45 protein-coding genes are annotated in these 47,546 nt (G+C 71.4%); 20 read left to right on the forward strand and 25 right to left on the reverse strand.

Translation table 11 applies throughout. The features are described from left to right. Window positions 1-117 precede the first annotated feature (117 nt). On the forward strand, window positions 118-456 hold the full coding sequence (locus tag AC07FN_RS05055) for an alpha/beta hydrolase (protein WP_478394444.1): 339 nt from the start codon (window positions 118-120) through the stop codon (window positions 454-456). 181 nt (window positions 457-637) lie between these two features. On the opposite strand, the gene AC07FN_RS05060 is transcribed toward AC07FN_RS05055, so the two are convergent. Continuing rightward, the gene (locus AC07FN_RS05060; protein WP_478394445.1) at window positions 638-2,419 is read right to left on the reverse strand and encodes an ABC transporter ATP-binding protein; all 1,782 of its coding nucleotides are present in this window, start codon (window positions 2,417-2,419) and stop codon (window positions 638-640) included. An 84-nt stretch (window positions 2,420-2,503) separates the two neighbouring features. Between AC07FN_RS05060 and AC07FN_RS05065 the strand changes: the two genes are divergently transcribed. Further along, a complete protein-coding gene (locus AC07FN_RS05065) occupies window positions 2,504-2,941 on the forward strand; it encodes a MarR family winged helix-turn-helix transcriptional regulator (protein ID WP_478394446.1) in 438 nt (145 codons plus the stop codon). 140 nt (window positions 2,942-3,081) lie between these two features. On the opposite strand, the gene AC07FN_RS05070 is transcribed toward AC07FN_RS05065, so the two are convergent. Further along, window positions 3,082-3,744, reverse strand: coding sequence for a helix-turn-helix transcriptional regulator (locus AC07FN_RS05070; RefSeq protein WP_478394447.1), 663 nt, complete (start codon window positions 3,742-3,744; stop codon window positions 3,082-3,084). Window positions 3,745-3,887: 143 nt separating this feature from the next. On the opposite strand from AC07FN_RS05070, the gene AC07FN_RS05075 reads away from it, so the two are divergent. The 3 genes from AC07FN_RS05075 to AC07FN_RS05085 all read left to right on the forward strand — a co-directional run bounded on the left by AC07FN_RS05075 (window position 3,888) and on the right by AC07FN_RS05085 (window position 7,837). Continuing rightward, a complete protein-coding gene (locus AC07FN_RS05075) occupies window positions 3,888-4,244 on the forward strand; it encodes a hypothetical protein (RefSeq protein ID WP_478394448.1) in 357 nt (118 codons plus the stop codon). A 9-nt stretch (window positions 4,245-4,253) separates the two neighbouring features. After that, window positions 4,254-7,058 carry a cytochrome P450 gene (locus tag AC07FN_RS05080; RefSeq protein ID WP_478394449.1) on the forward strand — a complete coding sequence of 935 codons (2,805 nt, stop codon included), beginning with the start codon at window positions 4,254-4,256 and terminating at the stop codon, window positions 7,056-7,058. 80 nt (window positions 7,059-7,138) lie between these two features. Further along, on the forward strand, window positions 7,139-7,837 hold the full coding sequence (locus AC07FN_RS05085; RefSeq protein ID WP_478394450.1) for a class I SAM-dependent methyltransferase: 699 nt from the start codon (window positions 7,139-7,141) through the stop codon (window positions 7,835-7,837). Window positions 7,838-7,877: 40 nt separating this feature from the next. Here the strand turns inward: AC07FN_RS05085 and AC07FN_RS05090 are convergent, their stop codons facing one another. Beyond that, window positions 7,878-8,594, reverse strand: coding sequence for a TetR/AcrR family transcriptional regulator (locus AC07FN_RS05090; protein ID WP_478394451.1), 717 nt, complete (start codon window positions 8,592-8,594; stop codon window positions 7,878-7,880). Window positions 8,595-8,677: 83 nt separating this feature from the next. On the opposite strand from AC07FN_RS05090, the gene AC07FN_RS05095 reads away from it, so the two are divergent. After that, window positions 8,678-10,192: an FAD-dependent monooxygenase gene (locus tag AC07FN_RS05095; protein WP_478394452.1), complete on the forward strand. Its 1,515-nt coding sequence runs from the start codon at window positions 8,678-8,680 to the stop codon at window positions 10,190-10,192. Here AC07FN_RS05095 and AC07FN_RS05100 read toward each other — a convergent pair. The 3 genes from AC07FN_RS05100 to AC07FN_RS05110 all read right to left on the reverse strand — a co-directional run bounded on the left by AC07FN_RS05100 (window position 10,189) and on the right by AC07FN_RS05110 (window position 13,548). After that, the gene (locus AC07FN_RS05100) at window positions 10,189-11,463 is read right to left on the reverse strand and encodes an aspartate aminotransferase type Ic (RefSeq protein WP_478394453.1); all 1,275 of its coding nucleotides are present in this window, start codon (window positions 11,461-11,463) and stop codon (window positions 10,189-10,191) included. The two genes, AC07FN_RS05095 and AC07FN_RS05100, sit on opposite strands and share 4 nt — an antisense overlap. A 100-nt stretch (window positions 11,464-11,563) precedes the next feature. Then, window positions 11,564-12,334, reverse strand: a complete 771-nt coding sequence (locus AC07FN_RS05105; protein ID WP_478394454.1) for an enoyl-CoA hydratase/isomerase family protein — start codon at window positions 12,332-12,334, stop codon at window positions 11,564-11,566. Beyond that, window positions 12,331-13,548 (reverse strand): CaiB/BaiF CoA transferase family protein, encoded by a 1,218-nt coding sequence (locus AC07FN_RS05110; protein WP_478394455.1) that lies wholly within the window; start codon window positions 13,546-13,548, stop codon window positions 12,331-12,333. Before AC07FN_RS05110 ends, AC07FN_RS05105 begins: the two co-directional genes overlap by 4 nt. Window positions 13,549-13,656: 108 nt before the next feature. Between AC07FN_RS05110 and AC07FN_RS05115 the strand changes: the two genes are divergently transcribed. Together AC07FN_RS05115 and AC07FN_RS05120 are read left to right on the forward strand one after the other, a co-directional pair. Continuing rightward, the gene (locus AC07FN_RS05115; RefSeq protein WP_478394456.1) at window positions 13,657-14,421 is read left to right on the forward strand and encodes an IclR family transcriptional regulator; all 765 of its coding nucleotides are present in this window, start codon (window positions 13,657-13,659) and stop codon (window positions 14,419-14,421) included. A gap of 129 nt (window positions 14,422-14,550) precedes the next feature. Further along, on the forward strand, window positions 14,551-15,858 hold the full coding sequence (locus AC07FN_RS05120) for an SLC13 family permease (RefSeq protein WP_478394457.1): 1,308 nt from the start codon (window positions 14,551-14,553) through the stop codon (window positions 15,856-15,858). Here AC07FN_RS05120 and AC07FN_RS05125 read toward each other — a convergent pair. The 3 genes from AC07FN_RS05125 to AC07FN_RS05135 are packed head-to-tail and all read right to left on the reverse strand — an operon-like array spanning window position 15,855 to window position 19,386. Then, the gene (locus AC07FN_RS05125) at window positions 15,855-17,654 is read right to left on the reverse strand and encodes a choline/carnitine O-acyltransferase (RefSeq protein ID WP_478394458.1); all 1,800 of its coding nucleotides are present in this window, start codon (window positions 17,652-17,654) and stop codon (window positions 15,855-15,857) included. The two genes, AC07FN_RS05120 and AC07FN_RS05125, sit on opposite strands and share 4 nt — an antisense overlap. Further along, on the reverse strand, window positions 17,651-18,481 hold the full coding sequence (locus AC07FN_RS05130) for a class I SAM-dependent methyltransferase (protein WP_478394459.1): 831 nt from the start codon (window positions 18,479-18,481) through the stop codon (window positions 17,651-17,653). The genes AC07FN_RS05125 and AC07FN_RS05130 overlap by 4 nt, the downstream gene beginning before the upstream one ends. 35 nt (window positions 18,482-18,516) lie before the next feature. Further along, the gene (locus AC07FN_RS05135; protein ID WP_478394460.1) at window positions 18,517-19,386 is read right to left on the reverse strand and encodes a HalD/BesD family halogenase; all 870 of its coding nucleotides are present in this window, start codon (window positions 19,384-19,386) and stop codon (window positions 18,517-18,519) included. 241 nt (window positions 19,387-19,627) lie between these two features. Here AC07FN_RS05135 and AC07FN_RS05140 point away from each other — a divergent pair, with 241 nt between their 5' ends. After that, window positions 19,628-19,822, forward strand: a complete 195-nt coding sequence (locus AC07FN_RS05140; RefSeq protein ID WP_132480220.1) for a hypothetical protein — start codon at window positions 19,628-19,630, stop codon at window positions 19,820-19,822. 8 nt (window positions 19,823-19,830) lie between these two features. On the opposite strand, the gene AC07FN_RS05145 is transcribed toward AC07FN_RS05140, so the two are convergent. The 5 genes from AC07FN_RS05145 to AC07FN_RS05165 all read right to left on the reverse strand — a co-directional run bounded on the left by AC07FN_RS05145 (window position 19,831) and on the right by AC07FN_RS05165 (window position 24,307). Then, window positions 19,831-21,126: a flavin monoamine oxidase family protein gene (locus tag AC07FN_RS05145; protein WP_478394461.1), complete on the reverse strand. Its 1,296-nt coding sequence runs from the start codon at window positions 21,124-21,126 to the stop codon at window positions 19,831-19,833. Between the two features lie 70 nt (window positions 21,127-21,196). Then, window positions 21,197-21,835: a 4'-phosphopantetheinyl transferase family protein gene (locus AC07FN_RS05150; protein ID WP_478394462.1), complete on the reverse strand. Its 639-nt coding sequence runs from the start codon at window positions 21,833-21,835 to the stop codon at window positions 21,197-21,199. Further along, complete coding sequence (locus AC07FN_RS05155) at window positions 21,832-22,677, reverse strand: metallophosphoesterase family protein (protein ID WP_478394463.1); 846 nt, start codon at window positions 22,675-22,677, stop codon at window positions 21,832-21,834. The genes AC07FN_RS05150 and AC07FN_RS05155 overlap by 4 nt, the downstream gene beginning before the upstream one ends. A gap of 173 nt (window positions 22,678-22,850) precedes the next feature. After that, complete coding sequence (locus tag AC07FN_RS05160; RefSeq protein ID WP_478394464.1) at window positions 22,851-24,185, reverse strand: MFS transporter; 1,335 nt, start codon at window positions 24,183-24,185, stop codon at window positions 22,851-22,853. A 41-nt stretch (window positions 24,186-24,226) separates the two neighbouring features. Then, on the reverse strand, window positions 24,227-24,307 hold the full coding sequence (locus tag AC07FN_RS05165) for a putative leader peptide (protein WP_358566847.1): 81 nt from the start codon (window positions 24,305-24,307) through the stop codon (window positions 24,227-24,229). Window positions 24,308-24,585: 278 nt separating this feature from the next. On the opposite strand from AC07FN_RS05165, the gene AC07FN_RS05170 reads away from it, so the two are divergent. The 4 genes from AC07FN_RS05170 to AC07FN_RS05185 all read left to right on the forward strand — a co-directional run bounded on the left by AC07FN_RS05170 (window position 24,586) and on the right by AC07FN_RS05185 (window position 28,898). Continuing rightward, window positions 24,586-25,758: an LLM class flavin-dependent oxidoreductase gene (locus tag AC07FN_RS05170; protein ID WP_478394465.1), complete on the forward strand. Its 1,173-nt coding sequence runs from the start codon at window positions 24,586-24,588 to the stop codon at window positions 25,756-25,758. 470 nt (window positions 25,759-26,228) lie between these two features. Continuing rightward, entirely contained in the window at window positions 26,229-27,446 is a 1,218-nt protein-coding gene (locus AC07FN_RS05175) for an SfnB family sulfur acquisition oxidoreductase (protein ID WP_478394466.1), read from the forward strand. A 19-nt stretch (window positions 27,447-27,465) separates the two neighbouring features. Beyond that, window positions 27,466-28,368: a MetQ/NlpA family ABC transporter substrate-binding protein gene (locus tag AC07FN_RS05180; RefSeq protein WP_478394467.1), complete on the forward strand. Its 903-nt coding sequence runs from the start codon at window positions 27,466-27,468 to the stop codon at window positions 28,366-28,368. Next, entirely contained in the window at window positions 28,365-28,898 is a 534-nt protein-coding gene (locus AC07FN_RS05185; protein WP_478394468.1) for an ATP-binding cassette domain-containing protein, read from the forward strand. Before AC07FN_RS05180 ends, AC07FN_RS05185 begins: the two co-directional genes overlap by 4 nt. Window positions 28,899-29,029: 131 nt before the next feature. On the opposite strand, the gene AC07FN_RS05190 is transcribed toward AC07FN_RS05185, so the two are convergent. After that, the gene (locus AC07FN_RS05190) at window positions 29,030-29,182 is read right to left on the reverse strand and encodes a hypothetical protein (protein ID WP_358565011.1); all 153 of its coding nucleotides are present in this window, start codon (window positions 29,180-29,182) and stop codon (window positions 29,030-29,032) included. Between the two features lie 156 nt (window positions 29,183-29,338). Between AC07FN_RS05190 and AC07FN_RS05195 the strand changes: the two genes are divergently transcribed. Next, window positions 29,339-30,076, forward strand: a complete 738-nt coding sequence (locus AC07FN_RS05195; protein ID WP_478394469.1) for a dienelactone hydrolase family protein — start codon at window positions 29,339-29,341, stop codon at window positions 30,074-30,076. A gap of 6 nt (window positions 30,077-30,082) precedes the next feature. Here the strand turns inward: AC07FN_RS05195 and AC07FN_RS05200 are convergent, their stop codons facing one another. Together AC07FN_RS05200 and AC07FN_RS05205 are read right to left on the reverse strand one after the other, a co-directional pair. Beyond that, on the reverse strand, window positions 30,083-31,267 hold the full coding sequence (locus AC07FN_RS05200) for an esterase-like activity of phytase family protein (protein ID WP_478394470.1): 1,185 nt from the start codon (window positions 31,265-31,267) through the stop codon (window positions 30,083-30,085). 42 nt (window positions 31,268-31,309) lie between these two features. Beyond that, the gene (locus tag AC07FN_RS05205; protein WP_478394471.1) at window positions 31,310-32,194 is read right to left on the reverse strand and encodes a LysR family transcriptional regulator; all 885 of its coding nucleotides are present in this window, start codon (window positions 32,192-32,194) and stop codon (window positions 31,310-31,312) included. Window positions 32,195-32,407: 213 nt separating this feature from the next. Here AC07FN_RS05205 and AC07FN_RS05210 point away from each other — a divergent pair, with 213 nt between their 5' ends. Continuing rightward, on the forward strand, window positions 32,408-33,655 hold the full coding sequence (locus AC07FN_RS05210) for an MFS transporter (protein ID WP_478394472.1): 1,248 nt from the start codon (window positions 32,408-32,410) through the stop codon (window positions 33,653-33,655). A 19-nt stretch (window positions 33,656-33,674) separates the two neighbouring features. Further along, on the forward strand, window positions 33,675-34,919 hold the full coding sequence (locus AC07FN_RS05215; protein ID WP_478394473.1) for an FAD-dependent oxidoreductase: 1,245 nt from the start codon (window positions 33,675-33,677) through the stop codon (window positions 34,917-34,919). 1 nt (window position 34,920) lies between these two features. Here the strand turns inward: AC07FN_RS05215 and AC07FN_RS05220 are convergent, their stop codons facing one another. After that, on the reverse strand, window positions 34,921-35,664 hold the full coding sequence (locus tag AC07FN_RS05220; RefSeq protein WP_478394474.1) for an AraC family transcriptional regulator: 744 nt from the start codon (window positions 35,662-35,664) through the stop codon (window positions 34,921-34,923). Between the two features lie 3 nt (window positions 35,665-35,667). On the opposite strand from AC07FN_RS05220, the gene AC07FN_RS05225 reads away from it, so the two are divergent. Beyond that, on the forward strand, window positions 35,668-36,882 hold the full coding sequence (locus tag AC07FN_RS05225; protein WP_478394475.1) for an MFS transporter: 1,215 nt from the start codon (window positions 35,668-35,670) through the stop codon (window positions 36,880-36,882). Here AC07FN_RS05225 and AC07FN_RS05230 read toward each other — a convergent pair. The 4 genes from AC07FN_RS05230 to pqqC form a co-directional block, all read right to left on the reverse strand. Further along, the gene (locus AC07FN_RS05230) at window positions 36,879-38,435 is read right to left on the reverse strand and encodes a DNA polymerase domain-containing protein (RefSeq protein WP_478394489.1); all 1,557 of its coding nucleotides are present in this window, start codon (window positions 38,433-38,435) and stop codon (window positions 36,879-36,881) included. The genes AC07FN_RS05225 and AC07FN_RS05230 overlap by 4 nt on opposite strands. 79 nt (window positions 38,436-38,514) lie before the next feature. Continuing rightward, window positions 38,515-39,384, reverse strand: coding sequence for a pyrroloquinoline quinone biosynthesis protein PqqB (gene pqqB, locus AC07FN_RS05235; protein ID WP_478394476.1), 870 nt, complete (start codon window positions 39,382-39,384; stop codon window positions 38,515-38,517). After that, a complete protein-coding gene (gene pqqE / locus AC07FN_RS05240) occupies window positions 39,384-40,748 on the reverse strand; it encodes a pyrroloquinoline quinone biosynthesis protein PqqE (protein WP_478394477.1) in 1,365 nt (454 codons plus the stop codon). Before pqqE ends, pqqB begins: the two co-directional genes overlap by 1 nt. After that, entirely contained in the window at window positions 40,739-41,434 is a 696-nt protein-coding gene (pqqC, locus tag AC07FN_RS05245; protein WP_478394478.1) for a pyrroloquinoline-quinone synthase PqqC, read from the reverse strand. Before pqqC ends, pqqE begins: the two co-directional genes overlap by 10 nt. A gap of 385 nt (window positions 41,435-41,819) precedes the next feature. On the opposite strand from pqqC, the gene AC07FN_RS05250 reads away from it, so the two are divergent. Next, the gene (locus AC07FN_RS05250) at window positions 41,820-42,932 is read left to right on the forward strand and encodes an NAD(P)/FAD-dependent oxidoreductase (protein WP_478394479.1); all 1,113 of its coding nucleotides are present in this window, start codon (window positions 41,820-41,822) and stop codon (window positions 42,930-42,932) included. Window positions 42,933-42,967: 35 nt separating this feature from the next. Beyond that, a complete protein-coding gene (locus tag AC07FN_RS05255; protein ID WP_478394480.1) occupies window positions 42,968-43,723 on the forward strand; it encodes a lipoate--protein ligase family protein in 756 nt (251 codons plus the stop codon). 7 nt (window positions 43,724-43,730) lie between these two features. Here AC07FN_RS05255 and AC07FN_RS05260 read toward each other — a convergent pair whose 3' ends face one another. Beyond that, a complete protein-coding gene (locus tag AC07FN_RS05260) occupies window positions 43,731-45,272 on the reverse strand; it encodes an MFS transporter (protein ID WP_478394481.1) in 1,542 nt (513 codons plus the stop codon). 140 nt (window positions 45,273-45,412) lie between these two features. Here AC07FN_RS05260 and AC07FN_RS05265 point away from each other — a divergent pair, with 140 nt between their 5' ends. Continuing rightward, on the forward strand, window positions 45,413-46,174 hold the full coding sequence (locus AC07FN_RS05265; RefSeq protein WP_478394490.1) for a phosphotransferase family protein: 762 nt from the start codon (window positions 45,413-45,415) through the stop codon (window positions 46,172-46,174). A gap of 8 nt (window positions 46,175-46,182) precedes the next feature. Here AC07FN_RS05265 and AC07FN_RS05270 read toward each other — a convergent pair whose 3' ends face one another. Together AC07FN_RS05270 and AC07FN_RS05275 are read right to left on the reverse strand one after the other, a co-directional pair. Continuing rightward, complete coding sequence (locus AC07FN_RS05270) at window positions 46,183-46,905, reverse strand: class I SAM-dependent methyltransferase (protein ID WP_478394482.1); 723 nt, start codon at window positions 46,903-46,905, stop codon at window positions 46,183-46,185. Window positions 46,906-47,201: 296 nt separating this feature from the next. After that, on the reverse strand, window positions 47,202-47,546 hold a 345-nt coding region (locus AC07FN_RS05275; protein WP_478394483.1), incomplete at its 5' end, for an HNH endonuclease signature motif containing protein.

The following is a 47,546-nucleotide window of genomic DNA, read 5'->3' on the forward strand; positions in this document are numbered from 1 at the left end:
TTTCTGTGGTCTGGGTTGTGCTCTTTGTGTGGTGGGTGTGTGGGGGGGGGGAAACCCCCCCCCCCCCCCCCCCCCCCCCCCCCCCCCCCCCCCCCGCCGATCGGGCATGATCGGACCATGCGCACCTTCTACCCGGAGCTGGAACCACACGACGCGGGACACCTGGACGTCGGGGACGGAAACCTCGTCTACTGGGAGGAATGCGGGAATCCGGATGGGAAGCCCGTGGTGTTCGTGCACGGCGGGCCAGGCGCCGGGCTGCTGAGCGGTATCCCCGGGGTGATCGTGCAGGGCCGGTACGACGTGCTCACCCCGCCGGAGGCGGCCTGGGAGCTCGCCCGTGCGTGGGGAAACGCGGAGCTGACCATCGTCGAGGATGCCGGGCACGCCTTCGACGAGCCCGGCATCCTCGACGGGCTCATCGCGGCCACCGACCGGTTCGCCGGCCGCGCCTGACGCAGACCGGCGGAAGTCGCGCGCGGGCTCGGGCCGGGTCGGCCCGGGCCCGCTCGGGTCGTCAGCGATCGAGGTCGCCTTCCTCGAACCGGGCGTAGCGGAGCGTGGGCGTCGTTCGGGCCGGCCTCGTAGAGGACTCCCGCCCGGCCGCCGCCGAGGTCGACCAGGTCCGAGCAGGTGCTCACGCGGCGGAGGGGAGCTGGTCGTCGCGCCGGACCAGGGCCGCGTATCGGCTATTGGTGGCCAGCAGTTCGTCATGCGTCCCGCGTTCCGCGATCCGCCCTCCGTCGAGCACCACGATCTGGTCCGCGTCGCGCACGGTCGACAACCGGTGCGCGATCGTGATCGTGGTCCGGCCCGAGGACAGCGCGTCGAGAGCCTGCTGCACCGCACGCTCGGTCTGGGTGTCCAATGCGCTGGTGGCCTCGTCGAGGATCAGGATCGGCGGGTCGCGCAGGATCGTGCGGGCGATCACGAGCCGCTGCTTCTCCCCGCCGGAGAACCGGTATCCGCGCTCGCCGACCAATGTGTCGTAGCCGTCCGGCAGTGCCGCCACGTGGTCGTGGATCTGCGCCGCCTTCGCCGCGGCGACCAGTTCGGCGTCGGTGGCGTCGGGCTTGGCGAAGCGCAGGTTCTCGGCCACCGAGGCGTGCAGCAGGTAAGGCTCCTGGGAAACCACGCCGACCGCATCGGCGAGCGTGTCGAAGCCGAGCTCGCGCACGTCGACGCCGTCGATGCGCACCTGTCCGCCGGTGACGTCGTAGAGGCGCGGCACCAGGTAGCTGAGCGTCGTCTTCCCGGACCCGGTTTCGCCGACCACGGCGAGGCTGGTGCCGGCGGGCACGGTCACGTCGATCCCGGTGAGGGTTCCGTCGGCGGCCTCGGGCGAGTAGGCGAACGACACGTCCGCGAACCGCACCTCGCCCTCGATCCGCGCCGGCCGCACCGGTCGCTCCGGTTCGTCGATGTCGATCGGCAGGTCGAGGTATTCGAAGATGCGGCCGAACAGCGCCAGCGAGCTCTGCACGTCCACACCGGTGGACAGCAGCGACAGCGTCGGCCGGAACAGGGCCTGCTGCAGGGTGACGAAGGCGACCAGGGTGCCCAGGGTGATCAGCGGGACGCCGAAGGTGCTGGTGACGCCGGCCGCCCAGTAGATCAGCGCGGGCAGCGCGGTCATCACGATCTGGATGCTCGACATCCGCCACCGGCCGGCCATGCTGGAACTGACCTCTAGCCGGGCCAACGCGGCCGACTCGGCGGCGAAGGAGTCGGTGAGCGACCTCGCCCGGCCCATCGTGCGACCCAGCAGGATTCCGCTGACGGAAAGGGATTCCTGCACGCCGGCGGACATGGCTGCCAGCTGGCGCTGCCGCTTCGCGGTGATCTTCTTGCGCTCCCGGCCGATCCGGCGGCTGACCCACACGAACACCGGCAGCAGGGCCACCGACGCGATCGTCAGCCGCCAGTCCAGCGCGAGCATCGCGACGACGGTGGCCACCACGGTGGTGAGGTTGGAGATCAGCGAGGTGGCGGTGGACGTGACGGTGGCCTGCATGCCACCGATGTCGTTGGCGATGCGGGACTGGATCTCGCCGGTCCGGGTGCGGGTGAAGAACGCCAGCGACATGCTCTGTAGCCGGGCGTACACCGCCGAGCGCAGTCCGTGCATCACGCTCTGCCCGACCTTGGTGGACAGATATGTCTGGGCGACGTTGAACACGCTGGTCGCGACGGCCACGCCGATCATGCCGAGCACGAGTGCGGTCAGCAGGCCGAGCCGTTGCTGCGGGATGGCGACGTCGAGGACCTCGCGCAGCAGGAACGGCGACGCGACGGAGACCAGGGACGACACGACTACCAGCAGCGCGACGACCAGCAGCGTGCCTCGGTGGGGGCGGAAGAGGCGGCCGATGCGGCGGAGGCGGGCTGGCGGGGGAGTGGATTCCTCGGGCGATGACATAGGCGGCTCCAGTGCGATCTAATTCAGAGACACCTTCATATTTACCATGCTTCACTATTACTGTCACTCTGTTAAGCTGGCCGCGTGGATGCCGGTGGTGAGGAAGAACGTCTCGGCGCGCTGTTCCTGCGGCTCGCCAAGTCCGCGCACGTCCTGCAGCGGCGCGGCGCCGGGGATCTCGGGCTGACGCCCGCGCAAGCGCGTGCGCTGTTCGTGTTGGGCAGGTGCGAGACGCCGCCTCGCATGGCGGAGCTGGCCGAGCGGCTGCACGTGGTGCCGCGGGCGGTGACGCCGGTCGTCGACGCCCTCGAAGAGGCGGGCCTGCTGCGGCGCGAGGTCGATCCCGGCAACCGCCGCTCCACCCTGCTTGAGCTGACCCCGGAAGGCCGCAAGACGTGCAAGCGGCTGGCCGAGCTCCGCGCCCGCGCGGCGGGTGAGCTGTTCGCCCCGCTCACCGCCGGACAGCGGCAAACCCTGTTGGAACTGCTGGAAAAGGTCGACCAGGCATCGACCGGCCGATAGATCGCGGCCGGCGGAGAGGAAGAAGGCCCGCAGGTCCGGACGGGACCCGCCGGCCTGAAGTCGAGGCGGATCAGCCGCGGAACGGCCCGGTCACCTCGTAGGTGAAACGGGGCCGGCCCGCTCGTGTCCGAAGTGGATGGTCAGGCGGGTTCTGGCGGCCAGGCCGCGGGTTTCAGCACGCCCAGCACGTAGGCGCGGGCCACCAGCGCGGTCCGGTTCGGCACGCGCCAGCGGCGGGACATGCGCTGCAGGTGGTAGTTGACCCCGTCCGCGGTCAGGCCGACCGATTTGGCGATCTGCGCGGTGGTCACGCCACCTGCCGCGAGCGCGAGGATCCGCGCCTCCACCGGGCTGACCAGGGCGGCGGCGGGTTGTTCGGCCGGTTCGGTGACGTCGCCGAGGACGTTCAGCAGCAACAGCAACGCGGTCTCGGCACCCGGGGCCTCGCTGACCACGTCGACGGTCATCTCGCCGTGCCGCTCCGACCCGCCCGGCGCGGACCAGCGCACCTCGACCGGGTAGCGGGACCGGCGGCGCCGCCGCAGCGCCTCGACGACCGGGTGCAGCTGATCGCTGGAGCGCGGGCGGAAGAAGTCGAGGACGTTGCGGCCGCGCAACTGGCTGGGCAGCGCGCCCCACTCCGCGGCCATCAGGGGATTGGCCAGCACGATCGCGCCTCCGGTGTCGCACACCGCGACCGGCATCGGCAGGTGGTCCAGCAGGATCACCGCCCGGTTGCGCCACGCCACCGCATCATCCCGGTACGCGCGCCCCGGCGGTCCGCCCCGCCACTCCTGTCCCATGCCACTGCCATCTCGAAGATCAGGATGCAAGTCCGATGCCGCAGAGACTACTACGCATTCGTGTAGTGCCGATGCCCCGAGACGCCCGCGGCTGCCGCGAACGTGGAGGCAGCAACCACTCCCGAGCAGAGGACGCGCCCCGAATGACCGACGCCACCCTGATCCCCCCGCGAGTCGACGACGGCGTTCCCGTCATCGACGTTTCGGACACCGGCCTCACGAACCGGCCGACCCAGCAGGCGATGGCGCTCGCCCGGCGGCACGGCCCGGTGTTCCGGCGCCGCTTCCACGACCGCGAGACCCTCCTGGTCGGCGACCTGGGCCTGGTCACCGAGCTGGCGGACGAGCAGCGGTTCGCCAAGGCGGTCGGCCCCGCGCTGCAGAACGTTCGCGAGTTCGCCGGGGACGGCCTGTTCACCGCCTACAACGAAGAACCCAACTGGGGCAAGGCGCACGACATCCTGATGCCCGCCTTCGCCCTCGGCTCGATGCGCACCTAACACCCGGTGATGCTGCGGGTGGCCCGCCGCCTCCTCGGGGCCTGGGACCGCCGGGCCGCGGCCGGCGTGCCGGTGGACGTGCCCGACGACATGACGCGGATGACGCTGGACACCATCGGGCTGGCCGGTTTCGGTTTCGACTTCGGCTCGTTCGACCGCGACGAGCCGCACCCGTTCGTCGGCTCCATGGTGCGCTGCCTCGACTGGAGCATGTCGCGGCTGACCATGCCTCCCGGCGCCGATCACGCCGAGCGGGACGAAGCGTTCCGGGCCGACGCGGCGTACCTGGCGTCCGTGGTCGACGACGTCATCGGCGCCCGCACGGCCGCGGGCGAAACGTCGGCCGACGACCTCCTGGGGCTCATGCTCGGCGCGGCGCACCCCGCCGACGGCACCACGCTGGACCTCGCCAACATCCGCAACCAGATCATCACCTTCCTCATCGCCGGGCACGAGACGACGTCCGGCACCCTGTCGTTCGCGCTGCACTTCCTCGCCAAGCACCCGACGGCGCTGCACGTGGTGCAGCGCGAGGTGGATGAGCTGTGGGGCGACGTCGAACCGGACCCGACGTTCGAGGACGTCGGCCGCCTGACCGCCACCCGCCAGGTGCTCAACGAGGCGCTGCGGCTGTGGCCGTCGGCCCCGGCCTTCGGGCGGGTGGCGCGCGAGGACACCTTGCTGTGCGGGCGGATTCCGCTGCGCGCCGGGGAATCCGTGGCGGTCCTGACGCCGGTGCTGCACCGCGACCCGGTGTGGGGCGACGACCCCGAGCTCTTCGACCCGACGCGGTTCACCCCCGAGGCCGAGGCGGCCCGGTCGCCGCACGCGTTCAAGCCGTTCGGCACCGGCGAGCGCGCGTGCATCGGCCGGCAGTTCGCCCTGCACGAGGCGACCATGCTGCTCGCGATGCTGGTGCACCGGTACCGGCTGGTCGATCACGCCGACTACCGGCTGGACGTGAAGGAAACGCTGACGCTCAAACCGGAAGGGCTGACGCTGACCCTCCTGCCGCGCACCGCCGCGGACCGCGCGGCGCTGCCCACCGGCACTCCCGGAGCGGCCGGCGAACCGGTCGCCGACGCCGGGCTGCCCGGCCGCGTGCTGCCGGGCACCGAGCTGCTCCTCCTGCACGGCTCGAACTACGGCACCTGCCGCGACTTCGCCGGCCGGCTCGCCGACGCCGGCGCCGACCTCGGCTGCGAGGTCGAAGTGGCGCCGCTGGACGCCTACGCGGGCGGCCTGCCCGCCGACCGGGCGGTCGTCATCGTCGCCGCCTCCTACAACGGCCACCCGACCGACGACGCGGTGTCGTTCGCGCGCTGGCTGGACGGGGCCGAACCCGGCGCGGCGGAGGGCGTGGCCTTCGCGGTGCTGGGCGTCGGCGACCGCAACTGGGCGGCCACCTACCAGCACGTTCCGACCCGCCTCGACGCCCGGCTCGCGGAGCTCGGCGGCACTCGCATCGTCGAGCGCGCGGCGGCGGACGCCGCGGGCGATCTGACCGGCGCGGTGCGGGAGTTCACCGCATCGCTGCGAAGCGCGCTGCTGGAACGGCACGGTGATCCCGCGACGGCCGGGGCGGCACCGGAGCGCGAAACCGGTTACGCGGTCTCGGAAATCACCGGTGGTCCGCTCGATGCGCTCGCCGCCCGGCACGACGTGACCGAGATGGTGGTGACCGAGGTCGCCACCCTCACCGATCCGGCGTACCCGCGGGTCAAGCGCCTCGTCCGGGTGGCGCTGCCCGAGGGGTGCGGTTACCGGACCGCAGACCACCTGACGGTTCTCCCGGCCAACGACCCGGCGCTGGTCGCCCGGGCCGCCGAGGTGCTGGGCGTCGATCCGGACGCGGTCCTCAACATCATCGCGGGCCGCCCGGGTCGCGACGCCCTCCCGATCGACCGGCCGATCACCGTGCGCGATCTCCTGACCCGGCACGTGGAGCTGCAGGACCGCCCCACCGCCGAACAGCTCGGCGTCCTCGCCGGCCTCAACCCGTGCCCGCCGGAGCAGGCCGCCCTCCGGGCGCTCGCCGACGACGCCGCCGACCAGCGCACGCTCCTGGACGTGATCGAGGACCACCCGGCGCTGCGCGAAGTCCTCACCTGGCCGGTGATCCTGGACCTGCTGCCGCCGATGCGGCCCCGGCACTACTCGATCTCCTCCTCGCCGGCGGCCGATGCGCGCCACGCCGACCTGATGGTCTCCCTGCTGCAGGGGCCGGCGCGCTCCGGGCGAGGGGAGTTCCGGGGCACCGGCTCGGGATACCTGAACGCGGTGCAGCCGGGCGACACCGTCCTGGCGCGCGTCCAGCCGTGCCGCGAAGCGTTCCGCATCGGCACGGACGCCCCGGTGGTCATGGTCGCCGCGGGCACCGGCCTGGCGCCGTTCCGGGGTGCGATCGCGGACCGGCGCGGCCTCGTCGAGTGCGGCGCCCGGCTCGCCCCCGCGCTGTGCTACTTCGGCTGCGACGCGGCGGATGCCGACTACCTCCACGCGGCGGAACTCGCCGCCGCCGAGTCGGCCGGTGCGGTCGCCGTCCGTCCGGTCTTCAGCGAAGCGCCGGTCGGCGGGCACCGGTTCGTGCAGCACCGCATCGCGGCGGAAGCCGACGAGGTCTGGAACCTGTTGCAGGACGGGGCGAAGGTCTACGTCTGCGGCGACGGCAACCGGATGGCGCCGGGGGTGCGCGACGCGTTCCGCGCGGTGTACCGCGAGCGAATTCCCGGCAGCGACGCGGAAACCGCCGATGCTTGGTTGCAGGGCCTCATCGCCGCGGGGCGCTACGTGGAGGACGTGTACGGCGGCTGACGCGCTCCGCGATCTGTGCCAAGGTCGGGTGCTGGGCCGTCGGTGGCGGCGGCCGTGGAGCTGTGGGAGGGACGACGAGGATGAGCGAATCCGGGATGGGCTGGGGGCGTCCGGAGCTGCTGTCGAACGTCAACTACCGGAAGCACCGCGAGAACCTCCGCCGGCAGGAGACCGACGAGGTGTTCCGCTACATCTACCAGCACAACCTGTGGGGGAGCGAGGAGTCGGTCTCCGGGCACGGTTCGGAGAGCACCGCGACCGAGCACATCAGGACCGAGATCCCCGCTCTGCTGCGCAGGCGTGGCGTGCGCACCGTCGCGGACGTCCCCTGCGGGGACTTCGGTTGGCTCAGCACCACCGACCTGGGCGTCGAAACCTACGTCGGCGCCGACATCGTGCCGGAGCTCGTTGCGCACAACCGGGATCGCTACGGCAGCGCGCAACGCCGGTTCGAGATCCTCGACCTCACCGCGGATCCGCTGCCCGCGGCGGATCTCGTGCTGTGCCGGGACTGCCTGGTGCACCTCACCTTCGACCAGATCCGGGCCGCGTTGCGCAACATCCGGCGCAGCGGGACGCGGTACCTGCTGACCACGACGTTCCCGGAGCTGGCGGTGAACGTCGACGTGGAGACCGGGGACTGGCGCCCGCTGAACCTGCAGCTGGCGCCGTTCGGCTTCCCGGCGCCGCTGGAACTCGTCGTCGAGGGCTGCGTCGAAGGCGACGGGCGGTACGCCGACAAGGCGCTGGGCCTGTGGGAGGTCGCCGACCTCGACTGATCCGGGAACTCCCGCCCGGCCGGGGCGGGAGTCCCGCTGTTCACGGGCGGCCGAGCGCGGCGGCGATGCCGGCGAGCAGGCAGCCGAGGCCGAATTCGAAGCGAGCGTCGGGATCGGGGTCGCCGGACTCCAGGATTCCGCGGTTGAAGTGGGGGAACTCGCCGGACTCGACCACCTGCCGCACGTAGACGCCGACCGCGTTCTGCCATTCGTCGACGGTCATGCCCGTTGTGCGCCGCGCCTCCAGCTCGGCCAGCTCCGCGGCCACCGAGCCGAGCACGAAGGTATTGAGGGCGTCGACGACCATGCCCGCCTGCGTCGCGTCGTCGGTCGCCCGGCCCACCACGCCGAGCGTGTGATCGGCCAGCCTGATCACGTTCGGGCCGAGCGCAGGGCGCCGGGCAGCCTGTTGTGCCAGCCAAGGGTGCTCCAGCAGACCGGCGCGGCAGGTCCGGGCGCAGGCGGCCAGCTCGGCGAGCCAGTCCTCGCCGTGCCCTTCCGGCAGCGGCATCTCGCCGTGCACCGCGTCGATCATCAGCTCGATCAGCTCGTCCTTGTTGGTGATGTGGCGGTACAGCGAGGTGGTGCCGGAACCCATCTCGGCCGCGATCCGCCGCATGGACAGCGCGTCGATGCCTTCGGCGTCGGCGAGCCGGATCGCCGTGCGGACGATCTTCTCCTCGCTGAGCGCCGGACGGCTGCCGCGCTCCCGGTCGCGCATCCAGACCAGGGCCGCGGGCTGTGATCGAGCAGACATGGGCACAGTGTACGCGTCGGGTACAGTGTTCCCTAAATGGGAACAGTGTTCCCAACTGTGTTCCCAACTTCAAGGAGGCTCTCATGTCCAGGGTTCCGGTCCTCATCGCCGGCGGCGGCACCGTCGGCCTGGCCACTGCGGTGTTCCTCGGCCACCACGGCGTTCCGTCGCTGGTCGTCGAGCGCCGCGCCGCGCCGTCCAACCACCCCCGCGCGCTCGGGATCAGCCCGCGCACGCTGGAGTTCTTCCGCGAGGCCGGGCTGCGCGAAGCGATCGACGAGGTCGCCGTCCGGTCGACGCAGTTGTGGAAGGCTGACGCGCGCACGGCCGCCGAGATCGACCGCAGCCAGGCGCCGCACCCCTCGCAGTCGCCGTTGGCCTCCGACATCTCGCCGGAAATGCCGAACGGGCACTACCCGCAGGACCGGATCGACGGCGCGCTCCTCCCGGCGGCCCGGGAACTCGGGGCGACCGTCGAATTCGGCGTGGCCGTGACCGGAGTCGAGCAGGATGCCGACGGGGTGTCGGCGACGCTTTCGGATGGGCGCGTGATCCAGGCCGACTACCTGGTGGGCGCGGACGGCGTGAACAGCTCGGTGCGCGACGCGCTGGGGATCACCGCCACGGGCCCGGGCGAAATCGGTGACACCACCGTGAACATCCTGTTCAACGCCGACCTGGTGGGCCACTTCGGTTCGATGCCGGTCATGGTCCAGATCAGCCATCCGGACGCCCCGGGAATGCTGCTGTCCGTCGGCGAGAAGCGCTGGGTGCTGCACGTCGGCCTGGACTCGGTCGGCGACCTCTCCGCGCAACGGTGCGCCGCGGTGGTGCGCACCGCGCTCGGCGCGGACGTGCCGGTGGAGATCGTCAACGCCTTGCCGTGGCGGGCGACGGTGCGGATGGCCGATGAATTCCGGTCCGGCCGCGCTTTCCTGGTCGGCGACGCGGCGCGGGCGATCTCGCCGCTCGGCGCCATGGGGCTGAACACCGGGCTGGCGGACGCGCACAACCTCGCGTGGAAGCTGGGCATGGTGCTGGCCGGGCAGGCGGGTGACCGGTTGCTGGACAGCTACCACGAGGAACGCCACGCCGTCGCCGAGCTGGTGACCCGGCAGGCGCTGCTGCGCTGGGAACAGCCGCGCCTGCACTGGGATCCGGCGGCCGTCGCGGAGCGCGCCGCGGTCGGGGTGTGGAACTCACCGGTGGTGACCATGGCCTACCGGTACGACTCCTCGGCGGTGATCGACCCGGTGGTCGACGTGCCGTCCACAGAGGACGTCGCCGCGAGCCTCGACGGCGCGCCCGGCTCGCGGCTGCCGCACCGCTGGGTGGACGGGACGAGCGTGTCCACCTTGGACCTGATCGAGTCCCGCTTCGCGGTGCTGACCGGCCCCGGCGGCGGCCACTGGGTGGAGGCGGCGCACGAGATCGGGGTGAAGGCCGTGCGGCTCGACGAGGATTGGGCGTCCTCGGCGAACGTCGACCACGACGGCGCCTTGCTGGTGCGGCCAGACGGTTTCATCGCCTGGCGCGCACCAGGAAGCGCGGATCCCGCGACGCTGCGGAAGGCGTTCGCCGCGGTCACCGGTCGTTAGCCGGCCAGGCGCTGCTCGTACCCGGCGAGGCGGACGCAGGTGGTGAGGCCGCGGATCGCCTGCTCCAGCTCCTGCCGCCCGGGGTAGCTGGGGGCGATCCGGATGACCGCGTCGTCCGGATCGACGCCGTGCGGGTGGGTGGCACCGGCCGGGGTCAGCGCGATCCCGGCCTCGCCCGCCAGGCGCACGACCTCCTTGGCGCAGCCGTCGGGCACCCGCAGCGTGATGAAGTACCCGCCCTTCGGGGACGTCCACTCGGCCAGGCCCGTGCCGCCGAGCTCCTCGTCGAAGATTCGCAGCACCGCCTCGAACTTGGGCTGCAGCAGCGCGCGGTGGTGGTCCATGTGGGCGCGCACCCCGTCGGCGTCTTCGAGGAACAGCACGTGCCGGAGCTGGTTGACCTTGTCCGGGCCGATCGAGCGCTTCGAGTTGTTGGCCAGCAGCCAGTCGCGGTTGGCCGGCGAGGAGCCGAAGAACGCGACACCGGCCCCGGCCCAGGTGATCTTGGAGGTCGAGCCGAAGACGAAGGCCCGGTCCGGGTTCCCGGCCTCGGCGCAGGCCGCCAGCAGGTCGGCGATCTCCACCCGCTCGTCGGTGAGGTGGTGCACCGCGTAGGCGTTGTCCCAGAAGATCCGGAAGTCCGGGGCGGCGGTGCGCATCCCGGCCAGCCGCCGCACCGTCTCGTCCGAGTAGCAGGTGCCGTCCGGGTTGCTGTACTTCGGCACGCACCAGATGCCCTTGATCGCCGGGTCCTCGGCGACCAGCCGCTCCACTTCGGACATGTCGGGCCCGTCGGCGGTCATCGCGACCGGGATCATCTCGATGCCGAAGCGCGCGCAGAGGGAGAAATGCCGGTCGTAGCCGGGAACCGGGCACAGGAAGGCGATGCGCTCCTGGTCGGCCCAGCGCGACTCGGCGCCCGGCAGGACGCTCAGCAGCGCGTGCACCAGGCAGTCGTGCATCAGCTCCAGGCTGGAGTTGCCCGCGGCCAGCAGCTGCTCCACCGGCACCTGGAGGAAGTCCGCGAACAGCGCCCGCATCTCCGGCAGACCCTGCAGGCCACCGTAGTTCCGGCAGTCGGTGCCGTCCGCGGCGGTGTGCCGGCCGGCGCCGGGCAGCTCCTGCAGGCCGGCCGCCAGGTCGAGCTGCTCGGGCGAGGGCTTGCCGCGGGTCAGGTCGAACGACAGGCCGGCGTCCACCAGCTCGCGGTAATCGCGGCGGGCGGTTTCGACCAGTGTGGAGGTTGTCTCGGCGTTCGTACCAACGGGCATCGTGCGTTCCCTTCACGTGCGGCGACCTGCGGGAAGCCTACAGGTCGCCGCATCGGCGACCCCGCCCGCGCCGTCCGGGAACGGCTGGTGTCCACTGTGGTCAGCCGTGGTACGGGAACTCCGGCGGGCGGCGCTGGAGGAAGGCGCTGATCCCTTCGGCGCTCTCGCCGCTTTCAGTGGACAGGTCCTGCCAGTGCTGGCGGCGTTCGTCGAGCGACTCGCCTCGGCTGGCCATGTCGATGAGCTGCTTGGATGCCCGGACCGTCAATTGGGAGCGCCTGGCGATGGTCGTCGCGAGGGCGGTCGCGCGGCCGCGGGCGTCGTCGGTGATCTCGTCGACCAGTCGCATCTGGAGCGCGCGTGCGGCGTCGAAGAAGTCCGCGGAGAACAGCAGCAGTTTCGCGTTCGCCGGCCCGACGAGCTCGGTGAGCCGGGCGATGCTGGAGGCGGGGTAGACGATGCCGAGCTTGGCCGGGGTGATGCCGAAGGTGGCGCCGGTGTCGGTGATGCGGATGTCGCAGGCGGCGGCGAGCTGGCAGCCGCCGCCGATGCAGAGCCCGTTGATCAGCGCGATCGTCGGTAGCGGGCAGGTGAGCAGCGCCCGCTCGGCTGTCACCGTCACGCTCTCCTCTCGGCCGCCCTCGATCTCGTCCAGTTCATTGATGTTCGCGCCGGCGCAGAACGCGTCGCCCGCGCCGGTGAGCACGACGACCCGGACGGCCGGATCGTCGGCGACCTTGGTCAGCAGGTCGGGGACCTGCCGCCACATGCTCGCGCTCATGGCGTTGCGCCTGCCCGGGTTGTCGATGGTGATCCAGGCGATGTGCTCGGCGATGTGCAGGTCAAGCCGGCCCGGCGTGAGGTCGTTCATCGCTTGGTCGCTCCCGTGGTCGTCGGCAGGTGGGTGATGCCGCGGCGGTCCAGATCCTCGATCTCGTCTTCGTTGAACAGCTGGGCCAGGACCGCCGCGGAGTGCTCGCCGAACTCCGGCGGTGGCGAGTGCACCGCGGCGGGCTGGTCGTCGATCCAGATCGGCGCGCGCAGCAACGGCATCGAGGCTCCGCCCGCCGACATGATCTGCTGCACCATACCGAGCGCCTGCACCTGCGGGTCGGCGAAAACCTGATCCATCCGGTGCACGGGTCCGCAGGGGATACCGGCTTCGCGCAGCGCCGCCACCCAGTGCGCCGAACCCTCGGCGCGGAGCAGTCGTTCGAGGTCGGCCCGCAGCGCGGCGCGATGCTCGACGCGGCTCGCACCGTCGGCGTACTCCGGGCGCTGGGCCAGGGATGGGTCGCCGAGCGCGGTGCAGAGCGCCTCCCACTGGCGTGGCGAACCGGCGGCGATGTTGATGGGGGAGTCGGCGGTGGCGAACATCCCGTACGGGCTGATCACCGGGTGGTCGTTGCCCTGCGGTTGCGGGACCTCGCCGGTGCTGAGGTAACCCTGCGCGTGGAAGGTCAGCGCCGCCAGCGCCGATTCCAGCAGCGAGGTCTGCACGTGGGCGCCGTCCCCGGTGCGTTCCCGCCCGGCGACCGCTGCCGCGACCGAGAGGGCCGCCATGATCCCGGTGATCGTGTCGATGATCGGCACTCCGACGCGCATCGGGGTCTCGGAACCGGCGCCGGTGACCGACATCAGGCCCGACATGCCCTGCGCGATCTGGTCGAGCCCGGGAGTTTCCCGTTCCGGTCCGGTCGGTCCGTAGCCGCTGATGCTGGCGATCACCAGTCGCGGGTGCTCCGCGCGCAGCCGCGCGGGATCCAGGCCGAGCTTCGCGAGCACGCCCGGCCGGAAGTTCTCCACCAGCACGTCCGCATCGGCGACCAGCCGGGCCAGGACGTCCTGGCCCTCCGGGCTGCGCAGGTCCAGCGCGAGGGAGCGCTTGTTCCGGTTGACCGCGGCGAAGTACTGGCTCCGGTCGCCGTCGAACGGGCCGAACGCGCGAGCGCCGTCGCCGTGCGGCACCGGCTCTACCTTGATCACCTCGGCGCCGAGGTCGGCCAGCAGGGCGGTGCACATCGGACCGGCGAGCACGCGCGTCAGGTCGATCACCCGGATCCCGGTCAGCGGCGCGTGCGTCATGGGGCGACCTCCCGTTCCGTGGTCCACAATGTGGTCCAGCGATCCGTAAAGTGGACCGAACGGATCTGGACGCTACGATGCGCCGCACATCGCGTCAAGAGGTGGATCATGTCCATGCAGAGCGTCAAGAACGCCCTCCGCGTCCTGGAAGCGGTGGCCGAGAACCAGCCCGCCGGGCTCAGCGATCTGACCCAGCGGTTGGGGTTGCCGAAGACCACCGTCCAGCGCTGCCTGACCACGTTGCACGAGGCCGGGTGGATCAAGCCCGCCGGGCACGAGCTGCGCCGCTGGACGATCACCGGCCGGGCGTTCTCGGTGGGCAGCCAGGCCGCCAACGACAGGGATCTGCGGTCGGTGGCGTTGCCACTGCTCAGCGAGCTCCAGGCGGCCACCGGCGAAACGGTGCACCTGATGGTGCCGGACGGCAACGAGGTGGTGCTCATCGAGCGCCTCGACAGCGCCCACCAGCTGCGCACGTTCTACTCGCTGGGCCTCCGCTCGCCGTTGCACGCCACGTCCAACGGCAAGGCCGTGCTGGCCGCGATGCCCGACGACGACGTCGCCGACTACCTGGCGAAGTACCTGTCCAGGGTCACCGATCGCACGATCGTCGACCCCGATGCGCTGCTGGCCCAGCTGTCGACCATCCGCGGGCAGGGCTACGCCGTGAACGAGGAGGAGCACCAGCCCGGCATCGTGGCCATCGGCGCCGCCATCTGCCCGCCCGGCGCGGGTGCGGTCGGCTCGCTGTCGGTGTCCGCGCCCAAGGTGCGGCTCACGCGCAACCGCTACGCGACCGTCGGCCGGCAGGTCCGCGACACGGCTTTCCGCATCTCCCAAGGGCTCTCGTCGTCGGTCGCCCCGCTGCCGTAGCGGATCGCCGCCGCGCCAACGAATTCCGGCCTCGCACCTTGACGTGTCCGGGAGCACGACCCTACGGTGCCGTGGACCACAATGCAGTCAGGTGGACCACGATGCGGTCCGGGCTCGACGGGGAGCGAAATGGCGTCGCAGGTGCTGGCTTTGCTCGTGTTGGCGGTGGCGTTCCTGGTCGCGACCGTGCGACCGGTCCACATGGGAGTCCTCGCCCTGGCCGCGGCGCTCGGCGTCGGCACGACCCTGGGCGGCGCGTCGCTGGACGACGTGCTCAGCGGATTTCCCGTCGACATCATGCTCCTGCTGCTCGGCGTCACCTACCTGTTCGGCATCGCGCGCAGCAATGGCGCCCTCGACTGGATGATCGACAGGCTGGTCCGCGCGACCGGCAACCGGGTCGCGCTGCTGCCCGCGCTGTTCTTCGCGCTCTCCCTCGCGGTCGCCAGCTTCGGATCGCCGCTGGCGGCGGTCGTGCTCATCCCGATCGGGCTGTCCTTCGCCGGCCGCAACGGGCTGAGTCCCGTGGTGATGGGTCTGGCGATGGCCACCGGCGGCTCGGCCGGGTCGTTCGCGCCGATCAGCCTGTTCGGCCTCATCACGACGAGCATCGCCGGGCGCAGCGGGATCGAGGTGAATCCGCTGCTGCTGTTCGGCGCGGCGATCGGGATCAACGTGGTGCTCTTCGCCGCGGGATCCGTCCTGTTCCGGCGCGCGCTCGTGGCCGAGGCGGCGCCCGACGAGCAGCCCGACGCCGCGCCGGGTTCCGGTGGCGGCGCGGGGGAAACGGCGCTGCTGACCAGGACCGGCACCACGACCCGGCTGTCGGTGTTCCAGAGCCTGACGATCGTGATGCTGGCGCTGCTGGTCGTGCTCGTGGTCGTGCTGACGGCCGCCGGCGTCGAGGTGAACGTCGGCGCGGTCGCGCTGGGTCTGGGCGTCGTCCTGTCGCTGTGCTTCACCAAGGAGACGGCGCAGGCGGTCAAGGAGATCGACTGGTCCACGATCCTGCTCGTCGGCGGCATTGCCACCTACGTCGGCGTGCTGGACGGCATGGGCGCCGTCCAGCTCGTCGCCGAGGTCGGCGCGGCGATCCCCAGCCCGCTGCTGGCGGCGTTCATCCTCTGCCTGTGCGGCGGGCTGATCTCGGCGTTCGGCTCCACGACCGCGCTGCTGGCGATCATCATCCCGCTCGCGCTGCCGCTGGTGGCCGCCGGCGGGGTGCCGGCGGCCGGGGTGATCTGCGCGCTGGCGCTGTCGTCGTCCCTGGTGGACATCAATCCGATGTCCACCATCGGCGCCACCGTGGTGGCCTCGGGCCCGGAGCGGATCCGCGCGGCCATGCGGAAGTTCTTCTTCCGCTGGGGATTCTCGATGGTCCTGATCGGTCCGGTCGTCACCTGCGCCTTCCTGGTCCTGCCCGGAATGCTCGCCTAGGCGAGGAGTTCCTGGAGCTCGCGGACCGCGCGGGTCAGGTGCTCGGCGAAGGAGTACATCTCGTCCGCCACCGGCTCGGGCGTGCTCAGGTAGAGGTTGAAGCGATCCGGGAGCAGCACGTACGCGACGCCGATGCACTGGCTGCTGGTCGAACCGAAACCGAAGTACTGGATGTTCGTCGACGGCGCCGAGCTCGTGCTCAGGTAGTCGTCGCGCATCTTCAGCCAGCCCGGCGTCTCGTACAGGTCCAGCGGCTCGGTCGCGCCCAGCTCCGCGCCCCGCCGCCGCTGGATGAGCTGCAGCTCCCACAGGTGCTGCTCGGGCGCCTGCCCCGCCTGGCACTCCTTCGCCCGCGCCACGTGCTTCTCCGCGGCGGCGCGGAACGCCTCGCGCCGCGTCTCCGCGTCAGCACCGGGATCGTCCATCGCCGCGACGAACCGCAGGACCTCGGGCGTGACGACGCGCATGGCCTCGGTGCGCCCGTTCTGGAACTGGCGGGTGGCGATGGACTCGTAGGTGGCGCCGGTCAGGCCCTTGGAACGCTTGTGGGCCAGCTGGTACGCCATCTGCACGAACGCGTCGGGCGACATGCCCAGCTGCTTGGCCCGGTTCGCCCCGAAGTCCTCGAACGACAGCGTGGTGGTCGCGGTGTTGTCCGCGTACTCCGCGAACGCGCCGGCCGCCGAGCGGACATCGGCGCGCAGGCCGGCGTCGAGCACGAACTCGACCGGATCCACGGCGGGAAGGCCCTGCGCCGCCCGACCCGCTTCCGGTTCGTGCTGGAGCAACGTGTCGACGAAGTTGAGGATCGTGGTGCCGTCCAGGCCGCAGTGCTCCACGTTGATGCCTGCGGTGCCGTCGGCGAAGACGATCAGCGACACGGCCTTGTCGAACCACCGGCTGCCGCTGTCGCCGTGCAGCAGGTGGTCGCAGGCGTCCAGCGCGTTCTCGGGCGTGAAGTCCTCGAGGCACAGGCAGAACAGCGCGGTCTCGATCTCATCCAGCGCCGCGGCGTTGCCCGGATCGGCGGCTCGCAGCGCTTCCCGGCTGGCGGCCCACTCCGCTCGCGCCTTGGTGGTGAGGTGCCCGACGGAGGTGTCCGTCGCGGCTCGCGTCGCGCCGGCCTTCATGATCGCCTGCAGGCCCGCCGCGAGATCCTCCGGCGTGTGCGGCCGGCCCTCCGGACTCAGCACCTGCATGCGGAACAGGTTGCCGCGGTAGAACACCGCGATGTGGCGGGCATCGGAGGGCCCGGGCCATTCCGCGGAGTACGGCGCGCGCACCGAGTCCTGCACCGCGCCGGGGATCCGGGTGGTGGAGAACAGGAACTTCTGCTGCTCCATCGAATGCGGCTGTCCACGTTGGACGACCGGCGGGATCGCCTCCGCGTCGAGCAGCTGCTTGTAGTCGACCGCCGCGGCGATGAGGCCGGCCGCCCGCTCGACCTGCTCCTGCGCCGATTCCCGGAACAGGAAGAAGAAGTTGGCGTTCAGCGCGATCCGGTCGCGGCGGCCCAGGTACCGGTACGGCCAGAAGGTGTCGAGCCAGCTGCGCACGCCGTCCTCGGCGTCGTAGCGTTCGAGCGCCGCCTGCAGGGCGTGGGCCGGGCTGCCGGGGCTCTGGAACGCCCGCACCGCCGCCTCGGTGGCCGCCAGCTCGTCCGCGCCGAGCAGCGGCGCGCACCACTCGACGAACCGCTCGCAGCTTTCCGCCAGGGTCGGCAGCGGCACCCGGGGCAGCCGGTCCTCGTTGCCGAAGGTGCTGGTCGACCACGTCTCACTGCTGTTCAATGTCATCCTCGACTTCGCTGGATCGCTCGGTGTTCTCGCGGCTGGGAGAGGTGGAGCTCGGCGTAGAACCAGCCGTCGGCCTCCATGCCCCGCGGCTCGACCCCGGCGGTCGAGAGCGTTTCCAGGACCAACGACTGCTCCTGCTCGGAGATGAACCGGCGCTGCTTGAAAACGCCGGGCATCGGCACGGTTTCGTAACCCGAGTCTGCCAGTCGGCGCGCGATCGGGTCGAAGGGGAACATGCGCAGCACGAAATGCGCCATCCACGGCCGCCTTCCCGCCTTGGCGATCCGGCCGAGGGTGCGTTCGCCGACGTATCCGATGCACCCCGTCGAGATGACCAGGTCCACCTCGGCCAGCAGCTCGCGTTGCGCGGCGGTGGGATCGTGGTTCTCCAGGTCGGCGTGCACCGCGTGGTCGATGAACCCGGCCGCGAGCGCGTAGGAAAGCGCCGGTTCCGAGCTGTCCAGGCCGACGAACCGGGTGCGGGCGAGCTGACCGCGCGAGCGCACCCAGGCCCGGTCGCGGGCCAGCAGCCGGTCCCGGTCGGCTTCGCGGGCATCGGCGTCGCCGTAGTGCGCGTAGAGCTCGTCGATGGTCGCGTCGCACCGCAGCAGGGCGGCGTTGACGCCGTAGGAGCAGCCGAGGTCCAGGACGGTCGGCACCTCGACGCCGGTCGCCTCGCGGTACTCCTGGATCAGCTTCAGGAAGTAGGGCTTGGCCAGCTGCGGGATGCAGTAGTCGAGTTCGCGCAGGGTCGTGAAGTAGGCGCGCGGATCGGGTCGGGTGTAGATCTGCTCGAGCGAAACCTTGCCGGTGGCATCGAACTGCACGGACGGTGCTCCTCCTGGCTCGACCGGTCGACTCGTCAGTCCAGCAGCCGATCGCCCCGCACCGCGCGGCCCTCGGCGGCCAGGTGCTCGGGCAGGACCCGGCCGAAGATCTGCTTGGTCCGGGCGACGCTGCCGATCACGCCGGGCCGCTCGCTGTAGGCGAAGATGGCGGAATGGCGCTGCTCGCGGCCCTGCACGGTGGTCACGCGGTGCAGCGAGAAGCGGCCCTTGAACAGCTGGAGATCGCCGGGGCGCAGCGCCAGCCGCCGGATCAGCCGCTCGCCGTCCCCGGCCAGCACCGACCGGACGTCGGCGAAGTTCTCCGAGCGGGCGGACCGGATGTTCGCGCAGTACTCGAAGACCCCGCCGACCTCCGGCTCCTGCGTGAGCATGCTGACCGCGAACTCGTTGGTGTCGAAGTGCCACGGGTGGTCCATGCCGGGCCGCACCACGTTGAGGCAGAGCCCGGCCAGCGGATCGGCCAGCTCGTGGACGGCGGGCAGCTCGACGCACTCGGCGATGAAGCGCTTGAACAGCGAGCTCGTGTAGAGCCGTTGGATGATCGAGTGCGGTGGGATCTGGTCGCGGGCCACGAACGCGTTGCCGCGCGTCATCGTGGTGCGGGCCGGGTGGTCCGCCGGCAACTCGGTGTTCGTGTCGATGTTGTAGGCGTTGACGACCTCGACGTCGTAATGCGCCAGCGGCGCGATCTTCGCGCCTTCCCGCCGCAGTTCCTCCTGCCGCGACGGGCGGATGAAATCGGGCAGCACGCTGCAGCCGTCTTCCCGCAGGTCGTGCCGGGCCCGGTGGACGGCTTCCCGCCAGGCGGCGCTCGCCGGGTCCGAAAGCGGGTAGCGCGCCGTGTCCACCACTTGCTCCACAAGCTCGACTTCCGCTGCGCTCATGAAGTTCCCCTCCACGTGCAAAGCTCGCCAACGCCGGATTCGGGGCGATCGACGTTGATCGCGCCTGCACTACCGTGATCAACGACGGATGATCAACGCGGTTACTGCCGAGTTCGCCGCCGGGACAGTGACGGTGGCCATAGTGCGCGGCCGATCCGGGCGCCGGGCGCCACTCGATCGTGCAGAACTCGCCGGAAGCCGAGAGGATCAGGAGGACCCGACGAGGAAGGGCGGTACTGGTATGGACGACGAGACCAGCCGGCGGCTCGCCGAGGTGCGTTCACTGGCCGACGAACTGCATCCCGAGCAGATCGAGGCCGAGATCGGCCGCGCGCGGGTCGAGGCGTACCAGGAGGGCATGCGCTTCGCCGCAGACTTCGTCGAGAACGGCCCGCAGGGCCGCCAGAGCGCGCACATCCCGCTGCCGCGGAGCTGACCGGTGGCTCAGGAACCGCGCAGCGCGGTGGCGACTTCCCGGGCGGCCCGGAGGCCGGATTCCACCGCGCCGTCGATGAAGCCCGCCCAGCCGGTGGCGAGGTCGGAGCCCGCGAAGTGGACCGCGCCGTGCGGCCGTTGCAGGGCGGCCAGGTACTTCGTGAGCTGGCCCGGGCGCTGCATGGGCCAGGTTTCCCGGGAGAACTCGTCGGTCATCCAGTTGTGCCCGGCGACGTCGACGACCTCCAGATCCGGCCGCCACGCGGCGAGCGCGCGGGCAACGCCCGCCTTGTCGGTGGGATCGAGGTCGTGGGCGCGGGTGCCGAAGGCGACGAGGACGGTGTCGCCGTCGACCGCGTACTCCGGGCGGACGAAGGTGAGGTCGTGGTCGTCCGGCGCGTAGCCGGTGAACGGCGGGACGTCGCCGCGCACCCGGATCCAGGTCTTCAGCCCCTGCGACGCGGTGCGCTCGGCGCTCGCCGCCAGCTTGGCCGCCGGGAGCGCGGGCCGGAAGTCGATGGCGGCCAGCACGTTCAGCGGCAGCGTGCAGATCACCTGCCGGGCCGCGAGGCGGGTGTCGTCGGCCGTGGTGATCGTCGCGCCGCCGTCGTCCTGGGCGATGGCGGTGACGACCGTGCCGAGCCGGACGTCGGCCTCGCTGTCGGCCGCCATCGCCGCCGCCAGCGAGGCGGTGCCCTCGACGAGCCGGTATCCCGAGGTCGCCTCGTGCAGCAGCCGCCAGTCGCCCGACGTCGCCGCGCACCACCGCATGGCCTGGCTGAGCCCGGAAACCGCGGCGGGGCCGTTGAAGTGCTCCGCCCAGACGCCGGTGTTCACCTCGCGCTCGGCGGGCGGGAGGTCGAGCCCGCCGAAGTAGTCGGCGACCGACCGGTGGTCGATGCGGTCCAGGTCCTCGCGCAGCAGCGGCTCGTAGGGGAGCGGGAACCAGGCGCGGCTGTCCGCGGCGAGCCGGTCCATGCCGCGCTCGATCAGCGCGTCGAACTCCGCGGGGCTGCCCCGGTGCACCGTGCCGCCGGCGATCCAGTACACCTCCTCCGAGCTCGGGCTCTGCTCGACGGCCTGGCCGTAGCGGGTGATCTCGCTCCACGTGTGCGGCTGCAGCCAGTGCACCCAGGTGCCGCCCATCTCCAGGCGGCGGCCGAGCCGCTCATCGGTCCAGGTGCGACCGCCGATGCGGTCGCGCGCTTCGAGCACCGCCACCGAGCGGCCGCGCCGCGACAGCTCGCGAGCGGCGGTCAGCCCGGCGAACCCGGCACCGACGATGACCACGTCGTAGGACTCCATGCTGCGCATTCTGGTTCCGGCGACGTGGCGCCTCGATCCACCGAACGAGTTGATTACCGGTTCCCGCCGCTCACCCGGCGTGGGCGATCGAGGTGACGACCAGGCCGCCGGCGGCCAGCCAGCGCCCGTGGAACTCCCGCAGCGGCGGGCCCGGGCTCTCGGCGAGCAGCCGGGCGTGGAAGGTGCCGTCGTCCGGGCGCAGCTCGATGGACGCCTCCGCGAAGTCCAGCCAGGCCCGGGTCAGCGGGAACCACGTCTTGTAGACGGATTCCTTGGCGCTGAACAGCAATCTGTCCCAGTTCGGTCCCGGCGGCAAGCCCCGCAGGTGGTCCAGCTCCTCCGGGCGGGCGATGGCTTCGAGGACGCCATCCGGCAGCGGCGCGTCGGGCTCCGCGTCGACGCCGACCGAGGCGAGGTCCGCGGCGCTCGCGACCACGGCCGCCCGGTATCCGGCGCAGTGGGTCATGCTGCCGACCACGCCGGCGGGCCAGCCCGGCGCGCCGCGCTCACCCGGGATGATCGGGCCCGGCGGATGACCCAGCGCGGCGAGCGCCTCGCGCGCGCAGTGCCGGACCGTGGCGAACTCGCTGCGGCGCTTGGCGACCGCGCGGCTGATGACGGCCTCTTCCTCGGGGAACAGCTCGACGTCGACGCGATCGTCGAAGGCCTCGGCGAACCGGGCCTCGCCCGGGAGGATCTCGCCGATCAAGACCGGGCCCCCGCCGGGAGCACCTGGCGGAGCAGGCCGTGCGGGTGGCCGTGGCGGCGCCACTCCCGGGGGTAGCCGATGGAGACCTCGTGGAACGGCACGTCGTCGTGCCGGGTGATCCGCGGGATGTGCAGGTGCCCGTAGACGACGCACGAGGCGCGGTGGCGGCGGTGCCAGTCCGCGGTGAGCTCGGTGCCGCACCACTGCGCGAACTCGGGGTAGTGCAGCACGTCCGTCGGCTCCCGCACCAGCGGGTAGTGGTTGACCAGGACGGTGGGCAGCCCGTCGTCCAGCTCGGCCAGCCGGCGCTCGGTCTCCGCGACCCTCGCCCGGCACCAGGCGTCCAGGCTCGGGTGCGGGTCCGGGTGCAGCAGGTACTCGTCGCTGCACACGACGCCCTTGGCGCGGGCCTGTTCGAGCCCCTCGGCCTTGTTCTTCGCCCCGGACGGCCGGAACGAGTAGTCGTAGAGCAGGAACATCGGCACGATCCGCACCGGGCCGCCGTCGCCGGTCCACACCGGGTACGGGTCTTCCGGGGTCAGGACGCCCAGGCCGCGGCACAGCTCGACGAGGTGCCGGTACCGCTGCTCGCCGCGCAGCTGCAGCGGGTCCTTCGGGTGGGTCCACAGGTCGTGGTTGCCCGGCACCCAGATCACGGTGGCGAAGCGCTCGCCGAGCAGCCGCAGCGCCCACTCGATGTCGGCGGCGAACTCGCCGACGTCACCGGCCACGATCAGCCAGTCGTCCGGGGATTCCGGCCGGAGTTCCGCCACGATCGCCCGGTTGTCGGGGAACGCCACGTGCAAGTCGCTCACGGCGAGCAGCCGACCAGTGTTGTGCATGATCCGGATCCTACCGATCCGCGGCCGGGCCGCTAGGCGCATTCGGACGACCACAATGGACCGATCTCGCTATTGTTTCGCGCCGGTTTCGTTCGGACTGACCAGGATTTGATTGGAGGTCGGTTGGCTGCGAGAGGCCGGGTTCGGCGCGGTGCGCGTCCCGGCCTTCGCGCTCACGACCCGGAGCGGCCGAAGTACAGGTCGCGCGGGCGCAGGGCCAGGGTGGCGACGGCACCGATCGCGCCGGTGAACGCCAGGTAGGCGCAGGCCCACCACGGCGAACCGCCGCCGGCGGCCAGCAGCGCGGTGACGATCAGCGGCGTCAGGCCCGACGCGTAGATGCCGGAGAACTGGTACACGAACGACATCCCGGTGTAGCGGAGCCGGACCGGGGACAGCTGGGCGTACAGCGTTCCCTGGGGCGCGTAGAGGACCGCGTGGACGACGCCCAGCACCAGGACGATCACCAGGCCGATCAGCACCGGGTCGCGCGTCTGGAAGGCCAGGAAGGCGGGGTATACCGACAGCGCGAACAGCGTCGCGCCGAAGGCGTAGGTCCGGCGCGGCGTCCACCGGTCGGCGAGGCGGCCGAACACCGGCAGCAGCACGGCCAGCGTGATCGCCGCCAGCATGACCGCGACCAGCACGTCGGTGCGCGGGAGCTTGAGCGTCGACGTCGCGTAGGCGAGGAAGAACACCGCCCAGGTGTTGAACGCCGCGCCCTCGGCCCAGCGGGAGAGCAGGCCGAGCAGCGTGTTGCGCCGCGCCGTGCGGTCGCGGAAGAGGTCCAGGAAGGGCGCGCTGGAGGTGTCCCGGGCCGCCCGGACCTCCTCGAAGGCGGGCGTCTCGGCGACCTTCAACCGGATCACCAGCCCGATGACGACGAGCACGATGCTCAGCCCGAACGCGATCCGCCAGCCGTAGCTCAGGAACTGCTCGTCGTCCAGCAGGTTGCCGAGCAGGGCGAACAACCCGGTGCCCAGCCCGAGCCCCAGCGCGAGGCCGACCTGCGGCCAGGCCCCGTAGCGGGCCTGCTTGCCCGGCGGCGCGTACTCGACCGCCATCAGCACCGCGCCCGCCCACTCGCCGCCGATCGCCAGGCCCTGCACCACGCGCAGCAGCACCAGCAGGATCGGCGCGAGCAGGCCGATCTCGGCGTACGTGGGCAGCGCGCCCATCGCGGCCGTGGCCAGACCCATCAGGACCATCGTGGTCACCAGGGTCCGCTTTCGCCCGATCCGGTCGCCGATGTGTCCGAAGAGGACACCGCCGAGCGGGCGGGCGACGAAGCCGACGAAGAACGTGGCGAACGCCAGCACGGTCGACACGGTGGGGTTGTCGGTGGGGAAGAAGAACTTGTCGAAGACCAGGCCGGCGGCCGTGCTGTAGAGGAAGAAGTCGTACCACTCCACGGTGGTGCCCATCAGGCTGGACACGATCACCGTGCGGACGTCCTTCTCCGACACCTGACGGGCTCCGGGCGCATCGACGTGCGTACCCGCGGTCATGCTGCTGCCTCCTGGGGGCGGTGCTTCCGGGTTCGGGCGGGTCAGGACGCCGAACACGCCGCCGAGGCCACCCGCAGCAGATCCACGTGGTGGCGGTTGGTCAGCAGTACCGGTCGGAGCACGCGCCGACGCTATGGACGCGGTCGAACACGTGTCAAGGAGATCGCGCGCCGGTCCGGCAGGTGAGATCGGTTGACACCCCAGGGGCCCTCTGCTGCCATTGCCGCGTGATGGTCGCGACGCGGTTCACCAGGCGGCGGCACGTGGATTTCCACCGCGTGGCGGCGCAGGCGTGTCGCCGCTGACCTGACTTCCGCTCCCCGCGGCCGTCCCTGGCCGCATCTGTCCACGATGGACGTCCGTGGTCGGTTCCGATCACCGGCCTTCCCTGGAGTTGCGCATGTCTTTGACGTTCCACTGGTTCCTGCCCACCTACGGCGACAGCCGGTACCTCGTCGGCGGTGGCCACGGGGTGGCGACCACCAACACGGCGGCGGGAGCGCGCCCGGCGACGCTGGCCTACCTCGGCCAGATCGCGCGCAGCGCGGAGCAGCTCGGCTTCGAGGGCGCGCTGACGCCGACCGGTGCGTGGTGCGAGGACGCGTGGCTGTCGACGGCGATGCTGGCGGAGGTCACCGAGCGGCTGAAGTTCCTGGTCGCGTTCCGGCCGGGCCTGCTGTCGCCGACGCTGGCCGCCCAGATGGCCGCGACGTTCCAGCGGCACAGCGGGCAGCGGCTGCTGCTCAACGTAGTCACCGGCGGCGAAAGTGCCGAGCAGCGCGCCTACGGCGACTTCCTGGACAAGGACGCCCGCTACGCGCGTTGCGACGAGTTCCTGCACGTCGTGCGGGCGTTGTGGCGGGGCGAGCGGGTCGACTTCGACGGCACCCACATCCGGGTCGAGGGCGCCGAGCTGGCGCGGACGCCGGACCCGGTGCCGGAGCTGTACTTCGGCGGTTCCTCGCCCGCGGCCGGCGTCGTCGCGGCCAACCACACCGACGTGTACCTGACCTGGGGCGAGCCGCCGCAGAAGGTCGCGGAGAAGATCCAGTGGATCCGCGGCCTCGCCGCCGAGCGGGGCCGCGCCCCGCGCTTCGGCATCCGGTTGCACGTGATCAGCCGCGACACCAGCGAGCAGGCGTGGGCGGAGGCGCAGCGGCTGCTGGACGCGCTCGACCCGGCGACCATCTCGCGGGTGCAGGAGGGGCTGGCGCGCAGCGAGTCCGAGGGCCAGCGGCGGATGCTGGACCTGCACGGCGGCTCGACCGCCGACCTGGAGATCTACCCCAACCTGTGGGCCGGTGTCGGCCTGGTGCGCGGCGGCGCCGGGACGGCGCTGGTCGGCAGCCACGCGGAGGTGGCCGAGCGGATCGAGGAGTACCACGCGCTCGGCATCGACGAGTTCGTGCTCTCCGGCCACCCGCACCTGGAGGAGGCGTACTGGTTCGGCGAAGGCGTGCTGCCGATCCTGGAGCGCAAGGGGCTGTGGTGGCACCCGGCGGGCGCGGCGGAAGCCGTCCCGGCGAGCATCCCGTTCGCTGACACCTCGAGGGAGCCCGCCGCCACCTCCTAACGCGCGGCGCTCGCCACCCGGCGAACCGGGGCCGTGAGTACTTTGTGCTATAGCGGCACAAAGTGCTCACGGCCCTTTTGTTGTCCAAAAAGGACTCTTGATGAGGTGCGTCCGTCAGGTGGGAAGCATGGTGCGTCCGTTGACACGGGTGCCCGTTTTTGGTGGCATGAATACGTGTTCTCCGCAGACAGGCTCACGAAGCGCCGCCACGTCGACCTGGTTCGCGTCGGCGCGCAGGCCTGTCGCGACTTCTGATCTCCTCCCTTCTCCGCGCCGGTGGAATTCCCCGCCGATTCCCCTTTTTCGCACGATGTGAATTGCGGCCTCGTGCCCCGACGGCGCACGTCTGCGTGCGCTGCCGCGTCATGCGCTGGCTGCTGCCAAGGGCGACGGTTCGCTCGGCCAGCTGCTCGGCTAAGGCGCCCGGTCGCGCAGGCGCGATCCGATTCGCACAACTCGAGGAGTTCTTGATGTCAGTCTCTCCGCCCGTCGGTGCCGAACCGGGCACTGCGGGCTTGGTGCGCGACGACGCCGAGGCGCTGGAACTGGCGGCGCGGCTAGCGCAGCGGTTCGCGACCGGTGCCGCCGAGCGCGACCGCGAACGGCTGATCCCGCACGAGGAGCTCGACGCACTGTCGGCGAGCGGCCTGCTGGGCATCACCGTGCCGCGCAGCCACGGCGGCGCCGACGTCGCGGCGCGGACCCTGGTCGAGGTATTCCGGTTGCTGGCCGCCGCCGACCCGAACATCGCGCAGATCCCGCAGAGCCACTTCGCCTACGTCAACGTGCTCCGGGAGAACGGCACCGCCGAGCAGCGGCAGTTCTTCTTCTCCGAGGTGCTGGCCGGCAAGCGGTTCGGCAACGCGCAGTCGGAGGCGGGCAGCCGCACGGTGCAGGAGATCCAGACCAGGTTGACGTCCGCAGTGGACGGTGGTTTCGTCCTGCAAGGCAAGAAGGCCTACTCGACCGGTGCCCTGCTGGCGCACTGGATCCCGGTGCTCGCCAAGGACGACCGGGACCGGCTGCAGGTGGCCTACGTGCCGTGGGACGCCGCCGGGGTCACCGTCGTCGACGACTGGGCGGGCATGGGCCAGCGGACCACCGCCAGCGGCACCGTCGAGCTCGACCAGGTCCGGGTTCCCGCGGACCGGATCGTGCCGCACCACCTGACGTTCGACCGCCCGCAACTGCACGGCGCGCTGGCGCAGGCGCTGCACGCCGCGATCGACGTCGGCATCGCCGGGGGAGCGCTCGCCGACGCGGCCGAGTTCGTGCGCACCCGCAGCCGTCCCTGGGGAGAAGCCGGAGTCCAGCGGGCGGCGGAGGATCCGCTCACCATCCAGCGCTTCGGCGAACTCGCGGTCCGGCTGCGCGCCGCCGAGGCGCTGCTGGAGAAGGCGGGTGCGGCGCTCGACGCGGCACGCGCCGACCTCGACGCCGACTCCGCGGCCGAGGCGTCGATCGCGGTGGCCACCGCGAAGGTGTTCGCCGACGGCGTCGCGGTCGAGCTGAGCAGCGCGTTGTTCGAGGTTTCCGGCACCAGGTCGAGCCTCGCGGAGACCAACCTGCACCGGCACTGGCGCAACGCCCGCACGCACACCCTGCACGACCCGGTCCGCTGGAAGGTCCAGCACATCGGCCGCTACGTCCTCAACGGCACCCGCCCTCCCCGGCACGGCCAGATCTGACGAAGAGAGCATCGAGAAAGTGTCCCCACCGCACCACAGTTCCCGCCCCACCCTCCGCGCGCTGCGGCTGATCCCGCTGATCGGGCTGCTGGTGGCGGCCCTGACCGGCTGCGGGCTCGCCGGCGGGGCCGCAGCCGACGACCGCACCATCACCATCGTCGCCACCGACAGCCCGCCGTACCACGAACCCCTCGAACTGGCCCGCAAGCAGCTCGAAGCCGGCGGCTGGCAGCTGGACGTGCGCTACGTGACCGACATCGTGCAGCCGAACCACGCGGTCAGTTCGGGAGAGGCGGACTTCAACTTCTTCCAGCACGGCGCCTACCTGCAGACCTTCAACCGCGACAACGGAACCGACGTCGTTCCGCTGTTCTACGTCGTCGGCTCCCCGGCCGGGCTGTACTCCACCCGCTACGACGACATCTCGCAACTGCCCGACGGCGCGCGGATCGCGCTGCCGGTGGACCCGGCGAACAACGGCCGGGCGCTGCACCTGCTGGCCGAGTCCGGCCGGCTGAAGCTGCACGACGGCGCCCAGGTGGTCACCACCAGCCAGCGCGACATCGTGGACAACCCGCACCGCTACTCGTTCGTCGAGGTCGACCAGCAGACGCTCACCCAGACCCTGCCGGACGTCGACGCCGGATTCCTGTTCTCCCGCCAGGCGATCGAGATGAAGCTGGCCGTCGAAGACGACGCACTGCTGCGGGAGAAGGACGTCGACGCCATCCCGTACCGGATCATCGTCGGCGGGCGAGCGGACGAGGCCGGCTCCGAGAAGGCGCGGGCACTGCAGGCCGCGTTGCAGAGCCCGCCGGTCCGCGACTTCTTCCTGAAGTTCTACGGCGACTGGGCGCCGCTGCCGTGGACCGAGGACCCGCGGGCCCAGCTCGGCCAGTGGTGGAAGGACGGCGGACGTTGATCACGCTGCGAGGTGTCACCAAGCGGTTCCCGGGCCCGGACGGCCCGCTGACCGCCGTCGACGACGTCGACCTGCACGTGCCGCGCGGCTCGGTGCAGGGGATCATCGGCTTCTCCGGCGCGGGCAAGTCGACGCTGGTCCGGCTGATCAACCTGCTGGAGCGCCCGGATTCCGGCGCGGTGCTGGTCGACGGCGAAGAGCTGACCACATTGGACGAGGAGGCGCTGCGCCGCAGGCGCACCAAGATCGGCATGATCTTCCAGCACTTCAACCTGCTGGCCAACCTCACCGCCGCCCAGAACATCGAGCTCGCCCTGCGCATCGCCGGGGTCGGCAAGGCGGCCCGCGCGGCCCGGGTCGCGGAGGCCCTCGCCGTGGTCGACCTCTCCGACAAGGCCGACGCTGCTGGTGGAGGCCCGGCCCGCGCTGGCCGGATCCATCACGATCATGGTGGTCAGCTTCGTCTCGTACTCGGCGATCGCGGGCCTGGTCGGCGGCGGGGGCATTCGCCGAGCACCACGGGCGCCTGAACCCCCGCCACCCAGCGGCGGCGTACCGGGGCGCGTTCCGCAACGCGCCGCGCTGACCGGTCCGCGTTTCCCGAGACCAGGGCGGCGACCGCGGGATCAGCCTCGATCGCGTGCCCCCCTCGTGGTGTTGGTCAGTCCTCGTCCGGCTTGGCGTGGTCGGGCACGCCCGGGTGCGGATCGCGGGACAGGTCGATCAGCGGGTGCACCCCGGCGCCTTCCGGCGCGGCGTGGCTGTGCCTCCCCGTCTCGGCCTCGTTGCTGGGACGGTCGGGTTCGGTGCTCATGCTTCCCTCCGGTCGGGATCTCAGGACAACATCAGCATGCCAACCGGATGTGCCCGGACGCCGGAGATCGGAGTGCGACGCGCGTCACCCGCGGGCCGGGATCCGCCGTATCGTCGTGTTGATCAGCCAGCGCACCGCAGATTCCCGGAGGACTCCGTGCCCGCACCCACGGCCATCGACCTGACCCCGCGCAGCAACGCCCTCGGCGGTTCCCGGAAGCTGACCGGTCATCTCGCGAAGCCGGCCGGGCCCGGCCCGTGGCCCGGCGTGGTGGTCGTCCACGAGGCGTTCGGCGTCGACGACGTCATGCTGCGGCAGGCCGAGCGGATGGCCGAGGCCGGCTACCTGGCGCTGCTGCCGGACCTGTTCACCGACGGCGGCACCCGGCGCTGCCTGGTCCCGACCATGCGCGCGGCGCTGTCCGGTCGCGGCCGCGCCTACGCCGACCTGGAGGCGGCCCGCACCGAGCTGGCCGACCGGCCGGACTGCACCGGCAAGGTCGGCCTCATCGGCTTCTGCATGGGCGGCTCCTTCGCGCTGGTCGCCGCGGGCCGCGGCATCTACGACGCGGCCTCGGCGAACTACGGCCAGCTGCCCAAGGACATCGACCGCGCGCTCGCCGAGGCCTGCCCGGTCGTCGGCAGCTACGGCGGCCGCGACGGGATGCTGAAGGGCGCCGCGGCGAAGCTCGACGCCGCCCTCGAACGGGCCGGAATCCCGCACGACGTCAAGGAATACCCGGAGGCGGGCCACTCGTTCCTCAACGACGCGGAGAACGCGCCGAGGATCATGCGCCCGCTCCTGCGGATCTCCGGTGCCGGACCGCACCCCGAATCCGCCGCCGACGCCTGGCGGCGGATCGAGGACTTCTTCGCCGAGCACCTGAAGTCGTGAACCAGGTCAGGGGACGGCGATGGCGATCAGCTGGGTCTGCTGCCGGGCCGAGAAGTTGTTGTCGCTGACCACCAGCAGCACCCGCTCGCCGGTGGGCAGGCGCGGTCCCCAGCTGATGCCCTCCACGTTGTCGGTGTAGGGCAGCCCGATCTCGTCGAGGTCGACCACCAGCTCCTTCTGCACGGGGCGGAACCTGCCGTCGGCCAGCGAGTGCCGGTCGATCACGTCGTCGGCGCCGTCGGTGCTGAACTCGAAGATGCGGCCCTTGGTGCCGACGCCGGCGGCGTAGCCGCGCTCCAGCGCGAGGAAGCGGCCCGGCTGCTCATCGGCGAGCAGCGACGAGATCCCGTTGGTGTTCCAGTCGTTCGGCGGCTGCGGCTGCGCGAACAGCGGTTCCACCGGGTAGGCGTACTGGGCGATCGGGCGGCCCGCCCGGTCGTGCACCGTGATCCGGCTGAAGGCCCCGTGGTCGGCGTTGGCCGGCGGCCCGTCCTGCTCCAACGGGCCTTCCAGCGCGGAGACGATCCGCATGCCGTCGGCGGTGTAGGCGAGTCCCTCGAAGGTCTCGTTGACGCGCGGGCCCGTTTCGCCCATCGTCATCTTCTCGTTCGGCGCGGTCGGCAGGTCCCGCACGTACCAGCCGTCGCGGTGCGAGATCCGCAGCGCCGGGTCGAGCAGCACCGTGCCGCGGGCCGAGCCGTCGGCCGGGACGTTGCGCTGCCCCTCGTTGGTCCAGGCGACGTCGCCGGAGAGCGGGTCGACCCGCAGTTCCTCCGGGTCCACGGTGCCCATGACGTTCCGCAGGGCGCGCGGCGTCCGGTGCTGCTCCTCGCGCCAGGTGTCGATCGTCGGGTAGGTCGTGCCGCCCGGGCGGCGGAAGATCCGGGCGCCGGTGAACGTGACGTCGCCGACGCCGTCCTCGGTCACCGAGACGGTGGCGCGGTAGTAGCGGGCCGGGGCGTAGTCCGACCAGTCGTCGCTGACGAAGACGAAGTCCCCGCTGCGGCGGTCGTAGTCCACGGAGGACAGTCCGCCGACCGGGGTGCCGTCCACCTGCAGGTCGTGCGGCACCACGTAGGTGCCCAGCAGCCGGGCCGAGTCGGATTCCGCTGCCGCGGCGGGGAATGCGGCGGGGACGAGGCACAGCGCGGCGGCAGCGGCGAGCACCGCCGATGGGGTTCGGGTTCGCATGATCAGCAGCCAACCGGGCGCCCCTCGGCAGCGCCAGCTCGATCACTCCACCGGGCGAACCGCGCGGCGCGAGATCAACTCCGCCACCTGCTCGACGACCGGCCGGGTGCTCGCCTGCCACACCACCCAGGTGGTCAGCTCCAGCGGCGGGTCGACCAGTGGCACCCACGGCCAGCCGGGCAGCAGCCGCCGGGCGGAGTGCTCGGTGAGCAGCACCGCCTCGGCCTCGGTCGCCTCGGCGCAGGCCAGCGCGTGCTCGGAGAACTGCGCGAACCGCCACAGCGGGACGGCGCCCGCGTCGTGTGCCGCGACGATCAGCCGGTCGTGCGCGACCGGCACCTGCTCGCGGCCGTGCGCCAGGAGCCGCAGGTTGTCGAGATCCCGGACGCGGCAGGTGCTGCGCCCCGCCAGCCGGTGCCCGGCCCGCACCGCGATCCCGAAGGCCTGGTCGAAGAGCCGGGTGCCGCGCAGCGCCAGTGGCCGCTCGTGCACCAGTCCCAGATCGAGCCGTCCCTCCCGGACCATGCGCAGCTGGTCGGTGCTGCTCGCTTCGGTCAGCGTCACCGACGCGTGCGGGATGTCGGCGCGCAGCGCCGCCAGCGTCTCCAGGACCCAGTCGGCGGCCAGCCCCGGCGGGATGCCGATGTCGACGACTTCGCGGGTGTGCTCGCTCGCCGAATGCGCCGCGTCGCGGCTCGCGTCGGCCAGGCGCAGCAGGAGGAGCGCGTGCTGGTGCAGGGCGATGCCCGCCGGGGTCAGGGTCGTGCCGGTCGGCGTGCGCTCGAACAACGTGACGCCCACGTCCCGTTCGAGCTGGCGGAGTTGCCTGCTCAGCGACGGTTGCGTCAGGTGCAGGCGCTCCGCGGCACGGGACATCGAGCGCTCGCTCGCGACGGCGACGAAGTACCGCAGATGGCGCAGTTCCATTTCACCTCCATGCAGTAGTCATGCCTGCGAAGCATGGCCTATCTGATTAGGTGGTATTGGACGTCACGCTGTCAAGAAGGTGTACTTCCCGAAGTCGCACGTCCTATCTGGAATCCTCGTCGGTGGCAGGGCGGCGCACCAGTCTCGGTGCGCCGAACCTCTGCCTCATGAGCAGGACGTCGCAACCGGATCGCAGAAAGCGAGCGCTCAACGATGAGTCCCATCCCGACCGCCAGCGGAGTGCGCCACCCGTACCGATGGGTCGTGCTCCTGTTGTCCTGGGCGGCGTTCACCATGACCGCGGTGGACCGTTCCACGTGGGGACCTGCGTCTGTCGCGGTCGGCGAGCACCTGGGGGTCTCGCTGGCCGGGCTCGGCGTCTTCGCCACCGGTTACTACGTCGGCTACGTCATCTCCAACGCGGGCGGCGGCTTCCTCACCGACTGGCTCGGCGGGCGGATGGTCATCGCCTCCACCCTGTTCGTGGCCGGCGGGTTCATGATCCTGTTCGGCGAGACCACCTCGGTGGCGATGGGCATCGCGTTCCAGGCCTGCATCGGCGTGTTCGCCGGGTGCGACTACTCGGCAGGCGTGAAGCTGATCTCGCAGTGGTTCCCGGCCAAGGACCGCGGGCTGGCGATGGGCATCTTCATGACCGCCACCTCGCTGGGCACGGTGATCGCCAACGCGATCGTGCCGAGCCTCATCGAGTCCTCCGGCTGGCAGACCTCGTACCACGTGTTCGGTGCGGCCTCGATGGTCGTCGCGGTGCTGTGCTTCTTCTTGCTGCGCAACGGATCCGAGAGCGCCGAATCCTCGGCGCGGGAGGTGCCGAAGCTGGGTTCGCTGCTGCGCAACCGGGATCTCTTCCTGCTCGGGCTGGCCGGGTTCGGCGGGCTCTGGGGCACCTACGGCTTCATCACCTGGTCCAACGCCCTGATGATCAAGGGCAGTCACGTCTCCCCGGTGCAGGCCGGCGCGGTCGTCGCGATCTTCGGCATCGCGGCGGTGGTGGCCAAGCCGCTCATCGGCGTGATCAGCGACGTGTTCGGCGGCAAGCGCAAGGTCCTGACCATCATCGTGCTCGGCGCCTTCGTGGTCACCCTCCTGCTGTTCGGCACGGCGACCAACCTGACCGCGTTCATGTGGATCGCGCCGTTCCTCGGCATCGCCGCCTACGTCTACAGCCCGCTGATGGTCGCGCTCATCCCGAACCTCTCCGGGGTGCGGCTGGCCGGTTCGGCGGCCGGCGCCACCAACGCGTTCTGGCAGCTCGGCAGCACGATCGTGCCGGTGGTGCTCGGCGTCGTCTTCCAGGCCACCGGATCGTTCTTCCTGGCCTTCGCCACGCTCGCCGCCGGACCGCTGCTCGGCATGGTGCTGATGCTCGGGGTGCGGGAGCACGGCGCCGTCCCGCCGGCCGGCGACAAGACCGGCGACACCGCCAAAGCTGTTGCTTGACGAGGAAAGTGGAGCGAACGTGACCCAGCACTACGACGTGATCGTGGCCGGCGGTGGATCCGGCGGGGTGGCCGCCGCGATCGGGGCCAGCCGCGCCGGTGCCCGGACCCTGCTCATCGAGCGCGGGCCGTGCCTCGGCGGCGCGGCGACCCTCCGCAACGTGGTGACCTACTGCGGCCTCTACACGCGCGACGACAAGCAGCAGGCCGTCTTCGGCGTCGCCGACGAGGTGATCACGGCGCTGCGCGTGATGGGCGCGATCAGCGAGCCGACCAGGTTCACCGCGGTGGCGGCGGTTTTCGACCCGGAGAGCGTCAAGCGCGTCTTCGACGAGCTGTGCGCGCAGGCCGGGGTCGACGTCCTGCTGCACACCCACGTGCTGGGCGCCGACCGCGAAGGCGACCGGGTCACCGCGGTGCGCGTCGCCGACCACTCGGGGATCCACGAGTTCACCGCGACGGCCTTCGTGGACGCCACCGGCGAGGCCGACCTGGCCCACCACGCCGGGGCGGAGGTCCGCTACGGCAACGACGGCTGGGTGCAGAACGGCACGCTCGGGGTGCGCTTCGGCGGCATCCCCGTGGACGCCGAGGTCACCAGGGAGGCCATCGGCGCCGCGGTGCGCGCGGCGAAGAAGGCCGGCGCGCCCGACCTGACCGCGGAGAGCGGGCTCATCGCGCGGATGCCGATCTCCGGCGACCTCATCACCTACCTGGCCGACGAGGGCTACGACGCGCGCAGCGCGGCGGACACCACCCGCGCCGAGATCGGCGCCCGGCGGCAGGCGCAGGCGTACCTGCAGGTGGTCCGCTCGTTGCCCGGCTGCGGCGGGGCGTACATCGTCAGCACTGGGCCGGAGATGGGCACCCGCGAGTCCCGGCACCTCGTCGGCCGGTACCGGTTCACGGAGAAGGAGGTGCTCCAGCCCGGCCCGGTCGACGACGCGGTCGCGATCGGCGCCTGGCCGATCGAGTACCACCCGGGCCCGGGCATCCCGTCGGAGTGGAAGTTCATCGGCGACCCCGGTTTCTACGGGATTCCGCTGGACGTCCTGCACAGCCGGGACACGCCGAACCTCTTCGCCGCCGGTCGCACCGTCGACGGCGACCGCGGCGCGGGCGCGTCGCTGCGCGCCATGGGCACGGCGTTCGCCACCGGGCACGCGGCCGGTGTCGCGGCCGCCTTCACCGCAGCCGGCGGCGACGCCGGTACCGAGGCGGTGCGGGCCGAGCTCAACCGTCAGGGCGCCCGGCTGCCCGAATGACTCAGCGGTTGCGCCGATCGCCCGGCGTGTGGCCGAAGGTGCGGCGGAACACCTCGATGAAGGCGCTCGTGGACGCCCAGCCCGTCCGGTGCGCCACCGTGGTGACGGCTTCGCCTTCGGCCAGCAGTCGCAGCCCGTGGTGGAGCCGCAACTGCGTCCGCCACTGCGGGAAGGTCATCCGCATCTCGGCCCGGAACAGGCGGCTGAGCGTGCGCTCGCTGGCCCCGACCTGCGCGCCCAGCGCGGCAAGCGTGCGCTGATCGGCCGGATCCCCGGCGAGTATCGCGCACACCGCGGCGAGCCTCGGGTCGCGTGCGGTCGGCAGGCGCACCGGCTGCTGCGGAGCCCGGCGCAGCTGATCGAGCAGCACCGAGCGCATGCGGTCCCGCTCGGCGGCGTCGTAGTCGTTCTCCCCGGTGTAGGCCAGGATCAGCTCGCGCAGCAGCGGACCGACGGCCAGCACCGCGGGCGAGGTCAGCCCCAGCGGGTTGTCGGTGGTGGGCAGGCCGACGGTGTGGAGGTCCGTTTCGCCGTAGGCGCGGTGTTCGTGCACCGTCCCCGCCGGAACCCACACCGCGCGGGTGCCGGGGGCGATCCAGCTGCCCGCGTCCGTCGTCACCGACAGGACGCCACGCCCGGCGTAGACGATCTGGTTGTCGTCGTGCCGGTGCGCATCCACTTCGGAGCCGGGCGGCAGGAACCGCAGCGCGGTGGGCGCCCGCGGCGTGTGGCGGATTCTCGACACAACATGGCAGTTTATCGGAAGCGGGACAACCGCCGCCTGCCGGACGATCGCACCGTGACGCGAGGAAGAACTCGATCTGTTGGTCTGCTGGCCGTCGGGCACGCAGGCGTGGACATCTACCAGGGGGCGGTGCCTGCCGTCGTCCCGTTCCTGGTGCTGGAGCGGCAGTACGGCTACGTCGCGGTGTCCGGCATCGTGCTGGCGGCGACGTTGCTGTCGTCCGTCGTGCAGCCGGTGTTCGGGGCGCTCACCGACCGGGTGCGGATGCCGTGGCTGATCCCGGTGAGCATGGTGACCGCGGGGCTGGGCGTGGCGCTGTGCGGGGTCGGCGACTCGTACGTCCTCACGTGGCTGGCGGTCGCGCTGTCCGGGCTGGGCGTGGCGGCCTACCACCCGGAGGCGGCCCGGCTCGCGCGCGCCGCCTCCGGCGGCAACCACCTGGCGATGAGCTGGTTCTCCCTCGGTGGCAACATCGGTTTCGCGCTCGCGCCGATCGTGGTGACCCCGATCCTCGCCGCGGGCGGCCTGCCGGCCTCGCCGTGGCTGATCATCCCGGCCCTGCTCGGCGGGCTGGTGACCACCGCCGTGCTCCGCTCGCTGATCGCCGGTTCCGCGGCGACCGGCGGCGCCAAGGCGGATCGGGGCCGCGACGACTGGCCGGTCTTCGTCCGCCTGACGGGAATCGTCATCGCCCGGTCGATCGTCTACATCGGACTGAGCGCGTTCGTCGCGCTGTGGGTGCAGCAGCGCGTGGGCGGCGGCGAGACCGCGGGCGCGGCGGCGTTGTTCGTGCTGTTCGCCGGCGGAGCGGCGGGCACCGTGCTCGGCGGCAAGCTGGCCACGGTGTGGGGCCGCATCCGCGCCCTGCGGCTGTCGTACGCGGCGTCCATCCCCGCGGTCGCCGGTGTGGTCTACGCGCCCGGTGTCTCCATGTACGTCTTCGTGGCGCTTGCCGCGGTCTTGCTGTACATCCCGTTCTCGCTGCACGTCACGCTGGGCCAGGACTACCTGCCGAACCTGGTCGGCACCGCCAGCGGCGTGACGCTCGGCCTCGCGGTGAGCGTCGGAGGCGTCGCCACGCCGGTGCTCGGCGCGATCGCCGAGGCGACGTCGCTGCAAACGGCGCTGACGACGCTGCTGGTGTTCCCGGTCATCGCGTGGCTGCTCGGGCGAACCCTGCACGAGCCGGCCGCCCTGGAGGTCGCGGCGGCCCGCTAGACCGGCGGCAGCCGCTGTTCGACGCCGAGGAGTGCGGAGAACGGGTCGCCGACCGTCGCGATCCGGTCCAGGACGGTGCGGATCGTCCAGCGGTCCGGGGCCAGGTCCGGGTCGTCGAGCTCGTCCCACTCCAGCGGCACGGACACCGGCGCGCCCGGCCGCGGGCGGGCGCTGTAGGGGGCGACGAGCGTCTTGTTGATGACGTTCTGGGTGTAGTCCAGCCGGGCCAGGCCGCGGCGGTCCTGCTTCGTCCACGCCCAGCTGACCAGCTCGGGGACGATGCCGCCGACGGCCTTGGACACCTTCTCCACCCAGGCCCGGGTCTCCGCGTAGGTGTAGCGCGGTTCGACCGGCACCCAGATCTGGATGCCGCGCTGCCCGGTCACCTTCGGGCGGGCCTCGACGCCGAGGTGCTCCATCGCGGTCCGGTGCAGGCGGGCGAGGACGAGCACCTCGTCGAACGTCGTCCGGCTGCCCGGGTCGATGTCGAACAGCGCCCAGGTCGGGTGGAGGACGTCGGCGGTGCGCGAGGTCCACGCGTGCAGCTCCAGCGCCGCGTAGTTGGCCAGCCAGGCGAGCGCGGGAACGCTGTCCGGCACGAGGTACCACTGCGTGTCGCCGGGCTCGGCGCCCTCGTAGCGCCAGCGGCGGAGCCAGCCGGGCGCGTGGCTCGGGACTTCCTTGTGCCAGAAGCCGGGCTGGTCCACGCCGTTGGGGAAGCGGTGCGAGTTCAGCGGCCGGTCGGCGAGGTACGGCAGCATCACCGGGCCGATCAGCGCGTGGTACCGGATCAGGTCGCGCTTGGTCACCGGGGTCTCGCCGTCGTGGCCCGGGAACAGCACCTTGTCGAGGTTGGTCAGCGCGAGATCCCGCCCGGCCAGCCGCCAGCGGCCCTTGGCGCCGAGCTCGTCGAGCGCCGCCAGCTCGCCCGCGGTGGGCGGCTCCCACCGCTGCGCCGCCGCGCGGGATGTGTTGGTGCCCAAGGGAATTTCGGCCTCCGATGGCGGGAGGTCGCTGCGCCACATCGCCTCCGGTGCGTCGGCGACCTCCTCGTTGGTGCGGCCGCTCTTCACCGACCGCGGGTGGTCCTCCGGATCCCAGCCGGGTTCGGCGTGCTCGTCCTTCTTGTGCAGCAACAGCCATTGCTTCTCGCCGCGCCGCACCAGCACGAACCGGCCCGCCAGCTTCTCGCCGTGCAGGTCGAAGTGCAGGGTCCCGGCCTCGATCGCGGCGGCCGGATCCTCGTCCACGGAATCCCAGGTGCCCCGATCCCAGACGATGACGTCGCCGCCGCCGTACTCGCCGGCCGGAATGGTGCCCTCGAAATCGGCGTACTCCATCGGGTGGTCCTCGACCTGCACCGCCATGCGCCGCGCCGCCGGGTCCAGCGTCGGCCCCTTGGGCACGGCCCAGCTCACGAGCACGCCGTCGAGCTCCAGCCGCAGGTCGTAGTGCCGGCGGCGGGCCCGGTGCCGCTGCACGACGAACCGGTCACCGGTCGCGCGCGCCTCGCCGTCGCCGCTCGGTTCGGCGGTGCGGGTGAAGTCGCGCATCTCCCGGTACTTCGCCAGCCGCTCGTCGGTCACGTCTCCCACATACCCGATATCGGGCGCGAGCAAAAATCGGGGACGGTCAGTCCAGCACCAGGACCTGGCCTTCGGCGGCGATCTCCGCGCCGGCCCCGTGCACGTCGGCGAGCTCCGGCGCGTCGGGGTGGGCCAGCGGGTTGGTGTTGTTGAGGTGGGTGAACAAGAAGCGCGTCGCCGGGTGGCGGGCGATCTCCGGCAGGGCGGCCCGGATCGGCAGGTGCCCCATGCTGCGCGCGGGGCGATCGCTGCCGGACGCGTGCGTCAGCTCGTCCTCGGTGTGGAAGGTGCCGTCCAGGAGCACGACGTCGGCGCCGTCGATGATCCGCTCGAACGCGTCGTTCCAGGCGGGCAGGCACGGCGCGTACACCAGGCTGCGGCCGGAGCCGGTGAACCGGTAGGCGACGGCCCAGCCGGTTCCGGACAGCTCGCGGGCGTAGCGGGGGCGCTTGTCGCTGACGCCGACGGCCTCGACCGCGAGACCGCCGGCCAGCAGTCGGCGGTCGGCGATGATCTCCTGCCGCACCTCGGTGTAGTTGCCGATGACGTCCGCGATCGGAAAGGCCTGCCGCAGAGCCCGGTGAACGGTCGCGGTGGCGTAGATCGGCAGCCGGGCGGCTTCGCGCAGGGTGAGCAGGCCGAGGGTGTGGTCCAGCTCGGCGCTGGTGAGCAGGACGCCTTCGAGGGGCGTGCGCCGGGTGCCCGGCGCGGGCCGGAGTTCGGGGCTGGCCAGCAGCTGGGTGCGCAGGTCGGGCGAGGCGTTCACCAGGTACCAGGAGGCTCCGTCGCCGCTGATCGCCAGGCAGTCCTGGCTGCGCGCCACGCCGAGTTCCGCGGCCCGGCTGCAGCTCCGGCACCCGCAGTTCCACTGTGGAAGGCCGCCGCCCGCGGCGGTGCCGAGGATGCGGACCCGCATCACATCCGCCTCGGGACGGCGGGCCGCGGCTCGAACTCGGCGCGGACCAGGTCGTGGTGCTCGGACAGCGAGCAGGCCGGATCGGTCGCGGCCGCGTCGCCCACCAGCTGGTAGGCCTGGCAGCGGCAGCCGCCGAAGTCGACGTCCTTGAGCGCGCAGCTGCGGCAGGGATCCGGCATCCACCCGGTGCCGCGGAAGCGGTTGAACGCCGCCGAATCGAACCAGATCGAAGCCAGCGCCGAATCGCGCACCGACGGCGCGTCCAGCTCGGGAAGCTGGGCGGCGGAGGGGCAGGGGAGCACGTCGCCGTTGGGCGCCACCGCGAGCTGCCGGTTGCCCCAGCCGTAGTTGCACGGCTTGGGGCGCGGGCTGAAGTAGTCCGCGGCCACGTACACGATCTCCAGCCGGTCGCCGTAGCGCTCGCGGGCCACCGCCGCGTCGGCGTCGGCCTGCTGCACCTGTTCGCGGCTGGGCATCAGCGCGGCGCGGTTGCGCAAGGCCCAGCCGTAGAACTGGGTGTTGGCCAGCTCCACGCGTTCGGCGCCGAAGCCCGCCGCGAGTTCGACGATGTCGAGCAGCCGCCCGATGTTGCCGCGGTGCAGCACGGCGTTGACGGTCATCGGCAGCCCGGCCGCGATGATGCTGCGCGCGACGTCCAGCTTGCGGTCGTGCGCCCGGCGGCCGGCGATGACGTCCGCGGACGTCGCGGCGGAATCCTGCACCGACAGCTGGACGTGATCGAGGCCCGCGGCGGCGAGCTCCTGCAACCGCCGCAGCGGCAGGGAGAAACCGCTGGTGACCAGGTTCGTGTACATGCCGTGCTCGCGGGCGGCCGCGACGAGGTCGACCAGGTCGCGGCGCAACGCTGGTTCGCCGCCGGAGAGGTGCAGTTGCAGGACGCCGATGGACCGGGCCTGCTCGATGACGCGCAACCAGGTCCCGGTGTCCAGCTCGTCCCGGTAGTCGGCCAGGTTCAGGGGGTTCGAGCAGTACGTGCACTGCAGCGGGCACCGGTAGGTCAGCTCGGCCAGCAGCCCCAGGGGCAAACCGGCCCGCGCCGCTCCCGGCTGCTGTCCGGACTCCGCGACGCCGACCGGCTCCGCGCCCAGCACGCGGCGCCGGTCCAGGTCCGCGAGCAGTTCGAGCACGGATTCGGCGGTGGCGCCCTGGTACGCGGCGGCGAGCTCGACGGCGATGTCGGTGACCGTGCGCCTGGCGTCGCACCGGCGCACGATGTCGGCCGCCGTGTCGTTGAGCAGCAGCACGCCTTCCGGGTACAGCAAGGCGTGCTTGCCGCGGACCCGGTCGCGGACGAACCGGACCCCGCGCCGCAACCCGGGGCGGCTGTCGACGGTCACGCCCATGACTGTCCTTTGTAGTCGATGGCGTCCAACATCGCCCAGAGCACATCGCATTTGAACGACAGCGCCCGCACCGCGGCGTCCTGCTGCTCGCGCGTCACGCAGTGCTTCAGCACGACCCCGAGCGTGATGGAGCTGTCCGCGCGGGCGGCCGGGATGCGGCGCTCGAAGTAGGCCAGGCCGCCGGGCTCGATCCAGTCGTAGTGGCGCTTCCAGGCCGCCATCCGGTCGGCCATGTGCCCGGGCGAGAACATCTCCGTCAGCGCCGCGGCCACGCCCTCGATCCACGGTTTCCGGCGGCAGAAGTCCAGGTACGCGTCAACGGCGAACCTAACACCGGGCAGCACGTGCCGCTCGTCGACCACCTCGTCCCGCTGCAGGCCGACGGCCCCGCCGAGCACCAGCCAGTCGTGCAGGCCACCGTCGGCATCACCGGCCCCGTCCTGGAAGGCGATCCGCTCGACCCAGATCCGCCGCACCTCGGGCAGCGGGCAGTTCGCCACGATGGCCGCGTTCTTCTGCGGCAGGTGCCGCTGGTAGTACCACCTGTTGGCCACCCAGAGCCGAACTTCCGCGGCGCTGCAGCGGCCATCGTGCAGCCGCAGGTGAAAGGGGTGGTGCGCCCAGTAGCGATTCGCCAACCGCTGCAGCGATTCCTGGAATTCGGATTCGGCCAGCGGCTGCGTCACCGATTGCCGTCGTGCGCGTAAGCGGTGACCTCGGGACGGGTCTCGTACTGCTCGACCAGCGGCGGAGTCCAGCTCGGCGGCGCGGGAGCGGGGGCGGGTTCGGAAGGAGCGGCCATCGCGAAACCTCCAATTCGCAAGGAGAACAAGCGAACCCGAACCGTACAAGTGGCGCGCGGCCGAGATCAAGATTTCGGCACCCGGACAACACGACCGCCGCAACCAATACCCCGAACGCCGGAATTGCGGCTCGCACCGGCGAATCCGAGAAATGAAATAATCCGACTATTGCCTGCATCAGTGATCTGAGTCACATGATGTCACACTTCGGTCCGGTGTCCCGTTCCTCCTTCGCGCGTGGCAGCGCAGACCTTGGGAGGACGGGATCATGGCTATTCGGGTTGTGGTTGTCGGGGCTGGTTACACCGGGTTGGCCGCCGCGAAGCTCGTGGCTCGGTGGACCGATGCCGCGGTGACGTTGATCAACGCCGAGGACCGGTTCGTCGAGCGGGTCCGGTTGCACCAGCTCGCCGCCGGGCAGCGGCTGCGGGACCTGCCGCTGGCGGACCTGATCGCGGGCACCGGCGTGCACCTGGTCGTCGACCGGGTGACCGCGATCGACGCGGAGGAGAAGGCCGTGCGGCTGGCGAACTCGGCCCGTGCCGTGCGGTACGACGTGCTGATCTACGCACTGGGCAGTGCGGCGGACATGGATTCGGTGCCCGGCGTCGCGGAGCACGCCTACACCGTGGCCACCGCCGACGAGGCCGTGCGGCTGCGGGAACGCATCGACGACAGCGCCACCGTCGCGGTGGTCGGCGGCGGGCTGACCGGCATCGAAGCCGCCGCCGAGCTGGCCGAGGCGCATCCCGGCCTGAAGGTCCGGCTCGTGAACGGGGGCGACCTCGGCGCCGGGCTCTCCCGACGTGGACGCGACTACCTGCGGCGCACCTTCGACCGGCTCGGCGTCGAAGTGCTCGAACACGCGAGGGTTTCCGAGGTGCGCGAGGACGGGCTTGTGCTGGCCGGCGGTGAGCACATCGGCGCCGACACCGTGGTGTGGGCGACCGGTTTTACGGTGCCAGGGCTTGCCCGCGAGGCCGGTCTCGCCGTCGACGAGCAGGGCAGGCTGGTCGTGGACGAGATGCTGCGGTCGGTCTCGCACCCGGAGGTGACCGGGATCGGCGACGCGGCGGCGGTGCGCATGCGGAGCGGGCAGAAGCTGCGGATGGCGTGCGCGACCGGGCTTCCGTCGGCGCAGCATGCCGCCCGGGCGATCGCCGATCGGCTGGCCGGGCGGACGCTGAGGCCGATCCGCTTCCGCTACCTCAACCAGTGCATCAGCCTCGGCAGGCGAGACGCACTGGTCCAGTTCGTGCACGCCGACGACAGCCCGCGCGAAGTGGTGCTGACCGGCCGGAAGGCCGCGCTGTACAAGGAAGCCATCGTGCGCGGCACGATCCTCTTCGAGCGGTACCCGGTCATCCCGACCTCGCTGTAGCCGGACCGGTGATTTCCGGCCAGTAGAATCGGCGCGTGGAGCTCTTTCGCGGCGCGCTCGGCGTCGGTTCGGACCAGGCACTGGAGGTCGCGGTCGCGCATGCGATGTTGCGCCGCGTCAGCGGCGGCGAGGCGGGGCCGGCCGTGCGGGTGTACCGGCCGGACACCCGCGTCGTCGCCTTCGGCCGGCGCGACACCCTGCTGCCGGGTTTCCCCGCCGCCGTCCGCGCCGTCCGGGACGCCGGGTTCACGCCGGTCCTGCGCGCCCCAGGCGGCCGCGCAGTGGCCTACACCGAGCACTCGCTCGTGGTCGACCACGTCGGCCCCGACCCCGGCTACCTGGCTGGCATGGACGAGCGGTTCGTGGGTTACGCCGAGCTGTGGGCGGACGTGCTGCGCAAGCACGGTGTCGGCGCGCAGGTCGGTGCGGTGCCGGGGGAGTACTGCCCGGGCGCGCACAGCGTGAACGCGCGAGGCCGGGTGAAGCTGGTCGGCACCGCGCAGCGGATGGTGCGCGGTGCCTGGTTGTTCAGCGCGGTGGCGATCTTCGGCGACGACGAGCTGCTGCGGCGGCTGCTGACCGACGTCTACCGGCACTTGGAGCTGCCCTTCGACGACGACTCGGTGGGGTCGGTGACCGCCGAGTCGCCCGGCGCGTCCCTGGACGAGTTCGAAGCCGATGTCGTCGCGGCCTACGACGAGCGGTACGGCCTCGTCCCGGCGCACTTGACGGACGTTCTGATCGGCAAGGCCCGCGACTTGGTGGCGGACCACCGCGTCGCGGATCGCTGAGCTCGCCTCACACCGCAGCCGCTTCCGGCTCGCTGGCCTTCGGTTCCGCCTGCGCGCCGGAGCGCTTGCGCAGCAGAGCCATGCCGATGACCGCGAACAGCGCGACGACGGCCGCGCTGACGATCGAAACCACCTGGAAACCGCTGGTGAAGGCGTCCCGAGCCGGTCCGAGGACGCTTTCGGGATCGGCCAGCCGTCCCGCCGCGGTCACCGCGCCGGCCATCCCGTCCGCGGCTTCGGCCGCGATGCCGGACGGTAGGTCCGGCGGGAGCGCGACCACGCCGCGGTAGACGGCGGTGGCGAGGCTGCCGAACAATGCGATGCCCATCGCGATGCCGAACTCGCCACTGGTCTCCGACATCGCCGACGCCGCGCCCGCCTTCTGCGGCGGCACGGAGCCCACCACCATCTCGGTGCAGAGCACGCCCTGCGGGCCCATGCCAAAGCTCGCGCACGAGATGCCGATGGTCACCAGTACAGCCCCGTTCCCGGCGTCGACCAGCGTGAACAGCAGAATCCCGGCGGCCGCGACGAGCATGCCGAAACCGAGCACGAACTCCGGCCGGAACCGCTTGGCCAGCCGCGGCGCGATCAGCGATCCGACCACCACCGCGCCGGCCTGCGGCATCATCAGCACGCCGGCCTCCAGCGCCGACAACCCGGCGACCAGCTGGAAGTACTGGCTGACCAGCATGAAGATGCCGCCCATGGTGATCGCGCCGACGAGCACGATGCCCAGCGCGGCGCTGAAGGTGCGCACCCGGAACAACCGCAGGTCCAGCATGGGATCGGCGATCCGCCGCTGCCGCCGCACGAAGACCACGCCGAGAGCGATCCCGGCGACCAGCGCCAGCATGTTCGGCACCTGCGGCCCGTACTTGGCGAGTTCCTTGAGCGCGTAGACGATCGGCAGGATCGTGCCCAGCGACAACCCCACGCTGACGAGGTCCAGCTTGCCCGCGTTCTCATCGCGGTATTCCGGCAGCAGCGCGGGGGCGGTCGCCAGGAGCAGGATCATGACCGGCACGCCCATCAGGAAGACCGAGCCCCACCAGAAGTTCTCCAACAGCACGCCGCCGACGACCGGCCCGATCACCATGCCGCCCATGAAGCAGCTCATCCAGACGGCGATGGCGGTGCTGCGCTGCCGGATGTCCTGGAACATGTTGCTGATCAGCGCCAACGTCGAGGGCATCAGGGTGGCCCCGGCGACGCCCAGCAACACCCGCGCCGCGATCAGCATCGCGGGGCTGGGAGCGAACGCCGCGGCGATCGACGCGATGCCGAACCCGGCGCCGCCGATCATCAGCAGCTTCCGGCGCCCGATCCGGTCGCCGAGGGTGCCCATGGTGACCAGCAGGCCGGCGATCATGAAGCCGTAGCTGTCGATGATCCACAGCAGCTCGGTGCTGGTGGGCCGCAGATCGGCGGCGAGGTGCGGCACCGCGAGGTGCAGCACGCTCATGTCCAACGACAGCAGGAGGGTCGGAAAGGCGAGAACCGCAAGCCCGATCCACTCACGGCGTCCTGCCCTCGGTGTCGTATCCACGCTCGAAACCCTTTCCTCAGGCGACCGCTCCCGCGATGCCGTCCCGCTGTCGTCGTGAGTATTGACAACGACCGCAACCGGATTTAATCGGTGGATGCCCGTGCTCTACTGAAACGGTGGAGAGTGGTGTGGCGGAACCGGTGAACATCGACGGTGGCTGGGACAGTGCGGCGACCTTGGTTGAAGGACGCTGGATCGAGCGCAGACCCCGGAGACCGGAAGTCGCCGATCGCCTGCGCATGGAAACCGAGTTGATGCCATGGCTAGCGCCGCAGCTGCCGCTCGACGTGCCAGAACCCCACGTGGTGGCGACGGAACCGCTGGTGGTCCGGCACGAATTGGTGGTCGGTGAGCCCCTTTCGGAGCCCACCGCCGAGCACGGCCGCCAGCTGGGAGCCTTTCTGCGAGCGCTGCACGCCGTAGACCCGGCCGAGGCAGTCCGTCATGGTTTGCAGAGGCCAGAACCGGCTGGCCGCGAGCTCGCCGAATTAGTGGAGAGGTTCCGGGCCGACGTACTGCCACTGGTTCCCGCTGAACTGCACGGAGCGGCCCGGGCCCTGCTGGACGCCTTCGAAACGCTGCCCGCCGACACCGTGGTCCACGGCGACCTCGGCCCAGAACACGTGCTGTCCGAGGAAACCGGTCTGTCCGGGGTCATCGACTTCTCGGACGCGCACGTCGGCGACGGCGCGATCGACCTGGCGTGGGCGCTGCACGGAACACCACCGGAGTTCGCCGCCGCGCTTGCGGAGGAGTACGGAGTGACCCGGCGACTCCACGACCGAGCCCTCCTGTGGCATCGGCTCGGCCCCTGGCACGAAGTCGTCCACGGTCTGGACAACGCCCTGCCGGACGCCGTCCGCTCGGGATTGGACGGCGTCGTTCGCAGGCTTCTCGACTGACCGGGCCGTCAGCGGCGTTCCGCCGCGACCAGGAGGAAGTCCGGCAGCTCGACGTACGCCTCGGTGCCGTCGGAGGGTGACGCGACGGCCGGGTCGAGCCCTGGCTCGTCCAGTTCGCGCAGTCGGCAGCCGAGCCTCGTCAGCTCGTTGAGGTAGGTCGACAGCGTGCGGTGGAAGTCGGGTGCGTGGGCCTGCTCGATCGGGTACTCGCGCAGGTACTCCCGGATGCGGTACTCGCCGTGCTGCCGCCAGGTCGGCGCCAATTGCTCGAAGCACGGGTGGTTGACGGAGAAGACGAAAACGCCGCCGGGCGCGAGCGATTCGACGCAGGCCCGCATCGCGGTCGACCAGTCGGGAATGGCTGCCAGCACCATGTTGGAAACCACCGCATCGAAAGGCCCGCCGAGATCCGGCAGATCGCACAGGTCGGCCTGCACGTACCGGATGCCGCGCGGCTGCGCCGCCTCCTTCTTGACGGCGTAGTCGTAGAGCGCCCGGGCGGGCTCGACGCCGACCACCTCGGCGCCGCGATCGGCCAGTATCCGGCTGAGATACCCGTGACCACACCCGGCGTCGAGCACCCGAACGCCATCGAGCGGCCCCAGCAATCGCAGTAAAGAGGCGTTCAGCAAATGGCGGCGGCAGAAGTCGCCTTCTGGCTCCATCTGATCCAGTACCGCATCGGGCATCGCGGCCCATTCGCGAATCGCCGCGTCATTCGTCCACTCCATGAGCATCCTTCCGACAGTTGCCGTTCGCGGATCAGATCATTCCTTGCCCACGCCGGTGCGACCTCCTACGGGCGGGTCGCGACACGGTCCGGGAGTTTTCGCATCGTGAGCACCGAAACCGAGACGACTCCCGGCAAACCGATCAATTGTGCCACGGGCGACGCTGCGTCCGAAGGCATCGGAAGAGGCAAGCGGTAGCGGCGCGGTTGGTCAGCAAGGGGAGCGGTGCTCCGACAAGAATCTGCGATTCAAGCGGGCGGCGTCGTGCCACCGTCCGCTTGAATCGCATCCGGGCGTCATGGTTCGCCCGCCGGGTCCCGTGGTGCGGGGATGAGTTCCCGGAGGTACTCGCGGTGCCGGGTGGGTAGTGCTGTGCCGCCTGGTCTGGGTGTTCGTCTGGGGTCCACTGTGGGCGGTGGGACGAACTCGGGCCTCCCGTCGCGCATGGCGATGTCCCAGCGTTGGTTGTGGAGCGTGCGGTGGTGGTGGCCGCAGAGCATCACCATGTTGTCCAGGTCGGTGGCTCCGCCGTCGACCCAGTGCCGAACGTGGTGCGCTTCCGGTGTCCCTGGCGGCCGGTCACACTCCGGGAACGCGCACACGCCATCGCGGCGGAGTAGCGCGACGCGGATGTGGGTGGG

The organism is Saccharopolyspora sp. NPDC045941, assembly GCF_056431445.1.

Excerpts from the sequence above, each read along its gene's own strand:
- AC07FN_RS05105 (WP_478394454.1), bottom strand. The coding sequence starts at position 12,334 with ATGAACGACCTCACGCCGGGCCGGCTTGACCTGCACATCGCCGAGCAC.
- AC07FN_RS05055 (WP_478394444.1), top strand. The coding sequence starts at position 118 with ATGCGCACCTTCTACCCGGAGCTGGAACCACACGACGCGGGACACCTG.
- AC07FN_RS05170 (WP_478394465.1), top strand. The coding sequence starts at position 24,586 with ATGTCTTTGACGTTCCACTGGTTCCTGCCCACCTACGGCGACAGCCGG.
- AC07FN_RS05080 (WP_478394449.1), top strand. The coding sequence starts at position 4,254 with ATGCTGCGGGTGGCCCGCCGCCTCCTCGGGGCCTGGGACCGCCGGGCC.
- AC07FN_RS05175 (WP_478394466.1), top strand. The coding sequence starts at position 26,229 with ATGTCAGTCTCTCCGCCCGTCGGTGCCGAACCGGGCACTGCGGGCTTG.
- AC07FN_RS05190 (WP_358565011.1), bottom strand. The coding sequence starts at position 29,182 with ATGAGCACCGAACCCGACCGTCCCAGCAACGAGGCCGAGACGGGGAGG.
- AC07FN_RS05085 (WP_478394450.1), top strand. The coding sequence starts at position 7,139 with ATGAGCGAATCCGGGATGGGCTGGGGGCGTCCGGAGCTGCTGTCGAAC.
- AC07FN_RS05155 (WP_478394463.1), bottom strand. The coding sequence starts at position 22,677 with ATGCACAACACTGGTCGGCTGCTCGCCGTGAGCGACTTGCACGTGGCG.
- AC07FN_RS05070 (WP_478394447.1), bottom strand. The coding sequence starts at position 3,744 with ATGGGACAGGAGTGGCGGGGCGGACCGCCGGGGCGCGCGTACCGGGAT.
- AC07FN_RS05140 (WP_132480220.1), top strand. The coding sequence starts at position 19,628 with ATGGACGACGAGACCAGCCGGCGGCTCGCCGAGGTGCGTTCACTGGCC.
- AC07FN_RS05095 (WP_478394452.1), top strand. The coding sequence starts at position 8,678 with ATGTCCAGGGTTCCGGTCCTCATCGCCGGCGGCGGCACCGTCGGCCTG.
- AC07FN_RS05060 (WP_478394445.1), bottom strand. The coding sequence starts at position 2,419 with ATGTCATCGCCCGAGGAATCCACTCCCCCGCCAGCCCGCCTCCGCCGC.
- AC07FN_RS05160 (WP_478394464.1), bottom strand. The coding sequence starts at position 24,185 with ATGACCGCGGGTACGCACGTCGATGCGCCCGGAGCCCGTCAGGTGTCG.
- AC07FN_RS05110 (WP_478394455.1), bottom strand. The coding sequence starts at position 13,548 with ATGACGCACGCGCCGCTGACCGGGATCCGGGTGATCGACCTGACGCGC.
- AC07FN_RS05270 (WP_478394482.1), bottom strand. The coding sequence starts at position 46,905 with ATGGAGTGGACGAATGACGCGGCGATTCGCGAATGGGCCGCGATGCCC.
- AC07FN_RS05120 (WP_478394457.1), top strand. The coding sequence starts at position 14,551 with ATGGCGTCGCAGGTGCTGGCTTTGCTCGTGTTGGCGGTGGCGTTCCTG.
- AC07FN_RS05145 (WP_478394461.1), bottom strand. The coding sequence starts at position 21,126 with ATGGAGTCCTACGACGTGGTCATCGTCGGTGCCGGGTTCGCCGGGCTG.
- AC07FN_RS05125 (WP_478394458.1), bottom strand. The coding sequence starts at position 17,654 with ATGACATTGAACAGCAGTGAGACGTGGTCGACCAGCACCTTCGGCAAC.
- AC07FN_RS05075 (WP_478394448.1), top strand. The coding sequence starts at position 3,888 with ATGACCGACGCCACCCTGATCCCCCCGCGAGTCGACGACGGCGTTCCC.
- AC07FN_RS05090 (WP_478394451.1), bottom strand. The coding sequence starts at position 8,594 with ATGTCTGCTCGATCACAGCCCGCGGCCCTGGTCTGGATGCGCGACCGG.
- pqqE (WP_478394477.1), bottom strand. The coding sequence starts at position 40,748 with ATGGGCGTGACCGTCGACAGCCGCCCCGGGTTGCGGCGCGGGGTCCGG.
- AC07FN_RS05250 (WP_478394479.1), top strand. The coding sequence starts at position 41,820 with ATGGCTATTCGGGTTGTGGTTGTCGGGGCTGGTTACACCGGGTTGGCC.
- AC07FN_RS05200 (WP_478394470.1), bottom strand. The coding sequence starts at position 31,267 with ATGCGAACCCGAACCCCATCGGCGGTGCTCGCCGCTGCCGCCGCGCTG.
- AC07FN_RS05135 (WP_478394460.1), bottom strand. The coding sequence starts at position 19,386 with ATGAGCGCAGCGGAAGTCGAGCTTGTGGAGCAAGTGGTGGACACGGCG.
- AC07FN_RS05225 (WP_478394475.1), top strand. The coding sequence starts at position 35,668 with ATGGCAGTTTATCGGAAGCGGGACAACCGCCGCCTGCCGGACGATCGC.
- AC07FN_RS05115 (WP_478394456.1), top strand. The coding sequence starts at position 13,657 with ATGTCCATGCAGAGCGTCAAGAACGCCCTCCGCGTCCTGGAAGCGGTG.
- AC07FN_RS05210 (WP_478394472.1), top strand. The coding sequence starts at position 32,408 with ATGAGTCCCATCCCGACCGCCAGCGGAGTGCGCCACCCGTACCGATGG.
- AC07FN_RS05100 (WP_478394453.1), bottom strand. The coding sequence starts at position 11,463 with ATGCCCGTTGGTACGAACGCCGAGACAACCTCCACACTGGTCGAAACC.
- AC07FN_RS05205 (WP_478394471.1), bottom strand. The coding sequence starts at position 32,194 with ATGGAACTGCGCCATCTGCGGTACTTCGTCGCCGTCGCGAGCGAGCGC.
- pqqB (WP_478394476.1), bottom strand. The coding sequence starts at position 39,384 with ATGCGGGTCCGCATCCTCGGCACCGCCGCGGGCGGCGGCCTTCCACAG.
- AC07FN_RS05230 (WP_478394489.1), bottom strand. The coding sequence starts at position 38,435 with ATGCGCGACTTCACCCGCACCGCCGAACCGAGCGGCGACGGCGAGGCG.